The organism is Pedobacter sp., assembly GCF_031119335.1.
GTDB lineage: Bacteria > Bacteroidota > Bacteroidia > Sphingobacteriales > Sphingobacteriaceae > Pedobacter.
The window spans coordinates 1-47,567 of sequence record NZ_JAVHXT010000021.1; the positions used below are offsets into that span (position 1 = coordinate 1).

Sequence of the window (47,567 nt, forward strand, 5' to 3'; positions counted from 1 at the left end):
GGACCACTACATTAAAAGTGTAATGCTCTACCAGCTGAGCTACGGAATCTTCCTTCGTTCTAAGGAGGTGCAAATATAGAAATTTATATTATTCCATCAAACTATTTTTCACAAAATAACTTGATAAATATTTCAGGGTAAAAACTGAGCTACTATACAGTATAAATTGTATGATAAAAACAGCTAAAAACAACGTTTGAGGTATCAAAAATCATGTAAAATAAAAAAGGGCCAAGAACAAGTTCCTGACCCTACATCTACCTATGAAAAACATACCCCCGAAAGGGTAAGCCCAAATGTAAAAACATTTTTTTAATATTCCGAACTTTTATTAAAAAAAAATGAAAGAAAATTAAATTGACACAAGAATGTGACAAAAACAGCTCTATTTATGTCTACAGTCGTTAAAACAAGTACTTTGTGCTCAAAAAGTTCGAGCTATGTCCATCAATAATTTCGTTAAGCAAACGTTTGTTATTATCATTCAGTTTTGCTGCAACTAAGGATCTAATTGAAAAAGCTCTAAGAGCATCTACTACAGACAAAGTTCCTTCTGCACTATCTTTTCTTCCAGTAAAAGGAAAAACATCTGGTCCACGTTGGCATTGACAATTAATGTTTACACGACTAACCTGATTTACGATTGGGTCTATCAAAGCCGCTACTTCCTCGTCGTCATTACTAAAAATACTTACTTGCTGACCGTGTGTAGATTCGATTAAATAATTGATCGGTTCTTCGATATCATCAAAAGTAACCACTGGAATTACCGGACCAAACTGTTCTTCGGTATATAACTTCATTTCTTTGGTTACAGGAAAAACAACTGCCGGATAGACGAATGATTCCTTTGTTTGCCCGCCGTTTTTGTTGACTACCTGTGCTCCTTTTGTTATGGCATCATCAATCAGTTCTTTTAAATAAGCTGGCTTTTGCGGTTCTGGGAGTGGTGTTAATGAAACTCCCTCTTGCCAAGGCATTCCGAATTTTAGTTTTGAAATTTCTTCAGAAAGTTCTTTCACAAACTGATCCACATGCTTTTTATGTACAAAAATCACTTTTAGTGCCGTACAACGTTGCCCGTTGAAAGACAAAGAACCTAATACGGTTTCTTGAACTGCTAGTTTTAAATCGGCATTTGCAGTAATAATTGCCGCATTCTTTGCATCTAAACCTAAAATAGCACGTAAACGATTTACTTTAGGGTGCATTTTCTTCAATTGATCCGCAACTTTGCTTGATCCAATTAAAGTTAACACATTGATTTTACCCGATTCCATTAAACCAGGAATAATTTTATTGCCACGACCGTAAATGGTATTTACCACACCTTTAGGAAAATTATCTCTAAATGCTTGTAATAACGGATAAAACAATAAGGTACCATGTTTAGGTGGTTTAAATAAAATGGTATTTCCCATAATTAAAGCTGGGATTAAGGTAGTGAAGGTTTCATTTAATGGATAGTTAAACGGCCCCATACAAAGCACTACCCCCAAAGGCGAACGACGAATTTGTGCCACAATACCTTGTTCAATGGTAAAACCGGCAGATTTTCTGTCAATATCTTTCAAAGCATCTATCGTAGCATTAATATATTCGATGGTTCTGTCGAATTCTTTTACCGAATCGCCATAGGTTTTACCAATTTCCCACATGATCAGCTTTACTACTTCTTCCTTCTTCGCCATTATATCGCGAGTGAACTTCTCCACACATTCTATACGTTGTGCTACACTCATGGTTGGCCACTCTCCTCTTCCATTGTTATAAGCTGCCACAGCTGCATCTAAAGCTATTTGAGCTTCGTTTTCACCACAAAGTGGATAAGTGCCAATTAACTTTCGCTCCAAGCCCTTAGCAGTTTTAATACAAATTGGAGATAGTACGGTGTGTACATCGCCAGACCAGGTTAACATGTCGCCATTAGATAGATAACTACGTTGATCTAAAGGCCCATCCAGTGCATACGCTGCAGGGATGTCTGCTTCCGCTGGAAACAGATTTTCTAGGTTCAAAGACATTTTTGTTTGATTTATCACTTAGTTTATAGATTTACTAGATTTTATTGTTATTAATATATCCTCTCTGGTTTAATGAGAGGATATATTTGTTATTAAAGCTTAACGACTTTCATTTTTGGAACTAGGGATTTCATAATAGCCCAAGCCAAAAGATATGCCACTGCACAGAAACCGAACATAATGGTATAACCAGTAGTTAAGTTTGCTTGTACCAAAGGTTTTTGAATATCTAAAAGTTGTTGATATAGTACAGGATCGACATTTTGCAACTTTAAAGCTGCTTCGGCAGGAAGTTTGCTCAAAGCCATCACATTTAAATTAACCTTATCGCCATACTTACTGAAAAGTTCTAAAGCACTGATTTGGTTAATAAAATCGGTATTGCCTAATTCTTTAAATTTAGTGAAAGATTGTTCTATGCCTTTGTGGGTATAGCTGTCGAAAATCCAACCCCCAATCTTGGTGATTAACACACCACCAATACCACCAGCCATACCACCAATACCAACCACAGAACCTACCGCCTTTTTAGGAAACATATCTGATACTGTAGTGAAAATATTTGCAGACCAAGCTTGATGTGCCGAAGCACCAACACCAATTAAAACAACAGGTATCCAGAATGAATAATGTCCTAACGGTTGCGCTAATAACACAATTAAAGGAAATAGAGCAATGGCAAACATCGCCTTCATCCTTCCATCGTAAATAGCATAACCTTTATTGATGAAATATTTAGGGAACCAACCGCCACCAATACTGCCAATCATAGTCATGCTATAAAGTACAGCCAAAGGAAGCATAATTTGATCGCTGTTCATTCCGTATTGATCTTTTAAGTAACCTGGCAACCAAAATAAGAAGAACCACCATACACCATCTGTTAAAAATTTACCTACAGTAAATGACCAAGTCTGTTTAAAGCTTAGTAATTTAAACCAAGATACTTTTTCTGGTTTCTCCGTTGTTACCGCAACCTCTTCTTCATCGCTATTGATGTAATCTAATTCAGCTTGTTTAATTCTTTTCTGTTTCTCTGGAGTTTCATAGAAAATTAACCAGAAAATCAACCATAAAAATCCCGCGGCACCTACTAACTCAAATGCTTTTTCCCAACCCCAATGACTTGCAATCCAAGGCACTGTAATTGGTGCTAAAATAGCTCCTACGTTAGCTCCAGAATTGAAGATACCAGTAGCTAAAGATCTTTCTTTTTTAGGATGATATTCTGCCGTAGCTTTAATTGCCGCTGGAAAGTTACCCGATTCACCAATAGCCAATACAGCTCTAGAAAACATAAAACCTAAAATAGAAACAGGTAGCGCAGTTAAACCAAAAGTGGTTAAAATGGTTGCCATGCTTTCACCAATGGTGATGGCATAAGCATGAATAATTGCACCTATAGACCAAACAATAATCGCAATTGCATATCCCCACTTTGTACCTAATTTATCTACAAATCGCCCTGCAAATAGCATAGAAATAGCGTAGGTAAATTGAAATACTGCTGCAATATCAGCGTAATCGCTATTAGACCATCCGAAAAGTTCTTCTAAGGTTGGTTTTAATAAGCTTAACACCTGTCTATCTAAATAGTTAACAGTTGTTGCGAAAAATAGCAAGGCACAAATGGTCCATCTGTAGTTGCCAATTTTAGTTTGGTTCATATTTTTTGGTTTTTGGTTATTTGGTTTGTTAGTTTTTAAAAACTAGTTTCTTACTTTATTGATAATTTCAAAGGTTGTCTTCGTTAATGCTTCAATTTTATTGTAATCTTTTTGCTCGATGATTGGCTTACTTACCAACTTACTGCCCATACCTACGGCACAAACACCAGCTTTAAACCAGCTAGAAATGTTATTTTCTTCAATTTCTACACCACCAGTTGGTACAAATAATTGTCCTTGGAATAGCTCTCTAATTGATGACAGGAAATCTGGTCCCAAGATATTTGCTGGAAATAACTTAATGATACCTGCTTGGTTTTGTTGTGCCAAATCGATCTCAGTTGGTGTCATACACCCTGGTATCCAAAGTAAACCTGCTTCGTGAGTAATTTTAGCCACTTCTGCGTTTACAATTGGACAAACGATAAAATCAGCCCCTGCTGCGATAAAATCTTTAGCTTGTTCTGCAGTTTTGATTGTACCGATACCCAAAAACAAATCCTGCATTTCGGTTTTTAATGCTTCTTTAAAAATTTTGAAGTTCTCTAAAGCTGCTGCACCTCTATTGGTATATTCGAAAACGCGAACGCCACCTTTATACAGCGCTCTGATAATTTCTAAACTGATTTGGGCATCTTCATAATAAAATAGCGGCAATAATCCTTGTTTTTGTATCGCTTGTATAGCGGTATCTTTATTCTTAGTCATTTTGGGCAATAGTTAGGTGAATGTCTTGAACAGTTGCAGTGGTACAATCGCTTGGAATGTACAATTTGTTATAAGCAGCGCCAGTTGCAAACTCTAAAATTTGCTGAGGCTCATGCTGATTATAAAAGCCATAAATTAAGCCTCCCATGTAACAATCGCCACTTCCAACGCGATCTAAAATTTGCTCAGAAAGATATTCTTTAGATACAAATAGCTGGTTTTCGGTAAACAAAGTAGTGTAATATCTGATGCCCGCCTTATAATCGAACCTGAAAGTATTGGCTACATGCTTACATTTTGGAAACTTATCGATAATTTCTTTCGATGTAATTTCAGCATGCTTTAAGTAGTTTTCTTTCGTTCCCACCTCGTGGATATCTGTAGCTACCGGAATGCCCAACATCTGGTCTGCAGCCCAAACATTACCCATTACCAAATCTGCATATTTTACCAATGCTGGTACAATATCAATAGGTTGTTTGCCGTATTTCCAAAGTTTAGCTCTATAATTTAAATCGATGGAAATAGTAATTCCACGCTCACTAGCGGCCTTAACAGCTTCTAAACAAATGTCTGCAGCATCTTGGTTTAAAGCGGGACAAATGGTACTGAAATGAAACCAAGATACATCTTGAAAAATCTCGTCCCAGTTTAAAGTTCCAGGTTTAATACTAGCGAAAGATGAATTAGCTCTATCGTAAATTACGCCTGCATTTTTGAGGTCTTTACCTTTTGGCAGATAATACAAACCTAATCTATCGCCACTTAACTGCATTCTCGACGAGTCGATGTTGCATTTGTTAACGTAGTTAAGGATTTGCTCTGACATGAAATTATCAGGCAATGCCGAAAAATAGGCCGATGGGACTTCCCAAAGTGCCAATGCTGTAGCCACGTTCAATTCTGCGCCTCCAACATAAAAAGGTAGTTCATTATCTGCTAGCCACTGTCCATCAGTATCCGGACAAATGCGTAACAATAATTCCCCAAAACTTAAAACTTTCATTCGTTAATATTTGTATTTAAACAGTGATTAAAGGTGCTGTCAACAGAGAATTGACCGCGAATTCTTCATTTAAAAGCTAAAATAGGCTTTTGCATTGTTATAACAAATATTTTCAATTAATTGGCTAACCAATTTTATATCGTTCGGGATTTCTCCGTTTTCTATGTCAGTACCAAACAAATCACATAAAATTCTACGGAAGTACTCGTGACGAGGGAATGAAAGGAAGCTTCTAGAGTCAGTTAACATACCCACAAACTGGCTTAACAAACCTAAATTAGATAAAGCATTCAGCTGGTTAATCATGCCTTGCTTTTGGTCTAAAAACCACCAACCAGAACCCCACTGTACTTTTCCTGCTACCGTACCATCTTGATAATTACCAATCATGGTTGCCATTAGCTCGTTATCAGCCGGATTTAAATTATATAATATCGTCTTAGTAAGTTGATTACTAGCATCAAGTTTATTTAAAAATTTAGATAAAGCTCTGCTTTGTGAAAAATCTCCAATCGAATCGAAACCAGTATCTGGACCTAATGAAGTTAACAAACGGTCGTTGTTATTACGAATAGCTCCTAAGTGATATTGTTGCACCCATCCTCTTTCGTGGTCCCAAAGTGCAAATTGATAAAGCATAGCTGATTTGAATTTCAAGTTCTCCTCTTGCGTAATCGCCTCTCCTTTTCTAATTTTAAGGAAGATTTGAGCCACTTCTTCTTCGGTATAATCTTCAGCGTAAATTTGCTCTAAACCATGATCAGAAACTGAAGCACCGTTTTCTACGAAGAAATCGTGGCGGGATTTTAAAGCCGCTAAATATTCTTGGTAGTTAGTGATTGGCTTTTCAATGATGGCAGCCAATTTATCTACGTATTGATTTAAACCTGCAACATCATCAGCGTTCATCGCTTTGTCTGGCCTAAACGCAGGTAAAACCACTAAATCGATACCGCTAGCTTTAATTTTTTGGTGAAATTCCAAATTATCCAATGGATCATCGGTAGTGCACAAGGTTTTAACGTTCATCTTTTTCAATAAACCTAAAACACTGTATTCTTTAGTTTGAAGTTTGGCATTGCATTCGTCCCAAATTTTCTTTGCCGTTGCAGGAGAAAGCAAATCGTGAACATCAAAATAACGTTGTAGCTCCAAGTGTGTCCAATGGTACAATGGATTTCTTAAAGTATAAGGAACAGTTTCTGCCCATTTTTCGAATTTTTCCCAGTCTGAGGCACCACCGGTAATATAGTATTCATCTATACCGAAAGTACGCATGGCACGCCATTTATAGTGGTCGCCATATAACCAAACCTGAGTAATATTCTCGAACTGCTTGTCTTCTGCTATTTGCTCCGGAATTAAGTGATTGTGATAATCAATAATAGGCATGTGCTTTGCATAATCATGATACAAAGTACGTGCTGTTTCCGTTTGCAATAAAAAATTCTCGTCTAAAAACTTTTTCACTTATACTTGTTTTTATTTGTTTATTAGTTCATTGGTCATTTGTTCATTGGGCTTCGAGCCTATAACTCAAAATCCAAAACTCGTGACCTGTTTATACTCCCCCGAAAACAGAGAAGCCGCCGTCTACACAAATCATTGCTCCGGTTACAAATTGCGAAGCATCGCTTAATAACCAAACTAAAGCACCTTTTAATTCATCTGGGTTACCAAAACGTTTAAAAGGAGTTTGTTGAATTACTGCGCCACCTCTAGCGGTATAACCACCATCTGGTGTAGTTAATAAATTACGGTTTTGCTCTGTTAAGAAGAAACCTGGTGCTAGGGCGTTCATTCTAATTTTATCGCCATAACGGTTAGCTAATTCTACTGCGAACCATTGCGTATAGCAATCTACAGCAGCTTTACCCATGTTGTAACCTAACACTCTGGTAATCGCTCTTTTAGAGTTCATCGATGAAATGTTCACGATACTTCCTTTACCAGTTTCGGCAATTGCCTTACCAAAAACCTGCGTAGGAATTAAAGTTCCCCAAAGATTTAAGTCTAGTACGGTCTTCATTCCATCCATCTTCATATCAAAAATGTCCTGCTCTGGTAATAAAACTCCATCTGGCATGTTACCACCTGCTGCATTTACTAATCCGTCGATTTTTCCGTAAGCGGCTAATACTTTTTCACGAGCAGCAATTAATTGTTCTTCGTTCATCGCATCTGCTACTAAAGCAATAGCTTTACCACCGTTTTTGTTGATTTCATCGGCACGCTCGTTAGCAACTTTTTCGTTTCTACCTAAAATACCAACTGTACCACCAGCCTCTACAATCGCATTGATGAATGAAAGACCTAAAATTCCCGTACCGCCTGTTACAACGATAACTTTATCTTTTAATGAAAATGATTGTTCCATTTTATATGTTTTACCACAAAGACTAATTTCTTAGCATGTGTTTATTTATTTTTTACCACCAAGTCACGAAGCTCACGAAGATTGAGTTATAGTTTTAAACATTGTAGACTTACGAAGTTTCAGAAACTTCGTAAGTCTTTAAATTTCTTAGTGTTCTTTGTGTCTTTGTGGTTAATAATTACTTCTTATCTCAATTCAGCTACTGGAAAAGTATCCATATCTGCGTAATCTAAATTCTCGCCAGCCATACCCCAAATAAAACTGTAGTTTTTGGTACCAGCACCAGAGTGGATACTCCAAGTTGGCGATAAAACTGCTTCGTGGTTAGCCATTACAATGTGACGAGTTTGTTGAGGCTCGCCCATAAAATGGATTACCCTTTGGTCTGCCTCCACATCGAAATAGAAATAAACTTCCATTCTTCTGTCGTGTGTATGAGGAGGGATTGTGTTCCAAATAGAACCATTTGCTAGTGAAGTTAAACCCATTACCAACTGACAGCTTTGAATGCCATCTTTGTGAATGTAACGAGAAATAGTGCGTTGGTTTGCAGTTTCCACAGCTCCTAAATCTGCAGAGAAAACATCTTCATGGCTAGCAAACGCCGTTGGATGACTTGTATGTGCTGGTGCAGAAAGTACATAAAAAACAGCTGGATTGCTAGCATCTTTACTGCTAAATTTTACATCTTTTACGCCTTTACCCAAGTATAAGCAGTCTTTTTTGTTTAAATCGTAGCTGGTTCCATCGGCGACAATTGTACCTGCACCACCTACGTTAATTACGCCTAATTCTCTTCTTTCTAAGAAATAATCTGCACGTAAAATATCGTAATTACCTAAATCTACAACATCATTTACTGGTGTGATTAAACCAGTAACCATTCTGTCGTAGTGTGAGTAGACAAAATTTGCTTTGTCCGTCGCTTTCAAGTCGTCCAACAAAAATCTTTCTCTGATTTTTTCGGTGTCGTAACTCTTGAAATCTTCTGAGTGTACTGCTTGTATTTGTTTCATTTTCTATATTGTTTAGGCGAATAATCATTCGCCCTTTGGTTTTGGCTAAATATACCCTTAAACTTTATATAGGACAAATGATGATTTATCTATATATGATGAATTTTGCACTCAAATAAGGACAAATAATGACTTGTCCCTACAATGATACGCCACGTTTCCATGGGATAAAATCATCTTGGTTTAATAATACCGCTTTTGGAATTACCTCGCCGCTTGCTGCTTTAATACAATATTCCAAAATATCCTCGCCCATTTCTTCAATGGTCTTTTCTCCTTCAATTACCGGCCCTGTGTTGATGTCAATAATATCGCCCATACGTTTGGTTAAGGCATTATTGGTGGCCACTTTAATTACCGGACAAACTGGATTTCCTGTTGGTGTTCCCAATCCTGTGGTAAATAAAATTAAGGTAGCACCACTAGCAGCTTTACCTGTAGTTGCTTCTACATCGTTACCTGGCGTGCAAACTAGGTTTAAACCTGGTTTTACAGATGGTTCGGTATAATCTAAAACATCAACAATTGGCGAAGTACCACCTTTTTTGGCAGCACCGTTACTCTTTATCGCATCAGTAATTAAACCATCTTTAATATTTCCTGGAGATGGGTTCATGTGGAAACCAGAACCTGCATTTTCTGCAGCTTCACTGTAAGCTCCCATCAATTTCATGAATTTCTTGGCAGATTGTTCCTCAATCGTTCTGTCAATCATGTTTTGCTCGGCACCACACAACTCTGGGAATTCAGCTAGCAAAACCGTTCCGCCTAAAGCTACTAGCAAATCAGAACAATAACCTACCGCAGGATTTGCAGAAATACCGCTAAAACCGTCGCTACCACCACATTTCACCCCTAAGTTCATTTTACTTAAAGGTGCAGGTGCTCTTTCAATTTTATTGGCTTCTACTAAACCTTCAAAGGTTTTTTTAATGGCCAAAGCAATCATATTTTCTTCGCTTTGCGATTGCTGTTGCTCGAAAATATAGATTGGTTTATTGAAATTTGGATTACGTTCTTTCAAATCGGCCGTGAAATCTTGCACTTGTAAGTTCTGACATCCCAAGCTTAAAACAGTTACTCCAGCTACGTTTGGATGGTCGGCATAAGCTGCTAATAATTTACTCAAAACGGCAGCATCCTGTCTGATACCACCACATCCACCTTGATGGTTTAAAAATTTAATACCATCGATATTTTTGAAAACACGTTCGTTTCTTAAACCTTCAAATGCCATTGGTGCATCTAAAGACGAAATATCAGTTCCACTTTTAAAAGCTTCGATTAAGTGTTGCGTGTAGTTTTTGTACTTCGCAGTTACCGCATAACCTAATTCGTTATGTAACGCTTCGCGGATAACATCTAAGTTTCTATTTTCGCAGAAAACCGTTGGAATAAACAGCCAATAATTGGCTGTACCAACTTTACCATCTGCACGGTGGTAGCCGTTAAAAGTTCTTCCTTCAAACTTAGAAACATCTGGCGCTTGCCACTCGTAATGATATGGACGATACTCGTAAGGAGCCGCCGCATGTTTTAGGTTATCAGTAGTCATTCTAGTTCCCAATGTTACCGGAAACTGGATTTTACCCACCAAAGTACCATACATATAAACCTCGTCACCTGCCTGCATATCTTGCATATAGAATTTATGCTTGGCATCCACATCATCAACCAATAAATAATTTACGCCTTGATAACCTACTAATTGACCAGCTTTAAGGTCGGTTAAGGCTACCAAAACGTTATCTTTTGGGTGTACTTTTAAAACTTGTTGTTTCATTTAAATATTTTTGTTCATCGGTTATTTATAGCACGATAACCGATTTATATAGATTGCTTAAGCTTCTTTAAGCTGAGCAGACATAAATTTGGACAATGAAGTTTCAGCACCTTGGTTTATGATATCCAAATATAACGCCTTCACCTCTGGTATAAACCCTGTCAATTGAGTTAAATTTACCCCCCAAATGTTCTCATCGCCCAAAACTTCTTCCACAAAACTGTTTTGATGTTGGCTATACTTTTCAAATAAATAAGGTGCAGAGTCATCGTTTAACCGATAACTCGCACCATTATCCAAACCAAAATATAGACCATTCTCTTCTCTCTGAGCACGAGAGAAGGCCAAGTAAGCCGCAAAGCCAAAAGCAATATGCGCCGGCACTTGGTTAAATATTTTATAGTAATTCAATAACAATGGAAGTATTCTAATTTTCAACTTCATGGTATATTGAAATGCAATGCTTGTCCATAAATGTTCTATAGACGGGTTGGCAAAACGGTCTTTCACCGCATTTGCAAAAGCATCACTTTGTTTTTTATCTACTTCGTAAGGAATTGCCGGACCAATTTCCGTTGCCATTAAAGTTTCGATGTAATTACTAATTAAATCGTTTGTCATGGCATTTTTTACGGTATCAATACCTAAAAGGAAGGCAATACCCGAACTCAAAGTATGTGTTCCGTTCAATAGACGCACTTTAAGTTCTCTATAAATTTCGATGTCTTCAGCAATGATTACACCTTCATCTACCGTAGCAAAGGAAAGTACATCAGCTACATGCTTGCCACCCTCAATTGCCCACAAACGATAAGGTTCTGTCATCGATAACAAAGCATCTTCGTAACCCAGTTCTTCTTGCAAAGCTGCAAAGGCTTCAGCATCAGGTTTTCCTGGTACAATTCTATCTACCAACGAATTGCAGAACGTATTGGCGCTAGCCAACCATGCGATAAAGTTTGCTTCTAATTGATTATGATGAGCAAGTTTCAAAACAATTTCGCCCAACTTAGTTCCGTTATCAGGAATTAATTCGGTAGCTACAATCACTAAACCTTTGCTGTTATCGCCATTAAAAGCTTTGAAACGCTCATATAAAACTGCTAATAATTTTGCAGGAAAAGATGTTGGAGGATTACTTTCGATACGCTCTTCAACATACTGAATGCCAACTTCTGTGGTATTAGAAACCACTAACTGCAACTCCGCAGATTTAGCAATATCTAAAATTGCCTGCCAATCTTTTTCGGCTGCAATTACTCTGCTAATAGCTGATGAAATGATGTTTTCTGAAACTGGCTGTCCGTTTTCGATACCACGAACGCAAAGTGTGTAAAGTGCATCTTGTGTATCGAACTCTGATGTATTGCCACCTGTAGATTTCACTACGGCAACACGACCATTGAAAACGCCTTCACGATTTGCTTTATCTATGAAATAATCTGGCAATCCACGTAACAACACCCCTGTTCCGAACTGTAAAACTTTCTCTGGTAATTCGAAAATTTCTGCATTTGGCACAACCACATTTTCTGCGGCAATTAGTTTCAGATTATCTTTTGATAAAATCATTTCTTTTCTAGCTTTTCATTGTTTTTTAAGCTAGTAACGATATGTAAAGCACCTTTACTAGCATTTGGTCGAAACAATTCTACATAATTTATGCTAGTATAACTTTGATTTAAGCGCAAATATTTGCGCAATCGTTCCCGATAACGTAGGGCAATTTGAATATGTTCAAAATTGACATTTGATACTCGATAAGAAGAGCGTTATGCTATCTCATTTTATGAAAATTAACGTTGGTGTGTTTGGCGGAGTTCGGTCCCTCTTTCGCCCATAGTCCTCGTTCGTTCCTCACTGTGGGCTATTTGGCTACAATCGGGTTTAGGTACAACAACCTGTGCTCTGAACAAACTATCCACTGGCAATGTATTTGGTAAAATAGCCCCGACAAACACGAAAATACTTTTGGTGGCAATCACGATGCGAATAGTAGCAACGCTCACCAAAAGATTGTAGCGTTGGCGGGACTACGCTAACCGAAGAACCACAAGTTTTGCGCTTCAAATATCTAAACAATACGCCATTCGAGGCGCAGCCTGTCGCGACCGTACCTATCGTGCGAACACAAAATATTGAAAAATATTATTTTCCTCCCCCTGCCCCCTCGGAGAGGGGGATATGCAAAACGCTTAAGCATCGTGTGTCCCCCTTTTGGAGGGGGATTAAGGGGGAGGAATTAGATGTATCCATCTATAGGACCATCCAAGGAAGCAACTTTTCTTATCAAATCATCACATTAAAGATTGCCGCGTCGTTCCTCTTCGCAATGAGGACAAGATTAGTTTCTCTACTTAATCTCTACCTTTTTCATTCCTTCCCTGCCGTAAAAAACTGGAAAATACATCAACTCTGCTTTTGCGGGATTTAGCACATAACTACCAGTGTAACGCGGCATCAAATCTATCTCGAAGGTGTATTTACCTTGTTTCATCTTTGTGCAGAAAATAGATGTTTTGTTCTTAAAATACTCTCTGTGCGTCTCCACACCCCAAAAGTTCTGCATTTTATTTTCGTAGCTACAGCCTGCCGGAATTGGAATTTCAATCATCACGTAATCTGCATCTGCCTTTACCTCTACTTCCACTTTTAACTTGGTCAAAGTACCAGCTTTTAGTTTTGTTGTAGCGGTTCCGTTTTGTAACAAGGTCGAGTTTACTTTAAAATCTTTATCAACTTTATTAGGTTTAGCATTTTGAAACTGCTGATAAGCTGTAAAATAAACCGCTGTTCTACCTGTTTTCTGCACCTTCAAGTCTGTTGCGTTTTCTATCGTTTTATTGAATGGAAACTGAGTTACCACTTGGTCGTTCACTTTAATTGATGCAGGTTCTGCTTTGCCATTGGTAGTCATAAAAGCTGGTAAAATTGTTTCTAAAATCAACGACGCCTCATAAGTATTTCGCCACTGCCCATTTTTACGTTGCTCTAAAAAGTAAAGTGCTATTTTCTCCAGCTCATTTTCGTAACCGCCAGCATTTTTTAAAATTCGATAAGCTAACAAGGTATTTTGGATGCTGTTATCCCAAAAGCGGATGTTTTCTTCGCCCCAATAAATACTGCCAAACATAGTTTGTTTTTTGAGTTTTAGCAAGGAATTTAAATCGACTTTTAAGCCTGCCAGCTGTTTTAACTCCATCATTTCTAAAGTAGCATAAAGCGATGCTTTAGTTTCTCTTTGCTTTAATGCTAAAAGTTCGGCTGGTAAATTTGCATTGCGTAGTTTTTCTTTTTCCAACTCCCTTTCCTCGTAAGCTACAACCCAATCTTTAATGTAATTTTTGCCATCTAACAAGTGCAATAGTTTGATAATTTGGATATCGTTATAGCTTGCCATTTCGCTTAATTTGCTCACCAAATAACGCTGCAGCAAAGGTTTATTCAAATCTACTGTGTAACCATCTTTTTGTGCTTGTAATAGCGCTTCTACCACGTGCAAACTAATCCACATTTGTTCTTGCGTGTTTTGCCACCAGCCCCAAGTACCCTGTGGGTTTTTATTTTGTTGTAGCTTTTTAAGGATGAAAGCAATGTCTTTTTCGTGGGTAAATTTTTGTTCTAAGTATTTGCGAACACGTTTCTCTAACAATAAGCCTTTGAGTTTAGAAGCTAACTGCTCATTACATAGATATTCGTAATTGCGAAGTTTGGTCATTTCATCCAACAATGTTGGGAAAACAGAAGCTTCAGCTCTGAGTGTAATTTTACCTAAGTTTTTATCAAACGAATAATTTAAAGTGGTATCTCTAAGTAAAGCCGAAAAATAGCCTTTGGTTTCCTTAACGCCAGCTTCGAACACTGGAATTTTTCTACGCTCACCATCAAAGTAGCCGTTATCTTGCGCCAAGGTATATTCAAAGTTTAAGCTGTCTTTCGATTTTACTACGATACCCAAAGTATCAATCAACGAGTTTTTGAACTTAACTGTTGAGTTTCGCAATTCCTGTCCATTGTATGAAAACTTGCGAACACCTGTTTCTTCTAACGGCGTATAATTCATCAGCTTTCCAATCACGTTAATACTATCGCCGGTTACGGCAAAAAGTGGCGAAACAAAATTGGCACTCAACGATTTAAACGATTTGATACTGCCTTCGGTGTAACCCGTTTGCTTATTTCCATTCATCGCCATTACACGGGTGGTCCATTTGGTAATATCGTCGGGGAACTTCACGGTAAATTTAGCGATGCCATTTTCGTCGGTGATTAATTTTGGCTGCCAAAAGCCTTCGTCATTAAAATTAGTACGCAGGGTTTGCTGTTGCGCTACAAGCTCGCCAGTTGCGTTGCTCACCAAATTACCAGTTTTACTTTTGATGATAATTACTCCATTTGCTGCTCTAGCGCCATAAATTGCAGTAGCGCTAGCATCTTTTAGCACGGTAATGTCTTTCACCACATCTTTGTCTAAAGTGGTAATATCACCATCATAAGGTACGCCATCTAAGATGATTAACGGCTTTTGATTAGCATTGATACTGTTAGCTCCTCTAATCATTATCACCTCTTGCAATGACGCTCCCGGAGCACCACCCTGCAAAGAAAAAACTAGTTCGTTTGACGTTACAGTTGCAACACTACCAGTTAAGCTTTTTTTTGCTACTGAGCCATAACCTATCACCTCTATTCCTCTCAACACATTACCAATTGTATCAAGTATAATATCACCTAGCGCAGTATTGTTTAGGTCGATAACTTTACTATAATACCCGCTGGCAGTTATTTTCAAAGCACCTAGCTCTGGTATTTTTAATTCAAACCATCCTTGAGCATTGCTGATGGTCTCAACATCCAAATCCACTACTTTAACCGTAACACCTTTTACAGGTTTATTAGTCTCACTTGACAAAACTCTACCTTTTACAGTCTTTTTCAGTTCATTTTTATCGAACATGTAGCTATTAAAAAAAGTTCGATGCTGTTCTAAAATCATTTGCCTGCCAACACTTGGTGTAGCTTTAATCATACTGTCCAACTTTGTACTGAAAACATTGGCAGGTGTAATTTTAAAACTGCTCCAACTGTAGTAGTTTGCACCGTTAGCTTTTACGGTAATGCTATCCGTAACGAAATAGCTATTGTCTCTCAGTAAAAACAGCAATTTATATTTTCCGCTTTCTAAGTTATCTGTATTTGTTTCGCCTTTGTAAATCCTTAAAAACTGAGGCTGATTAGGTTTAAAAGCGATTACGTTTTTGATGTATGGAATATGATTGGTAAAGGCTGTATCGATATCAAACCGCAGTTTCCCGAAAGGCTTAGCGTTCTTGTAATCAACATCAAACAATTGCGTAGTACGACTGCGCAGATTTAAGAAGTCGAGCCAAATCTGGTCTATTTCCTTTTTCTTTAAAGCGTATTCGTAGGCAAAATTTGTATTTCTGTTGCTTGCACCGTAATCTAACTTCGTATTAAATGCATATTTGGTTTTGTTAGATTTCTGTTTGATTAACCCTGGTTCAAAAGTATAAGTATAGCCAGCTTCCTTTACAAAGTTTTGGTGCCACTTTTCGTTATCAAATATTAAATGATTTTCTCTTATCGGACCAACCAAAAGCTCCCTATCGTTACGATTATTTGGGTTGATGAGCAGACGAGTATCGGTTAGCTGTGCAGTAACCGTCGTTTTATTTAGATTGGCATTATTCGCAATCCTTATCATGTAATTATCCAGTTCTTGGCTTTCGTCTGCCGTGAGCGTTGTTGGTTTGTTTACGGCATAGAATTTATTTGTGGTATCGGCCAGTACACTAAAAATTGTCTTTTTACCAGCGGTGATGTGATAATTTTTAACCGTCACTAGTTTATCCGCTGTGCGTATTTTAAAATCATGAAAACCAGGTTTTACCAGAAATGAGTAACGTTGCAGCTGGTGCGACTGATTAAAAAACACGGGTACATTGTCGATATAAACGATGCTAGCTGGCAAAATCTGGCCATCTAACACTACAAATGGAGCTACTTGCGTGGTGGTATCGTTAGTAGCTTCAACTACAGTGTAAATTGGGTTTGGATGGGTAAATTTGAAATACTCAATACTGTCTAGTCCCAAACTTTTGCTCCACTTTGTCCAAGCGAGCTTATCCAGATTTTTGCTTACACTGCCGTAAGCTTCATCGGCTTCTACCTTAATTTTATTTTGCTTGCGGATAAGGTATTTCCTACCCAAATAAGGCAAACGAACACTTGGTACATCTTTAAATTTAGCGGTAAAAGCTTGCGCAGTTACATCAGTTTCTGCAACGGGTTTATGATTGATATCCGTTACCTGCACCAACATATTCACCTTTTGCCCAGGGTAAACCATGTCTGGCGCAATTAGCTTTAGGTTTAGCTGGTTAGGATTGTAAACAGCACTTACTTCACTGGTTACTTCATCTTCATCCCAAATGTAGTTAATGCGGATATGGCTTGCTTTTTTGCTGTCGTTTTTAATCAAGGTATCTAGCTGGTTGGTGTAGCCTCGTAAAAACACTTTGTCGCCTGCAAAAACAGTGTACCAAAAGGGAATTTTATGCTCGTTAATTACTACGACACGCAGGCTATCCTTATTCTGTACTGCATTAATCTGCAATTCGGGCTTTAAGCTTGTAACGAAAATTGTAGCCGTATCTTTTGATGTTTCTACTTCATAATATTCAGCACGGTAATCGGTTTTTAGTTTAAAAGGCAAGGTAATTTGTTGTGAATTGATGACCACATCATTTGCTGTGTAACTAACGAGTTTGGCAGCTTGGCTTGTACTTTTTCCATCTACTAAATAACAAATCGTTAAGCTATCCTTCTTAAAATCAGACTTAAGCTCAAAAGGCTTGGACGACTTTTTAGAAAGATTGGTGTAATTATAGCTTAGCGATTTTGAAGCAGTACGAACCTCATTATTGCTGTTTAAAAACTTAGCTTCTAAATAAAAACTAAAATTAGCTTTCGGGAAAATATCGGCAGGCAAAACCAATTTAGTTTCGCCAACGGGGTCTAGCGTGATGTTCTTTTGCCAAAGAGTATCTGGCACAAAAACCTTTCTATCTGCATAGTAATTTACGTGACCGGCGGTTAACGTTAATTCCACTCGCCCATCTGGTACTGCCAATTCATTTTCATCAGTAGCTTTAAAATAAACAGTAATTACGCTGTCTTTTGTTTGAATGTCCTTATCCGTTCGAAGTGAAAAATCAAGTGCTTTTAACTCATAATCTTCGTAACGGAAATTATTGGCAATGCGGAAAGCTTTTTTCTCGTTTTTTGCTTTCTCCGCCAATGTGATGCTGTAACTTCTATCGAGTTTTAGATTTAAACTATCCGCAAGTACAAAACTGTATTCGTAACCACCATTTTTGTAGGGGTTTATGGTAGCTAAAGTTTTATTGCCATTAGCTTGTAAAACAACATTTGCAGGTTTATTTTTAATCTCGCCACCTTTATAATTAATGAGGTAAGCCTTAAACTTAACGGTATCTAAGGGTTTGTAAATTGGCTTGCTGAAAACCATATAGCCAGCGTAAAGTGGTTTCTTAGTTCTTCTCTTTTTAAACGTGTTTTTAAATGGTTGCCAGAAATATTTCACAGGGAAAGCATACGCAACTTTCTTGAAAAATGGCCAATCTTCTCTATCATCATCGTTATACCTGTTATTATCATCTAACTCGTACTCAAAGAAATTACTCACGCCATCATGCGTTACTTTAATCAGTCCTTCTTCTTTTGGTTTTCCCTCTTCTTTGCTGTAAGTACTACGATACAATTTAGCTTTACTATCATATTGCGCTTTTCTTTTGCCATCAATCTCTACCACGGCATTTTCAACCAGGTTTCCTTTCACATCTGCAATGTAAAACTGAAAGTCCTTTTGGTTATTGATAAACTGTAGGGAGACATTATTCTGAGTTTTTAAGCTGGTATTTAAATAACCACCACTTGCACTTACCATGAGGTAGTTTCCAAAGGGTAAATCCTTTTTACGATATTCTTTATAGTAATCTGTACTGGTTAAGGTGTGAAAGAAGTCATCGTTTACCTTCTTGTCCTTCAAAATACTAACTACTTCTTTATCGTTGATTTTGTAAACAGCGGTAACTTCGCCCACTTGCTTGCTTTTAGAAAGTTTATTCTGGGCGATTGAGTTAAACGATAAAATGGAAATCACAAAAATGATGGGTAGCGCTAATTTCATAAGCTTAATTTTATTAATTGATGTTGCAGGAAGCATTTTTCCATAACATCTGCAGATAAATAAAGTTATTTTTTTCTACTTCTAGCTTAAACTAACACTTTTTGGAATTTGATTTCCTCAATCATTTGTTTTTAACATTCGATGATTTAAATTAGCCAAATGGAGAACGAAATAAAAATACCTGTACTTACTGCCGAGCAAATTAGAGTTTTAGGTTCCTTAATGGAAAAAGCGAAAACCACACCCGACTATTACCCTATGACGATGAACGGTTTGGTGGCTGCTTGTAACCAAAAAACATCCAGAAAGCCTGTAGTTAATTACGATGAAGAAACCATTGGTGCTGCGCTTAACTCCTTAAAAATAGGCGGACTGATTTCTACCGCTACTGGAGGTTCTAGCAGAGCAACCAAGTACAAGCATAATTTTGCTATTGTGTATCCTATTTTGCCTTCGGAAGTTGCGGTGATGTGCCTACTGTTTTTACGTGGCCCGCAAACTCCTGGAGAAATCAATACCAACTCTGGCAGATTGCATGAGTTTGAAACGCTAGAGGAAGTGAACCAAACTTTAGAAAAGTTAGCTGGCGAAGGTTATATTAAACAGTTACCAAAACGCCCCGGGCAAAAAGAACAACGTTATGCACACCTTTTTAGCGGCGATGTTGAATTTATTGAAGAAGATTATGCTAACGAAGAAACTTCTGCCAGGTCTAATTCTGCTTTGGAGGAAAGAGTGGCTAAGTTGGAACTTGAATTAGCGGAATTGAAAGAGAACTTTGATAAGTTGATGAAGGAACTTTATTAGTATTGATTTTTCCCTCGTCATTGCGAGGTACGAAGCAATCTTAAAGCGAATTTCATTCCTCTCACGTTGTAAGATTGCTTCGTCGTTCCTCCTCGCAATGACGACGTGTACTTTAACTCGTAAAAGTTTAATCTTAGGGGAGATTAAGAACAGATTTTCTTTATGATTTTTGGCGTTCTTGAGGGCTGCGCCGTTTTGAGGTTTTTTTTTTTTAAACAAACCTCTTTATCACCCTCAACTTGTGCGAATATCTATCCAATTCCATATTATAAATCCCTTGGTTATCTATTGGGTCTATTCTTACTTTACCTGCCGAGTGGATAATCTTATCGTTGCTTAACATCATGCCTACATGAATGATTTTTCCTTCTTCGTTATCGAAGAAAGCTAAATCGCCCAATTTCGCTGAAGCAAGAAAATCTACCAATTCGCCTTCCTCTACTTGCTGCGAAGCATCTCTGCGTAGTTGTTTGCCCAGCAATTTGTAAACGGTTTGCACAAAGCCAGAACAATCTATACCGAAAAACGTACGGCCGCCCCACAGGTATGGCGAGTTTAAAAAGAACTTTGCAGTTGCTTCTACCTTAGCAGTAAATTCTGCTGGATTAGGAACAAAAGGTTCGGTTTTCACTTCAAAACGGTTGTCGCCCAAATAACAGTAACCATCTTGGTAAAATGGCAGCGTACTTCCCGGACTTAAATAATAAACCTCACCACTATCGGTTACCAAACGGTTGTCGAAGTTTACAGCCGTAATATATTTATAGCTTTGCTCGTCGTTGTACTGCAAAGCGGTAATTTGCTGCAACTGTTTATGGTCCATCCAACCTTCGTAATTATCGTGGTTGGTTTTCACAAAGCACCATTTTTCGGTCTTTTCTAATACAACTACCCTATCGCCAAAAAGCAATTGAGAAACAATTTCGCTCCTATCAGATGGTTCGCTTCTTAACGGTGCTACGGCAATTCTACAAACGTGATACTTATCCATATATTAAATTGTGATGCGATAAAAATAACGAATTAAGTGATAAATATCAGTCTATTTTATGCCCAATTGTGGGAAACTTTATAAGCTACTTTTTGTTACTTAGTAGAAACAAAAGGATAACACCATGAATTATAAAAGAATTCTTATTGCTGTAGACAACAGTGTTTCTGCAGAAAAAGCAGCAAAAGTTGGATATGAAATGGCTTCGTTATATGGCGCTGAAGTAGCCTTATTGAATATTGTAGAACCCGCCCCACCCATAGCAAATCCAGATTTTGGCTTTACGCCAGCCATTGTAGATTTATACGACAACAGCGTAGAGAACAGCCACATCTTGTTAAAGGAGATTGAAAGTAAATTTGGTAACGATAGAAAAACCACCTACCTGTCCGTTTTAGACACGGCTACTAATGGCATCTTACAACAATCGGAGGAATGGCAAGCGGACTTAATTGTAATTGGAACGCATGGTAGAACGGGCATAAACCACTTTTTAATGGGTAGTGTTGCTGAACATGTAGCTAGGAAATCTGCCTGTCCAGTGTTAATTGTACCCAACAAGGCTGAGGTTTAGTCCGGTCGGTAGAAATATTTATTAGCCACAGATGCACAGATTTTAAATTATAATTATCTGTGTATCTGTGGCTAAATTTTTACGCTTCTTCATACCTTAAAACATAGTTTCTGTACAAGTTACTCAATGCAAAAGTTCTTTCTAAAATGATTAAGGCTATAGTTGGTAAGAATATCAATTCTACCCAATCTAGTTTGTAGAAGATAAACCCGAAAAGGAAGATGAGCCTTACACATTCGAGGTAATAAATCCATTTACGTTGTTCTAACAATGCACCACAATTAATGAGGGTGATGAGTACAAATAGCGCTATCAAAATACCGTCTGCCAAATCTAAATAAGACCAAAAAGCAGTCGCAAAAGTTAATATTAAAACGCTCAGCACGAGCTGAATATTAATATAACCCTTAAGCTTAAATTTAGCCGTAGGTTTTACTTTATGTTGCAAATATCTGCGTTCTAACACAGGTCTTATATCTTGGTCTAACAATGCCGGACTACCGAAAATCACTTTTAGTTTATTGGACAAACCAGTTGTTCTTTTGCAAGCCTCTATGATCTCTAAATAGTAATGAAAATGCTGCCACAAAAAACTATGACTTTTTATTGGATGCGTTAAACCGTAAGTTGGTGCCTCCTCTTCCTTTTGATAAGTGCCAAACATTTTGTCCCAAAATGTAAATACATCGCCATAATTCTTATCCAAATATTTGTCATCACTTGCGTGATGTATGCCGTGTAGAGATGGAGTAATGAGTATGTTTTCTAACCAACCCAGCTTTCCAATCATCTGCGTGTGCGTAAAAAATGAATAGGCTCCGTGTACGGTTAAAATTACCGCCACCATTAAGGGATGAAAACCTAAAAGCGGTAAAGCACACCAAAAAACACCCCTAATTAACGCCTGAAAAGTGGTGATACGTGCCGAAACCGTCAAATTAAATTCTTCACTTTGATGATGTACAATGTGTGCTGCCCAAAAGAAATTCACTTCGTGGCCCAATCGGTGATACCAATACCACACAAAGTCGGTAGCCAGAATTAACAAAACCCAAACCCACCAAGCATTGGGGATGTTGAATAAGGCATAATGCTGATACACGTAATTGAACAATTCATAAAAGCTCGCAGCAATGAAAAGGTTCAGTAATCGCTCTGCAATACCTATGCTGAGATTAGAAACAGAACTTTCGTATTTAAACAAATGTGTTTTCTTTTTACTCACGGCAAGCCTGTATTCTAAATAGACAAATAGAAAGAACGCAGGAATAGCAAATGCTAGGTAGTTTACATTTTCCATATTTAAAGTCTTTATACAAAGCGTTGATGTTTCAAAAATAGCAAAACAAAATAAAAACTACTATTTTAATAGACTATTTTTAAATTGATTGATTTTGCTGGGTAGTTGGTTTATTACTTAAATGATGAATTGCTTTATTATTTTGGTTTAATTGTTTAATCGGTTAACTGATTAATTGTTAGCTGGTCAATGCTTTACCAACACACGCTTCCCCATCTCGTCATCTCGACCTCAAGGAGAGATCTAACGCATCGCTATTTTTATGATTGTCAACTGCCAACCGATAAGTGCCTAATGTAGAAAAAATCAAAAATTATCCATTACTTTGAAATACTAACATATTATATCAAATGACACACTTAGAAAAGTTAGCTGCCATCCGCAATTTAATGAAAAACGATGGCGTTGATGCGTATATTATCCCATCTGCAGACCCGCATATTAGCGAATATTTACCAGATTTTTATAAAAGTATTCCTTTTGTAACCGGATTTACGGGCTCGGTAAGTACTGTAGTAATTACACAAGAATTTGCTGGTTTATGGGCAGATTCAAGATATTTTGTACAGGCCGAAGAGCAATTAAAAGGCAGTGGTTTTGAACTCGTAAAATTGCAAGCGCAAGGCATGGCCGAATATATTGATTGGTTAGGCGAAAAACTTCCTGCGGATGCTAAAATAGCTTTCGATGAAAAGACTGTTTCAGTTTTACTAGGTTTGCAATTAGAGAAGCAACTGGCATTTAAAAACATCAGCTTCGAAAACCAAGACTACGTTGGACAAATTTGGAATGACAGACCTGCGTTACCTTTTGCAGCTGCATTTTTATTGGCTGAGGATGTTGTTGGTCAGTCGGCACCTAGCAAATTGGCAGCCATTAGAGCATCCTTAAAAAAACAACGTGTAGCTTATCATTTGGTGTCTTCATTAGATGATATGGCTTGGATTTTCAACCTAAGAGGGCAAGATGTGGGTTACAATCCAGTAGTATTGAGTTTTGCCTTAATTACTGAAGACAAAGCAACCATTTATATTGATGCGACTAAACTATCTGCCGATGATTTAACTACTTTGGCTAATCAAGGTGTTACCATTGCCGCTTATGAGGCGTTAGCTGCCGATTTACAACAATTGCCTGCAAATAGCAATATCTTAATAGACCCGAAGCGTAACTGCTATTTTATGTACAAGCAGTTGGCTTCAACAGTGCAAAAGGTATTAGAAACCAATCCATCAACCAACTTAAAAGCTATTAAAAACGAAGTTGAGATTGCCAACACCCGCAAAACGATGATTAAAGACGGCGCCGCAATGACCAAGTTCTTTAAATGGGTGAAGGAAAATATTGGTAAAGTTGAAATTACAGAACTTTCATCGGCAGAAGTTTTGAAAAACTTTAGAGCTGAACAAGATGGTTTTGTGGGCGAAAGTTTCAACACCATAGCTGGTTACAAAGCACACGGTGCCTTACCGCACTACGCAGCTACCCCAGAAAGCGATGTAGCTATATCAGCTGATGGTTTGTTTTTGGTTGACTCTGGTGGTCAGTACCTTTATGGCACTACGGATATTACCCGTGTAATCCCAATGGGAAATAACACCGATGAAGAAAGTACAGATTACACTTTGGTGCTAAAAGCGATGATTGAAGGCTGTAAAACCCGTTTCCCTAAGGGAACATGCGGCTATCAAATTGATGCCATTACTCGCAGACCAATGTGGGATTATGCTTTAAACTACGGTCACGGCACTGGCCATGGTGTAGGTTATTATCTGAATGTACACGAAGGTCCGCATGTATTTAATGCTTCGGCTACCCCAATTGCAATAGAATTAGGAACTATCACTTCTATCGAACCTGGTATTTATCGTAACGGCAAACATGGTATCCGTATTGAAAATCTAGTGTTAACGATTAAAGATGAGCACAATGAATTTAACGAATTTTATGCTTTCGAAAGTTTAACCCTTGCTCCTATTGACACTACTTTGGTGAAGAAAGAGTTATTGGAAGTTTCTCATATCAATTGGTTAAATAACTACCACCAAGAGGTCTACGAAAAGGTAAGTCCATTGTTAAATGAGGATGAAAAATCGTTTTTAAAGGAAATGACGAAGGCGATTTAAGTTAAAACAAACCTCTCTGCCCTTAGCTATTCTCTCCCTACAAGGGAGAGAGAGAAGTAATATCGTCATTGCGAGGAACGAAGCAATCTTAAAGCTTTTTATAACCTATAGTTGAAAGATTGCTTCGTTCCTCGCAATGACGTGAGGGATAAATAAGAAAAAGCCGAGCAATTGCTCGGCTTTTTCTTATTTATCTCTAGGCAATTGCTCTGGCCTATGCATTTTATATTGTGTTGCTGTAATTGCATCTAGAAAAGCAACTACCGCTTGTATCTCATCTTTGGTTAGATTCAGTTTCTTCATTAATGGGTCGGTAACCGGATGCATTGGGTCAGCTGCTTTTTGCTCTGGCTTTGCCGTATTCATCTGCATACCGCTGTTATACAAATTCAGTAAACCTGTAATGTTATCAAACAAACCGTTGTGCATCCAAGGGTTAGTGTTCATCACATCCCTTAAAGATGGCGTACGGAACTTACCTACATCATTTGGGTCTTTAGTTACATTGTATCTGCCCAAATCTTCATACTTACGTTTGTAGTAAGTTAAACCGATGTTATGGAAACTCTCATCAGTAAAATACTGACCATTATGGCAATTGATACATCTGGCTTTTGTGCGAAACAAGTGTAATCCCTCTACTTCCTTATCGTTTAATTGTTTGTATTCGCCCTCTAAAAATCTATCAAACCTACTTCTTCTACTCGTTAATGTACGTTGAAAATTTGCCAAAGCTTTTGCTACATGATCAAAAGTAATTTTATCTGTACCATAAGCCTTCTTTACCAATTCTTTATAGGCTTTAATTTTATTCAGTTTTACAGGCAACTCTTTTAAATTCATTGCCATTTCATTGTGTGCCTCAATCGGGCTTTTCACTTGGTCTTCTAAAGTAGTAGCACGACCATCCCAAAAGAAAGTTTTACGCTCGGCTACGTTTAATAACGATGGTGTATTTCTGTTACCAGAAGCATGATCGTGACCAATAGAAACCGATAGCTTATCTGCCCACGAAGTTTGAGGATTATGGCAACTACTACAAGAAATTTGATTAGAACCCGAAAGAATTGGGTCGAAAAATAAGTTTTTGCCCAAAACAACCTGAGCGCTTTCCATGGTAGTGAAGTACTTTTTACTGTCGACCTCGGGCAACGCTTTAAACTCTTGCCATTTCACACCACTATCTACATTTGGCTTTGGCCATTGTGCAATTGGTCGTTCATATAAACTGCGCAAACTATCTATGGGAAAACCACCAGAGGTGTAAGCAATTTCTCTAAACGAAAAATGTAGCAAACTGAAGACGATTAATAATCCAGCCGCTACAAAAAACTTCATTTTTTTCATCCCCGCAAAAATAAGAATATGTTTTGTTTAAAATTTTGATTTTGAGCACTAAAAATTGCAGCCCACGCTTGCTCCTGCTATGCCGAAACTATTCCCTAAAAACTGAGTATCAAATGCCTTAGTATAATTGTAGTTTAACTTGGCATAAGGTGCAATGTTTTGCTTAAGCTTTTTAGTGTATTGCAAACTTAAATTGGCCATTACTCGTGGTTTAGTAAAGTACTCAAATTCTTGATAGAGGTATAAGTCCATGCTTGTAGGTGCCACCTGACTAGCCGATGGCGTAGCATACAAACCGTCATATTTAGCTATACCACTACCAGATCCATAGCCTAAACCTACAGCAAAACTATATATTCGATTAGCCTTAATGATGTTTCGTTTTAAGTTTGCATTTGCTTGGTAACTGTTAATGGTTTGGTCTCTGTAAAACGGATAAATTGTAGTTGTTTGCTGGCGACGAAAATAGCCTGTGGATAAATTAACTTCCCATCGAGGATTACGATTTTGAACATTTTTAAATAGCGTGTAATGCAAATGTGCTGACAATTGTTGCTTATCAAGCACTTCGCTTTGCCCATAATAAACTATTCTTGAAACGCCGCCAGTGGTAGTTTCCCGTCTGTAAACGTTTTCGTTATTCACCAAGGTTTGATGATTAGCACTTATCGAAATATACTGTTCTGTTTTAGTTCCTATAATAGAAAGGGTGCCATTGTAACTATAATTATTCCCTCCATGCTGCGTATACAGCACACTTGCCGTTCCATCTTGACCATAAAAACCTTTTAAAATGCTAAAGGTAAATTCATTAAGATAACGTATTTTTTTATCTAATTTAATATTTAACTGAAAAGCAGCTCCATGGTTAAAGTTTGTCATTGGCGTTGAGTTTTCACCAGAAGTATAGCCATATCTATCAAAAAGTTCTGACCGTCCGTAAAAAGAACCAAAACTAATAAGCGAAATGAACTGTCTATCAGTATTACCGTAACTTCTAAAAGCAATACTCTCTATCCTTCTATCATAATTATAATTCAAGCCAAATTCAACTTTATCATTAATTTCATAAAGCCCACCAATTGACAAACCTAAGTTTAACAACTTATTAATGTGACGTAAATCTTTCATTTTGGCAAAATTTGATGCCTGATAATCTATGCTTCCACCTATGGTAAATTTTGATGTTAGCTGTGTACTCACGGCTCCTGTTAAACCATAAGTCTCTAGCTGTTTTATGCCTTTGTTAGCATCATCTAGTTCAACAATATCAAAAGAGTTTAAGTAAGGGTCCATGAAACTAGAGCCACCCATATTGTTACCTGTAAAAGTGCTATAGGTTACATTTCCTAAAAAAACAACTTTTGGGTTCAAACGATAAATGGACTCGGCACTTAGCCCGTAAGTGTAACTGTTATCAGTTTGATGAAAATTTTTAAACTCGCCGTTATCTTTATTAAGAAATATTTTAGCAGTTGAGATTTTTGGAAGGGAAAAAAATCTTAACCCTGATGCATTGCTTGAAGAAAGCCAAGTATTACTTTTGCGAATGTAATCAATATCAGTAAAAACAGTATCTATTTGTTGCTGCGCAATAAGATTGGCGGAGCAACAAACTCCGCCAAAAAATACGATAAGCCTACATATTAACAACTTAAACCTCATCAACTGATAATTAGTTAGTTCTTAACGACGCTCTACTACGTAAGTGAAAATCATTGGTTGAATTATTGGTATCCTTATAAATAATACGGGCACCATTCCTAATAGAAGCTTCTGCATCAATTCCACTTGGATCGGTTGTTCCACCAACTGCGGTTGTACCAAATTGATAATTATGAACCAATTTTTGCTCATTACCTGCTATGGCTTTAGTAGCCTGCTCATCAACATTACGGTATAGAGAATATCCATTTCCATTTACATGATATACATAACCGGCATCAACAGAAGGCAAGAAACGTTTTTTGTTGTTAGAATTATTTAACAAATAAGACTCTACCCCGTCAACAATCCAACTTGTTGGAACCTTTCTACTCACGTATCCAGTTATGGTACTAGTTTGAGAAACATCATTTCCAAAAGCAACCGGAGTAGTGTTTTGAGGATTAAATATAAAAAAGCCGGGACTGGTATTGCTCAATGCCCAAGCAGCGCCTGTTCCATATTTCACTGTTTTTAAATAATGATCTGTAGGAATATTTTCTCCTGCTACTCTATATGTGGCAGCATGATCAAAACTTGCTAAATCATAAGTAGCATAGTATGCGGCATTATTTAAGTTAACTGATTTACTGTAAGTAATTGTGTTATTAAGAGAGTTAGCCAACGCTATCACAATTTGCTTTCCGGGCTCTACTACAACATTTTTTTGAAAATACCATATGGCTTGTCCGGCAGGCATCCAATTTTCATTTTCATAGGTCAATTTACCATCAGCACCATAGTAGGCATTATTTGTTAACTGTGCATTATAGGGAGCAACTGTTGCCAAACATAAATTATCAAGGTTTGCCGCAGTATTTGAGTTGTTGTATAAAACAACGTATCTGTCATAATTAAAAACACCTGTATCATCGGCAGGTGTTCCGCCCATAAAAAGTTCCTTAATTACAATTTGTGACGTTTTTGATTCTATAAGATCCAATTTGATAACATTATCAGCGCTCCACCCGTCAACAATGGCAACATTACTTTTTACGCCGTTATAGATAAATGCACTCCCAGAGTTTGATCTTGAATCTGTTGCAGATACTTCATAAATATCTGTTGGCACATTAAAAATGGCCTTACCTTCAACATTCGTTTTAGCTTCGAAACTTGTACCCTTACCTGTTAACTTTACCACAACATCAGCTGTTACAGTTAAAGAGCTAGTAGCAGGATAAGCTAGTTGAACAGTAACAGAATGTACCTTAACTGTTTTATCTTTTTTACAAGATAAAAACACTAGCATTGTGAAAAGCATTAAGTATGCTATTTTTTTCATAATAATTGATTTTTATATATTTGAATTAAATGGATTTTAAATTTTTAACCTTAATGATGCGCCGTAATTAAACACTGGTATCAACGAACTATTAAATAAAGAGGCTTGTGTTCCGGAGCCCCTGTAATACACTTTCCCCAGATTGTTTAAAAAATTGTTAGCAAAAAACGAAAGTGAGGCAAAGCGCCCTATCTCTTTGGTAACAGCTAGGTTGGCAGAGTAATAATTAGAAACGCGACTGCTGTTAAAGTAATAATTAGTGTTGCTTTTTTGAACCAGTTTTGCTAATTCATTATACAAAGCAACATCGTTGTCTTTTGCCCACAAAAATTTTTCAGCAAAAGGAATTTTGACATTCAAATCATCAAGGCTTACGTAATAATCTGGATAAAGACCTACAAATCTGTCGCCTCCATAAATATCTGTTTGTTGAGTAGAAGGTGTGTAAGCATCTCGATTATCCAAAACAATTCCTCTCTGCTTACCATTGATCTCGCTTAAGTTTCTAGATAATTTATAAAAAGAAGCTTCCAACCTTGCAGATAGAATGAGGCGTAATTTAGGGATGTGAGTTATAGCAGTAAAATTCATATCTACCGATCTAGACATTTCCCCATTTGCTGAATTTGCTCCGCCGCCAAAAAAGCCAATATACTTATAAGGTTTCCCATTAGCCATCATTTGCGTACTATTAGGCATATATGCAGATAATGTTTCCTCTATTCCCTTATAGGTGTAATAATTTCCATCAACCCTTATGGTAGTTTTTAAGGCTTCTATTTTTTTAAAATCAACCGTCCAGGTAATACGGTTGCGTGTTACAGCAGAACCATTAATATATTTTGTGTTGGACAAAAAAGTGTACATATCTGCATAAGACAATGTTTCGGTAGGAAAAGCTCCAGTTTTATCGGTTACCGTAACTATTCCTGTATATTTATTTATGGTATATATACGATTTACACTTGGTATAGCAGATTGCTCTAAGTTTACTTGACTAGTTAACTTGTAAAAGAAAGGGGTATAATCTGTTTGATAGGTGTAAGGATTAGAAGTTTTATCTTGAGACGCTGTAATAAAAAGTTTGTTTCCAGCAATATTCATATTAATGGCAATTTCCTTTTGCACATTACTTTGCCACTTCAAGTCAGGATTAAATATTCTTGTTCGGGGCATGGTATAGTAGGCATAAAATGTTTCACCACTAGCTGTGGTACCAGGCGCAAAGGTTAAAATATCTCTAAACGTAGGAGTTGCAAAAAGCACATCAAAACCTGGCAACTTAACTGTTTTGCCCCATCCTAATTTCACATTAAAATCGCTTACCACCTTGTTGGCTTTTTCCCATAAGATGTATTTGGCATTTAGCCTAGGCGACCAACTGCTAACCAAACCGTATTCAGAACCATTAATGTCTGTAATATCGCTTCTAATACCCGCAACTAATTGTAAAATAGTATGGTTTATGGGAATACTTAATAAATCTTCTGCGTAAAACGCATAATTTTTTACGAAAGATTCTTGGTCATATCTATATTCTCTCCAAGTTGGTGCATATCTAATATCATCATAATAAACCCCTTTACCATTATTTCCACTCACACTAAACTCGCTTCCAAGCATCAAATTATTGCTTAAATTACTGTATTGTTTAAACCAGTTAGCTTTGAGTTTACCATTGTAATTGATGAGCTTATTATCTACATAATTTATTTCATACCAATAACCTGGGGGAATTAGAATAATAGGCGCATTTGCGTTGTTCTCATAGATTTCGCCTACATGATAGCCGTTTGTACTGGTGCGGATAGATGGAGTTGAAGCCGGTGCAGACTTATTATTACTGGTTTCACTAAGCTTATCATTATAATTTAATGTGCCAGATGCTTCCAAATTTGTAATCCAAGATTTATTAAGTAGCCATTTAGTGGAAAAATTAGCCCTAAGCACATTGTCATTTAACTTGGTATAAGTGTTTACAAACAAATCAGGATCAGCTTCAGAATTATATCCGCCTATGTTACCCGTTATACCAAAATTAAAAGTAATTGGGCTACCATTTTTTTTATTAAAAGTATTATTGTAATTAGCTGATAGGCTATTTCTTTTATAATCTGTAAAAGGGGAAGCTAAATTGGAGATAGATCTTGTGTAATCTAAATTCAAATTGAGCACACCATTATTCCCACCTAAGTTTAGCCCCTTGCTTAAGGCAACCTGCTTAGTATTTGGCCGTGTGGAAAGCTCAAGTATATATGGAGAAATACCTTTTCGAGTATTTATTTTTACCATACCATTGGTAACATCTCCAAACTCTACTGATGGTAGTCCAGTCACTATTTCAACTGATTCTATATTACTCGTTGAGATGTTCTTTGTATCTACTCCATGAACCCTAGTTGTTGAAGCCGATTGATCTCTTAACCCGTTGTTTGATAATCGAACGCCATCTATTTCTACGCCAACTCCGAAAGTAGGGTTTCCACGTTCGCCATTTGCTCCATTAATTTCAAAGCGTTGTTCAGCCGTTGTTGCCAAATGAATGCTTCTATTTGTTTTACCACCAGGAAGCAAAGCAGAAACATCAGTTACATTTAACATCTGCAAATGATCCAAGGCAGTCCTGTCCATCAAGAACGAAGTCGCTAAATCAGTTCCTTTTTTTGCGGTAATTTCAACTTGCGACAAAGTCAGGTTGTCTTCATCCATTAATAAAATTAAGCCGGTTAAATTTTTATCGAGCGTGTATTCGTACTCACGTTTTACGAAACCTAGGTATTGTACACTCAATTTTACTTTACCAGCAGGGATATTTTTAATGATGAATTCGCCTTTAGCATTTGCATTTGCCCATAAGCCATTATTGGGAACAGCTACAATAGCAAACTCAACGGGTTCTTGATTACGTCTGTTAAGTACCTTTCCAGAAATAGAAAATTGAGCAGAAGCAATATTTACAAACCCAATTAAAACCGCAAAAACAAGCAAAAGCCTTTTTTTTTCAGTTCTTTTAGTTTCATCAAAAAAGTTTATAAATACACTCATTTATCTGGCAATCATTTTGCCTAGTAGACTAGAGAGCGCATAGCTACGTAGCAAATTGCCGCAAATATAATGTTATTTAGACTAAGTCAAAATAAAAATCCACTAATTTGATGTAGATTATTTAGATATCATCTTTTTAGAAATGTAGTCAGATTAGACGTTTGTAGGAAAACGATTTCAAAATTGAATTTGCTAACTAGCTAAAGGGCATTGCATCGAAATAGCAAAACCTTGTCCTACGGCAGTTTCTATTTGAAAGTTAGCATTAATCATTTGCAAGCGACTTTGGATATTCTGCATTCCCATCCCATTTCGTTGTTCCAAAATCTGCATTTCAAATCCCCTACCGTTATCTTTATAGTAAATAGAAAGCTCTTTATCCGAAACTGCAAATTTAATCACAATCTCAGTGGCTTGCGCATGTTTTAAGGTATTGTTTACCAATTGAGTAAGTACTCTAAATAATGCTAACGAAGATTTCTCTTGCAGCTGCACATCCTCTATTTGGGCATCACTTTCCAATAAAATTGATATCTCACCTGTATTGTTAATCAATGCTACAAAAGCCTCTATAGATGCAAAAACTCCAAACACAGCTAATCCTGGAGGCGATAAATCATGCGAAATATGTCTCACATCAACAATCATTTTATCTATCAACTCTTTGGCATCTGTCAACACCTCCTCTTGGGGTTCTGTTACTTTATTTTTTAAGGAATTGAGCATTAATTTGATGGCAGAAAGTGTTCCACCAATTTCGTCGTGTAAATCTTGGCCTATTCTTTTACGTTCAATCTCCTGCGAATCGATAACCGCACTCAGTAATTCCTTTTGTTGCGTTAGCTGAGCCTCTTGCATCTCTTTCTTTTGTTTCCAAACTACACCCTGGTTTCTAATATAGAACAATAAAAAAGATGCTATCAAGATAAGTAGCAACACCACCCCATAGAATATCAACAAATAAACATTATCAACCATTTGTGTTTTTCTTTATTAAACTAAAAGCCTTGGCAAATGCTAAGTACATTGCTAAAACTAAGATAGAGTGTATATCCCAAATTACTCTATTCAACTGCCTATTAGATGTTACAAACACAAAATAATTAGAAAGTATAAATATGAGCGTTGCCGCTGGAAAATAAACCAAAATACCAATGTTAATCCAACTAGATGATTGCTTTAACCAATCTTCTACAAAACCGCTTCTATATAAAAACAATAGACTAACGGCCGTTATCATAATAGCTTCTAATGGCCGGGTATAGGTATTAAACTCATTTATACTTTGTAAGAAGAGAAAGTTGGTGATAAACAATAAAGGCAATACGAAAATAGCGACAAGCAGAAACCTTTTTATAATACTATTATGAAATGCAAAGAAAAAATACAACAAGAAAAAAATAGTTTCTATTATAGTATAAATGTGCAATAAGAAAAGATTTTTAATACCATAATTACTTAAACATATTGCCACAGCATTGATGATCCCAGCTGTAATTAAATAAAAGAATAATGTCTTTTCGGCCTTATTTGCAAACTTATATTTACGTAAGAAAACTCCTATAGGAATAAGAATGCTCAATGGTACCAAAAAGGCAGTTAATAGGTTTCTAAACATTAATGCCTGAAGTAGTTTTTTTGATCAGACTAAATGCCTTTGTAAATACAAGATACATTCCCAGAACCAAAAAAGCGTGTATATTCCAAATAGCTCCAACCAAAAACTTATTTAGGTCAACAAAGGTGAAATAATTAGAGAGTATAAAGATGATGCTTGCTGTTGGAAAATATAACAGTATTCCCATATTAACCCAGTTGATTGGAGAACCTAACCAGTTATCACTAAATCCACTTTTATAAAAATACGCTAAACATAGCGTAGTAATAATAAGTGCTTCGAGAGGTCTGGTGTAAGTATTAAATGTAAAAATGCTTTGAACAAAAGTGAAATTAATAATACATAGTAATGGGAAAACTACCATTAAGACCTTAATCAACTTTTTAATCATCTTATCCTTAAAAATAGAACTAAAATAGGTTAAGAAAAAAAGAGCTTCAACTAAAGTATATATATGTAGCACCGGTAAGTTCTGAATACCAAATTTTGCTAAACCGACAGCAAATGCATTAATGAAGCCCGCCACAATCAGATAATAAAATATAACCTTAATAGATTTATCGGCATGTCTATTTTTATATATAAACATGCCAATTGGTATTAAGATACTAAAGGGAACCACAATTCCCATAAAAAAACTACTCATTTCTTCTTATTCAATATACAAAGGACTAGTATTGTCGCACTGCACTGGACACGGCTGCGTAAAATCATAAATATCACTATCATCTTCCTCATCACTTCCTACACCATCTGTATGAGCCACAATATCAGCGCCAGCTAAATCTACAGGCACAATAAGTGCAGTAACATCATCTGGCAAATCTTCGTCCCCTTCTTTAACAGCAAAATATGCCCTGACTCCAGTTAGCGAATTTCTGATGTTACCATGGTCATCTAGGCTTTGAAATTTCTCGATAATAGCCATCAAATCCGCTATCGGAATAAATACAGCTCTTGGAATGTTGGCTTCGGGCACTTTGTTAATTAATTGATTGCGAAAGCGTGTAACTCGATCAACAGCCTCTTGAAGAGGTACCGTTGGTACGTTAATTTTAGACTTCATCATTTGTTTATTTGAGGGTAATTTAAAAATCAAACCCAATCTCATGGGTTTTAAGTTTAGTTTATTTTTGTCGAATCTAATAAAAAAATGATATTTGCACTTGAAATAAAATACCTGTTTTTTATTCACAGCTGCATATCAAGTACATTAATTCAATTAATGAATTATTTTTAAGCTTGTTGTGCAAATTCATATTAATAGTAAGTTTTTAGCCGTATTTTTAAATGACAATTAACATAGCAATAGCAGATGACCAAAAATTATTCAGAAAGGGAATGATTGCATTAGTTAATTCCTTCGAAAGTATGTCTATCGTATTTGAAGCCGAGAACGGAAAACAGTTATTAACACTTTTAGAACAGGAGAAAGTAATACCAAACATCATCTTATTAGATCTTTCTATGCCTGAGATGAATGGATTGGAAGCTCTAAAAGTTATCAAAGAAACCCACCCTTCTATTGGCGTTATCATTCTAACTATTCACGAAGCTGAGCACCATATTTTAGCAACCATACAAGCAGGTGCAAATGCCTATTTGGCCAAAAATGCCGAACCAGAAGAAGTAGAAAAAGCGATTAGGGAAGTACACAAAAACGATTTCTATTTTACCATGCCCATGTTAGAGATCATGAGGAAAGGATTAATTAAAAAACCTCAACCCTTAAATCTAGATCAAAACGAAAACCCACTTTCGCCACGAGAAATCGAAGTGCTACAACTTATTTGCAAGCAGTTTAGTAGTGTAGAAATTGCAGAAAAACTCTTTCTAAGTAACAGAACGGTAGAGGGGCATAGAAACAATCTTTTAACGAAAACTGGCAGCAGAAATACTGCTGGCCTAGTTTTATATGCCTTGAAACATAAATTGGTAGAGATAGACGAGCTGTCTAACTAAAGCGGCGATAAAAACTTGTTCCTAACTCAATTTTTAACCTCGCGGTCTACCTTACTTAACCAACCAATCTGAGTTCTATTATTAATGTGCTTTATATTTAAAACATAGGTTATTAATCGAACTTGAGTGACCCAGGTAAATTTACCTAGTAAGCAAGCAAACTTACCTATTTAGCATTATACGCAAAACCGCTCTATTTTACTCATTTTATTATTTGTCACTTAGTAGTGTCAAAACAAGGCTCTCATCTAAACAAATAAGGAATAAAATGAAGCATTACTTTTCTTACCCAATGAGTAACCATGTTGCCGATGATATGGTATCTGTAGGCAGTTTTACAGCTGAAGAAAATCAATTTAGAAATATTTCTAATGAAATTCTTCCAATTGTTAAAGAACTGATTAGTCACTGTGCGTCACATGGGCTATTTATCAAGATACTAAGTAGGAATACCGTTATACGCAGATGTTTAATTAATGATTTGAATTTTGATATTACGGCAGCTTTAGAAGCTACAGAAAACCAAATTGACTTAGCTTACCATAATTTCGGTCTTGCTTTCGGGATTGGAATATATGAAAGTTCTGCTTGCGGCCAACTTAAATACCTAGATCATCAGGTGTTTTATGACAAAGTTGGAAGAATAGGAGAATCTATGGGTTTAACCTGGGCAGGCAACCACCCTTTCTTATCCAACTTACGCTACTTCGAAATTAGACCAACTTGGGCTAAAAGCATGAGCGAAAAGGAAATGATAAACGAGTTATATCGCAGAAAAGATGCCCAAATAAGCCTTATCGCTTCATAAAGCTATACACAAAATTTAGCTCTCAACCGGTTCTTTTGCGAACCAAATCCAAAGCTCTGACCCGTCAGAGCTTTAAACGTTTTCATTCAATTTACTTTAGCTATTCACAAATCGAAAGCATCTGTACTAAACTTATTAACCTGGTAAAGTTTATCGTAATGACGCTTTTGCAAAAACTTGATATCTTTTGATCTAATTGTTCTCTCGGGGTACTCTTTTACCAGCACATTTATCATTGCCGAAGCAATCTGTTTCATGGTAACTACTTTGTTTGGCATGAATATTTCGGCAAACGGATGCAGAAACTTCTTAAACTTACGGCGAAAACCAAAAACCTTTTGCGAATGGAGTGGTAGTATCCATCCCGGCCTGAAATGATGCAGCCTTTTAAATGAGAGCTTATTTAGTGCATCTTCTGTCCTACCTATCATCCTTGCCGAAGCCAATTTACTGGTTTCTGTTCTATCCGCTTTGCTATGTGAAAGATAGTTGAACTTAATATCTGGATTGAGCATTAATAATTTCACCGCAAAGTTCAGTGTAATATCAAATATAATTTGTTTATAAATATGCTCGCTCAGATACATCGAATCTATGGAAGCACAATAGAAACAAGCGTCAAAACCGGTCAACATCTCATCAAATCCATCCAGATCTAAGAAATCAGGAATAATCAACTGTCTTACCTTCGGGTGCTTAATAGGGTTTTCCCATCTGCTCACCAACAAAATCTCCGAGATATATGCATCTTCTAGACATTCTAGCAATATGCCCTCGCCAACAAAATTATTGGCACCAGTAATAATTACTTTGTAAGTCATTTGGAGATGATTTTAATCGTTTATGCTTTACTCACCCTATCTTTTTATTGTTTAACAATAGTAAACTCAGTACGTCTATTTAATTGGTGCTGCGCTTCAGTGCATTTTACGCCATTAGCGCATTTGTTCTTCAATCTGCTTTCACCATAGCCTTTAGCAGTAATTCTGTTTTTAGAAATACCTCTATCTATAATATACTGTACTGCAGAGTTTGCCCTACTTTGTGATAACCACTGATTGTATTGATCGTTACCGCGACTATCGGTATGAGAGCCTAATTCAATCCAAATGTTCGGATTGTCTTTCATGATCTTTACCAACTTGTCTAACTCTACAGCAGCATCCTTTCTTATGTTAGATTTATCGAAATCATAATAGATATTTTCAATTCTGATAGGAACATCAAGCTCAACAGGTAATAAGTATAAATCTTTTTTTATTACCGTATTAACGGTTAGATTTTTTGTAGATAAACTATCTAAATGAGATCTAAAACCAGTTTTCAATCCCTTTAAATCATAGTCGCTATCTTTTTCGAGATTGAAATTAAACTCGCCGTTCTCGTCGGTTTGCACCTGCAACGATTGTCCGTCTGGTTTTTTAATGGTTACCAAAGCATCTGCCAATGGTTCTTTAGTTTTTTCATTAAACACCTTACCAGCTAAGGTGAAAATTAGCTGCTGTACTTTATGTTCTGCAAAAGAATAGATATCATCTTCACCTTTTCCATCTACTCTATTAGAAGAAAGGAAACCTGATGTTTTTGAGTTCTTTAAGAATGCGAAATCATCTTGTGGCGAATTGTAGGGGTAGCCCATATTATTTGCTGTAGCTAAACGACCACCTTCATTTTTTGCGTAGAAAACATCTAAACCACCAATGCCTACCCTGCCATCAGTACTGAAATAGAAATCTCCCTGTTCGTCCACAAAAGGCGTGCGTTCGTTACCTTCAGAATTTAGTTCTTTAACATTTACTGCATCGCTCCAACCATTGGCTGTACGCTCGCATTTGTAAATATCTGTACCGCCTAATCCGCCAGGCATATCCGAAACAAAATATAAGGTTTTACCATCGGCGCTAACAAATGGATCACCCACAGAATAGTCGTTTACACTGTTATACCTAAAAGGTACCGGATCAGACCAGTTACCGTCATCTTGCAACGTGCTGCTATAGATTTCGATATTGATGGTAGCCAGCTTGCCTTTGTTATAAACTGGTTTTTTGGGGATACGTGTAATAGCGAAGAAAACTTCTTTTCCGTCTGCAGAAAAACTTGCTGGACCAATATGGTAAGAAGTACCTGCCCTTAGCGGGAACTGATCTACAGAAGAGCTAGCAATATATAAACGCAAATACGATCTACCCGTCCAACCACTTGTGTTCGCATCTGGTTTTACAGAACCATCAAACCTTAAAAATGGGCGATTAATATCTTCTTTTTTACTCGGCTCGCGATCTGACGCAAAAACCAGTTCATTTTTATATAAACCTGCCCCCCATTCGCTAGCAGCAGTATTTATTCTTTGTTCATTAATGATATTTACCCTCTTTGGTGATTTCATCCAAACCATTGCCGAATCGCAGCTATTCAACCACAAACCTAGCTGTTTACTAGGCACATCCTTTTGCGCATCGGCATAAGCTTTGTAATACGTTTTTGCTTCATTAAACTTTGCATTTTTTTGTAAAGCCTTTGCATAATTCAGCAAATGCACTGGCTTGTTATTCGATAATTTTACCGCAATTCCGTACCAACTTTCTGCTTCTATATAATTATTCACCAAAGCATAGCATTCTCCCAATCGTTCTGCGGCATACAAGGTTTGCTTTTTTTGGTAACCCTGTTCATAAAGATCAATGGCCTTTGCATAATTATATAACTCATAATGCTTATCAGCCTCGTTTAACACGTATTGTGCATAAGAAGAAATACTGCTTGCAATTAAGAATAAAGTTAAAATGAACCTTTGTATATTTTTTGAGACCTGCATTTTTAAATGGAATTAGAAGAAACGCGGACTAGCCATACGTAACTTTTTATTATTGAAGAAGTAACCGATAGATATTTCGTGAGTACCGCCCAAATGTGCGCCCATGCTGCCTATTGCGTAATCATATGCGTAGCCAATGCGCAAAGTTTCTGATGGAAAAATCTGCATAGCTGCAACAGCCGAGTTTAGTGTCGATAAGTTTCTTTGTAAGTGATCTTTGTTGTAAAGTTTAACGGCCGTACGATACGAGCCTCCTATCCAAAACTTCTCTGCCAAGATCAAAAAGGCTGTGGCATCTAAACTGGTAGGGCCGCCTCTATCATCTTTTAGCAAAAAAGAAGGTTTAAGTAATATTTCTCTAGATAGCGGTACTAAAACGCCAGCTGTTAGATAATAATGTGGTTTTGGCTGCGGGATGTAGGCATATCTATCGACGTTGATGTACTGTGACACTAGGTTATCCATGCTGAAACCTGCGTAAACACGGTCATTAGAAAAATAAACTCCAGCCCTTGCATCTGGTAAAATAGCATTTTGCATACCTACAGGCTGAAATTGCTCGAAATCGTTGGGGTTTAGCATAGCGCCATTAATACCCAATTGTACTACACCAGCGCCCAAACCAAAAGCTAAACGAGAACTGCCATCTTCATTTAGTGGCAAGCGATAGGCATAATTAGCATAAGCCGTTAGGTTTTGCTGTGCCCCCAACTTATCACTGCTAATTTGCAGCGCTAAACCAACATTACCGTCGTTAGCAATGGCATCTACTGCTAAACTTGCTGTTTTTGGGGAACCATCAATTCCAGTCCATTGGTTTCTGTAAAAAGCGTGAACATTTAACTGCTCACGATAACCAGCATAGGCCGGATTGATATAAATCCCGTTAAACATATATTGGCTAAACTGAGCGTCTTGCTGGGCAAACACTACAGTTGTAGCAAATAGTAAAACGAGATTAGATAATATCTTTTTCATTGTTTTTAGACCTCTACACTTTAAAAACTATTTTTTGAACGCACGAATAAGCGTTACCCAACCTTTAAATACCTGCCAATCTGATGTGCCCGCCTCTTTCACACGTAGCACATAATAATAGGTACCTTCGTTTAAGCCTTCGCCATTCCAATTGTTTTTATAGTTAGTTTGCTTGAAAACCTCATTACCCCACCTATTGATGATAGTTAAATCGTTCTCGGCAAATAAACCAAGACCACGTATTTCGAACGTATCGTTAGCGCCATCGCCATTAGGTGTAAATAGATTTGGAATATTTAGTGAAGTACCTGAAACAGCGTATTTGGTAAACCATGTAGTGTTTGCTGTTGCATCATTAGAAAATATCACACCATAACGTGTGTGTAAGCTAGGTAATGTGTTACTTCCCCTAACAATATCCCATTTCGTACCCGAAACATATTGTGCTATACCTGCGTTAGCATCTTTAAACAAATTACCGTTGGTATAGCTATTGTGCTGTAAGCTCAAATCGGCTTTTAGCAATCTATCTGCGTAGATATGCCAATTTCTATCCATTCCCAATTCTGGCTTAATACCCGATAAGTTGGTAGCTGCATGATTTTGTACGCTGGCATAAATTCTACCGGCTTCTTTCATATCTACCGTTGCAGGTGTATAATCATCTACATCTATACCTATCGGAAATTCAAATTTGCCCGCCGCTGCGTAGTCTTTGATTACATGGCCGCTAATACTGTTATCTGTTACAAACATTCTTCTGGCACTGTAGTTAGTTGGCAAGCCCACTGCATCGAACCCTAAATTGTTACCATTTAAGATAATATTTGCGCCATTAACAGCTAAATTCAGTTCGGCTCCTATATTTAATTGTGCGCCCAATGCCCCTACCGGATTAGTAGTACCATAACCCGGATCGGTAAGATTAGAAAGTACAATGTTGTTATCGTTCCTATGTTCAATTAAAAGTTTAATAAATGCACTGTTGTTACCATCAATATGAGTAGAACCTGCAGGCATATCTACATAATATGGGTTATCTCCAGGATTGTAGATTACAATTTTGCCAGTGCCACTAAATTTTGCTCCTTGGGCAATCCAAACATTTTTACTGTAAATCTCAAGTACTCCGTCTATCACCCAAACTGCATCTGGACCAAAAAAACTACCCTCGGTAAAGCGTTGTTCTATAGTGCCGCTAGCGATAGTAACAGTAGAATTATCTACCGTAGAACTACCTGCACCATTTTGGGCAAGCAATTGAAAATTAGAACCGCAAAAAACGATTGCTAAAAGAGCAATTTTATATATAAAAACTTTCATTCTAATAACTAATCTATTTTAGTTTTCGGCTATGATTTAACTGTAACTACTCTGTTTTAATAATGGTGCAAAGAAAAATATTAATTTAGGGCTGGGCAAAAAATTAAACACTCACATCTACTCAGACTAAACGAACATCTTAAAAAGCTTACCAGCTCTATTCAAATAAATAATTCCGTTGTATATTTTGTAGCTTTTTCATAAACATTGATATGTTTATTTCCAATAGCTCCAAACTGTACCATTAAATACCGCTAACGATTTGGTTACTGTGTCGTAACACATCATACCTGCTACAGGGCCCTTAACCGTTAAATGAGGATTAGCAACGTGAGGTAAAACCATTGCTTTGTTCGTCGACTCTAAAACTAGTACACCATCTGCAGCACTGCTACGGCTCCCTATTACAGTCTTTTTTGCATTATCTACAGTTCCGCTATAAGGCACAGAATTATTAGTTCCAGCTCCCGACAATTCGACCCAGGTACCATTTTGGTACATCTTTATTTTCAGTTCTGTTGGTCTTGCATCAAACAGAAAAGTTCCGTTAGCTGGCGAAGCTGGTAATGCCTCTACCGCTGGCAAAATAATCCCTTTGGTAGTACCTCTGGCAAAATCTAATACTGCAGACGCACTACTTGTTGTCTTAGTTTCAATTAAAGTTTGCGCTTTGGCTATAATGCCGATTAGAAGTATTACTGATGTAACTAAAATCTTTTTCATTATTTTTAATTTATATCACAATTTTTCTCAATACATTTCCACATTGTACCGTTGTACAGTTTTATACAAGCCGCATCAATATCATAAACCAGCATGCCCTCAACCCTTTGAGCTACCGGAATTAAATTAACATTTTGTATTCTCGTAATCACAAAGCCCTTATTTTTAGATTCAATAGCTATAAAGCCATTAGGTACATTTTTTGGCCATCTGTTAGCAAAACCTAATAAATTTGAAATACCAGTTTGGGTGTAGCCATCTGGGGTACCAGTTGCTGGGGGATTTGTACAAGACACCACCCTAAAGGTTACTGAAGCGAAACTTACGTTACTACCAGAAACAGCATCAGGATCGGTATCTCTTATCTCATAAGTATAAGTATAAGTGCCTGGCGGTGTTGTAGCAAGTACGGTAACTACACCTGTAGCTGGGTCAACTTCTGCTATGGAAGTCGTCCAAACAGAATAATTAAAACTTATATTTCCGCTTGTGGCAGTCGTGATTGTAGCACCATTATAAGTATCATTACTAAAAATTGAGGGCAATGTTCCTCCTACTCCAGCGATAATTGGAGTTGTACTGTAGTTATCATCTGCAGCACAAATTGCTGCATAAACGGTCACTTCTTTTGTTGGTGAATAACAACCGTTAACCGAATCGTAGAAAGCAGCATAATATTTTGTAGTACCCGTTAATGCTGTAACGTTGGTAATTTTATTGGTGTTGGTTGCTGGTGTTGCAGTATGCCATGTTAAAGTTGTAAGTGTTGGCTTATTCGATGCTGTCAATCCAGTTAAGTTTGCTGTTGTAACGCCGCATGGAATATTATAAGAAGAATTGATATTCGAATAATTAGTAGCAGGATTCATTGTTGGTGCTGCTGTTCCCGCTTCACAACAGTTGTAAGTCAAAGTAATAGTATTGGTACTTTTAAAAACAACCCCCCTATGATTTTCAGTAATCCCGCGACCAGATGCACGATAAGCAAGATACTTCCAAACATAGCTTTGTCCTAATTCAAATTCACTATCTAAAGTAAAAGAAGTTGCGGCTGGTGTAGCAAACGCTGGTGTATGTTGAATCAGAGGTTTAACACCATATCCACTGTAGAGTTCATTTCCAGAAAGGTTAGCAGCCATCTTACCTTGAACTTCAAACACTTCTGCAAGTATTTTAACACCAGTTGGAAGCACAGATGGCAAACCTATACCCAGGGTAAATGTTCCCAGTTGCTCTAATTCGCCATTTCTCAGAAATTCTGTATAAGCCCTATCCAATGCTACATTGCCAGAAAATGGATAGGAGTAATAAGTAGTAGATGGCGAAGCTCTTCTATTTAGTAAAGGTAAAGAATTATAAACGCTGCCCGTACCTCCATCAGTTGTGTTAACACCTAACATCAGATTTCCGTCTTCAATTCTTATTTCTCTCCACTGGTTATCTATGCCATTTCTATTATTCAAATCACTATAAGTTACAGGAATAATCAATGGTTCAGCTACGCCAGGAACTGCTGTCCCACTAGTTCTTGTATAATAAAGATTTAGTGTACCTCCATTAACTGCAACTGTATTATTAGCAACTGTTTGGGCAAGGTTTAATGTATATGTACTTTGTAAACAAGATACATTATTTTCAATTCTTGTGATTACGGTTGATGAGTTATTGGAAGGATTGGTGTCAAGTGCAGCAGTTGCCGATGCTGTATTTGTAATTGTTCCCGACGCTGAAGCATTTCCCGTTATAGTGAAAACTACTGCACTACCATCTGGAAGAGATGGAATGATTAAACCTGTACCCTGTATGCCCGCTACCGTAACCGAAGCTGGGCAACTTGCAGATCCTCCACTACCAGTGCCAGCTTCACAAGTGATGCCCGTTGCCGTAAAGTTACTTACTGCGGGATCGGTAACTACCACATTGGTAGCTAGACCCGGTCCATTGTTGGTTACATAAATTTTATAAGTTATCGAACCATTAGATGCTACACTTAGTGGTCCGGATTTATTTACCTGAATATCTGTGCTAGAAGTAACTCCAAAACGATTTGTTGTATTGTTAGCACTAGTGCTTGTTCCAATTGTTAACGTAAACTCTCCATTAGGCGAGCCATCACTTGCACCAGAAGTAGAACTTTCGCCAACTGTTGCCCATCCGCTTGGTAATTCTTTAATCGGGGCAGGTTGCCCTACTGTTCCTTGATTTCTACTTAACTGAAATCGTATCAAATCACCTTCAATTAAATTTCCACCCTGCGGAAATTGGAAAACACCAGAAGTGTTTACTGTAGCGGTTGCTACCACATTTCCATCTACTCCAACAGCATTTACATAAAGTGTATTGGCAGTAGTCCATACTCCACCTCCTGTACCGCCACCATCAATGGTAGTTGAGCCATTATTATCACGATAAACCGTCCCATAAACACCAGGCTTTACCAAGGGTAGTATTCCATAAAGAAAAGCTGCAGCTCTATCTATTCGTACAGTACCAGTTCTGGTAACTGTAAATGACGGGTTTGATACCCCTGATCTATATGCCGACAGAAAACGAACACCATCTTGCTCATTATCAGCAGATACAGTTGATATTGCCGTACCCAAGTTATTATTAACATTAACACTTTGTACTGATGTCCATCCAGAAGGCGTAGCCAATACCGTGCCTTGCTGTGAGAGCATTGCGTTAGATAAATACACGATATCGGTTGCGGCATTACCTAATGGAGCTGTGGGTATTCCTGTTTGTGGTGCATCTGGCGTTGGCGAAGTACCAGTTACAGTTAAATTAGATGATGTGTATGCCCTTTCCCTATTACTATTTACAGCAGTTGGAGTTTGTTTGGCATTTGCAAAAATGGCAATAACAACAACCATTTCATCGCCAGCATTTTCAGGAAGATTAAGATTCGGAAAACTAACTGTTGCTGGTCCGGTGGGTAAGCCGTCTACATCATTTAAATACCTAACTAAATAATGATGGCTAAATCTTGTACTGCCAGATGGAGATGCATGATTGTTGGATCTCCCATCTAAGTAAGCACAAGCTATTCCATTTACATTTATAGCAGAAAAACTTGATGTGTTTTCCATCGGTGTATTGTCGGGGTCGAAAGGCCAATTACTATTTGGTGTACCGCCGTGGTTACGTTCCATAAAAACACTAACCAACATCAATCTATTTTTTCCTGCTGGGATATTTACGCTAACAGTTGGTACACCACCTACGCCAGACGCAGAATACGCCTGCGAATGTAATAGCGTAGGTGTCTGAGCATTGGTTATGCTTAGTCCAAAGACTAAAAATAGTATAGTATATAAATAATACTTCATATTGATTTACGATTTAAGAGCGTTTAAATAAACTGTACACGTGTGTCATTAATAAATAATGTTGCACACGTTTACAGTTTATTTATCCTTTCCCAACAACAACTTCTCTAATCTTTCCAAACGTTTTTTAGTCTCTTCAGACTCTTTTTTCAATTTGTCAATTTCGGCTTGTTGTGTATCTATTTTATCTTTTTGCTCAATTGTATGTAAGTACAGTTCTTCTATTTTCTCCAAGCTTTGGATGGTTAATTTTGTCATATCAAAAGTATAACCATTGTTCGCTTTTCTTAAATCAGATATAGAAGTAACTCCTGGTAAGTGATTGTTTGCTTTGATGAAATCTCTCACATAATTCAACGATTTAAACTCGTAGTTAGGGTTAATCGCAGATTTACCATTGAAATATTTCTCAAACACATAATCGGCATATACACTATTTGTGGTATATATTTTACCTGAGGTAGAAATATCGCCCTGCACATGCAGTTTTGGGTTAATGGTTACCCCATCTACCACAAACGATGCAGCTGTTGCGCCACCAATAGCCACAGCACCCATTTGATAGATGTTTTGCGTATTTGCTGTAGCCGAAGTACCTGTTGCCATATTGAACCATGGTTCTATTGCCACATTGGATGCTGGAACAGTCCTTAAAACACCATTAGCATCTGCCACTACAACCTTATCTGTAGCCACTTGTGTGTATGCAGCTGTAATATCTCTTACCCTAACATTTCCTGTAACTACATCTAAACGGTTTGTTGAGGTGATTGTAGGCAATGCTGACCCAGTAAAATTACCTAATGCTATGTTTCCGCTTTCTCCATAAATCCAGTTACCAATATTTAGCTGGTTACTTACGTTATGTTTAGCCTTGGTTTGTGAACCTAAGAATAAACTAAAGTTACCGCCTGTATATCTAATGTTAGGTGTTAAATCATTTATTCTGTTACCTGCTTCAGTACCAAAGAAAGTATTATAATTACCTGTAGTTAAAGCACCTCCAGAGTTTACACCTAGCGCAACGTTGTCCTCACCTGTACCAAGTGAAGTTAAAGCTGTACTACCTACTCCAATATTCTTAAACCCTACCGCTGTTGGTAATACTGAAGAACCTATAGCGATATTTTGTGACTGGGTTGTAATTGCTTGTAAGGAATTGTGACCGAAGACGTGGTTACTACTTCCCGTAGTTAATGCAGTTAAGTTATTTACCCCCATAGCCGCATTAGATCCTCCTTCAGTTAGGCTACCCAAGTTTTGAGAACCTAATACATAATTTGCCGTTCCTGTAGTAGCGCTTGTTAAATTCAATCCACCTACGGCAACATTGTTTCCAGTTGTTGCCAATGGTAAATTTCCATATCCTACTGCTACACTTCCATCACCATTAACTCTTGCCAATTGACTTCCGCCGCCTATTGCAACGTTACCTAATAGCCCATAAGGGGCACCAGCTGCCACAGCTGCATTCATGGCCCCTGCGCCAATTGCAATATTATCGCTTCCTGGCATCGTTGAACCATTACCACCCACACCCGCATCTTGTGAAATATGATTTCTAGTTCCCACTACTCGAACATCAGCTATTGTTGGTGCTACTTTTCTAACTAAACCTGTTCCGCTAACAACCAATATTTCATCAGAAGCTGCTACTCCAGGTTGTAAGCCAGCAAGAGTTAACGTGTTTGCAGCACTTGTAGTTATGGTAGTTGGTGTTACTAAAGCTCCACCTAATTGTATGTTTGTTGGTGTTGAGAAATTCAAACCGTTGTTAACTGTTGCCGTAAATGTTCCAGTTGCTCCTGTAGCACCTGTCGCCCCCTGAATACCTTGAGTTCCCGTTGCTCCTTGTGGACCAGTAGCGCCAGTTGCACCCTGAATACCCTGAATACCTTGCGCTCCCGTTGCACCAACCGCTCCGTCAGCACCTGTAGCGCCCTGCGGACCTGTTGCTCCGGTCGCTCCCTGGATACCTTGGATACCCTGTGCACCGGTTTCTCCTGTTGCTC

General features: G+C 37.4%; 31 protein-coding genes and 1 pseudogene. 5 read left to right on the forward strand and 27 right to left on the reverse strand.

Annotated features, from left to right (window positions below; genetic code table 11):
* Positions 1–404 precede the first annotated feature (404 nt).
* The 10 genes from REI64_RS17315 to REI64_RS17360 form a co-directional block, all read right to left on the reverse strand.
* Complete coding sequence (locus tag REI64_RS17315; protein WP_308851408.1) at positions 405–2,024, reverse strand: NADP-dependent glyceraldehyde-3-phosphate dehydrogenase; 1,620 nt, start codon at positions 2,022–2,024, stop codon at positions 405–407.
* A gap of 92 nt (positions 2,025–2,116) precedes the next feature.
* Positions 2,117–3,691 carry an MFS transporter gene (locus REI64_RS17320; RefSeq protein WP_308851409.1) on the reverse strand — a complete coding sequence of 525 codons (1,575 nt, stop codon included), beginning with the start codon at positions 3,689–3,691 and terminating at the stop codon, positions 2,117–2,119.
* A 42-nt stretch (positions 3,692–3,733) separates the two neighbouring features.
* Positions 3,734–4,399, reverse strand: coding sequence for a bifunctional 4-hydroxy-2-oxoglutarate aldolase/2-dehydro-3-deoxy-phosphogluconate aldolase (locus tag REI64_RS17325; protein ID WP_308851411.1), 666 nt, complete (start codon positions 4,397–4,399; stop codon positions 3,734–3,736).
* A complete protein-coding gene (locus tag REI64_RS17330; RefSeq protein ID WP_308851412.1) occupies positions 4,392–5,405 on the reverse strand; it encodes a sugar kinase in 1,014 nt (337 codons plus the stop codon). Before REI64_RS17330 ends, REI64_RS17325 begins: the two co-directional genes overlap by 8 nt.
* A 69-nt stretch (positions 5,406–5,474) precedes the next feature.
* Positions 5,475–6,875: a glucuronate isomerase gene (gene uxaC / locus REI64_RS17335; protein ID WP_308851413.1), complete on the reverse strand. Its 1,401-nt coding sequence runs from the start codon at positions 6,873–6,875 to the stop codon at positions 5,475–5,477.
* Positions 6,876–6,966: 91 nt separating this feature from the next.
* On the reverse strand, positions 6,967–7,782 hold the full coding sequence (locus REI64_RS17340) for an SDR family oxidoreductase (RefSeq protein ID WP_308851414.1): 816 nt from the start codon (positions 7,780–7,782) through the stop codon (positions 6,967–6,969).
* A gap of 185 nt (positions 7,783–7,967) precedes the next feature.
* Positions 7,968–8,798 carry a 5-dehydro-4-deoxy-D-glucuronate isomerase gene (kduI, locus tag REI64_RS17345; protein WP_308851415.1) on the reverse strand — a complete coding sequence of 277 codons (831 nt, stop codon included), beginning with the start codon at positions 8,796–8,798 and terminating at the stop codon, positions 7,968–7,970.
* 139 nt (positions 8,799–8,937) lie between these two features.
* Complete coding sequence (locus REI64_RS17350; protein WP_308851416.1) at positions 8,938–10,581, reverse strand: altronate dehydratase family protein; 1,644 nt, start codon at positions 10,579–10,581, stop codon at positions 8,938–8,940.
* A 57-nt stretch (positions 10,582–10,638) separates the two neighbouring features.
* Positions 10,639–12,153, reverse strand: a complete 1,515-nt coding sequence (locus REI64_RS17355) for a tagaturonate reductase (protein ID WP_308851417.1) — start codon at positions 12,151–12,153, stop codon at positions 10,639–10,641.
* A gap of 781 nt (positions 12,154–12,934) precedes the next feature.
* Positions 12,935–18,814: an alpha-2-macroglobulin family protein gene (locus REI64_RS17360; RefSeq protein ID WP_308851419.1), complete on the reverse strand. Its 5,880-nt coding sequence runs from the start codon at positions 18,812–18,814 to the stop codon at positions 12,935–12,937.
* Positions 18,815–18,973: 159 nt separating this feature from the next.
* Between REI64_RS17360 and REI64_RS17365 the strand changes: the two genes are divergently transcribed.
* Positions 18,974–19,621, forward strand: coding sequence for a YceH family protein (locus REI64_RS17365; protein ID WP_308851420.1), 648 nt, complete (start codon positions 18,974–18,976; stop codon positions 19,619–19,621).
* A gap of 211 nt (positions 19,622–19,832) precedes the next feature.
* On the opposite strand, the gene REI64_RS17370 is transcribed toward REI64_RS17365, so the two are convergent.
* Positions 19,833–20,612, reverse strand: a complete 780-nt coding sequence (locus REI64_RS17370) for a C40 family peptidase (protein WP_308851421.1) — start codon at positions 20,610–20,612, stop codon at positions 19,833–19,835.
* 124 nt (positions 20,613–20,736) lie between these two features.
* Between REI64_RS17370 and REI64_RS17375 the strand changes: the two genes are divergently transcribed.
* A complete protein-coding gene (locus tag REI64_RS17375) occupies positions 20,737–21,186 on the forward strand; it encodes a universal stress protein (RefSeq protein WP_308851422.1) in 450 nt (149 codons plus the stop codon).
* A gap of 79 nt (positions 21,187–21,265) precedes the next feature.
* Here REI64_RS17375 and REI64_RS17380 read toward each other — a convergent pair whose 3' ends face one another.
* Entirely contained in the window at positions 21,266–22,486 is a 1,221-nt protein-coding gene (locus REI64_RS17380; protein WP_308851423.1) for a sterol desaturase family protein, read from the reverse strand.
* Positions 22,487–22,836: 350 nt separating this feature from the next.
* On the opposite strand from REI64_RS17380, the gene REI64_RS17385 reads away from it, so the two are divergent.
* Complete coding sequence (locus REI64_RS17385) at positions 22,837–24,612, forward strand: aminopeptidase P family protein (protein ID WP_308851424.1); 1,776 nt, start codon at positions 22,837–22,839, stop codon at positions 24,610–24,612.
* A gap of 186 nt (positions 24,613–24,798) precedes the next feature.
* On the opposite strand, the gene REI64_RS17390 is transcribed toward REI64_RS17385, so the two are convergent.
* The 8 genes from REI64_RS17390 to REI64_RS17425 all read right to left on the reverse strand — a co-directional run bounded on the left by REI64_RS17390 (position 24,799) and on the right by REI64_RS17425 (position 34,680).
* A complete protein-coding gene (locus REI64_RS17390; RefSeq protein WP_308851425.1) occupies positions 24,799–25,959 on the reverse strand; it encodes a cytochrome-c peroxidase in 1,161 nt (386 codons plus the stop codon).
* A 48-nt stretch (positions 25,960–26,007) separates the two neighbouring features.
* Positions 26,008–27,624 (reverse strand): DUF6850 family outer membrane beta-barrel protein, encoded by a 1,617-nt coding sequence (locus REI64_RS17395; RefSeq protein WP_308851426.1) that lies wholly within the window; start codon positions 27,622–27,624, stop codon positions 26,008–26,010.
* Between the two features lie 10 nt (positions 27,625–27,634).
* Positions 27,635–28,948 (reverse strand): DUF4876 domain-containing protein, encoded by a 1,314-nt coding sequence (locus REI64_RS17400; protein WP_308851427.1) that lies wholly within the window; start codon positions 28,946–28,948, stop codon positions 27,635–27,637.
* Positions 28,949–28,984: 36 nt separating this feature from the next.
* Complete coding sequence (locus tag REI64_RS17405) at positions 28,985–31,993, reverse strand: TonB-dependent receptor (RefSeq protein WP_308851428.1); 3,009 nt, start codon at positions 31,991–31,993, stop codon at positions 28,985–28,987.
* A 192-nt stretch (positions 31,994–32,185) separates the two neighbouring features.
* Positions 32,186–32,971 (reverse strand): histidine kinase, encoded by a 786-nt coding sequence (locus REI64_RS17410; protein ID WP_308851429.1) that lies wholly within the window; start codon positions 32,969–32,971, stop codon positions 32,186–32,188.
* Positions 32,964–33,611, reverse strand: a complete 648-nt coding sequence (locus REI64_RS17415) for a hypothetical protein (RefSeq protein ID WP_308851430.1) — start codon at positions 33,609–33,611, stop codon at positions 32,964–32,966. The genes REI64_RS17410 and REI64_RS17415 overlap by 8 nt, the downstream gene beginning before the upstream one ends.
* Positions 33,604–34,257 carry a hypothetical protein gene (locus tag REI64_RS17420; protein ID WP_308851431.1) on the reverse strand — a complete coding sequence of 218 codons (654 nt, stop codon included), beginning with the start codon at positions 34,255–34,257 and terminating at the stop codon, positions 33,604–33,606. Before REI64_RS17420 ends, REI64_RS17415 begins: the two co-directional genes overlap by 8 nt.
* Positions 34,258–34,263: 6 nt before the next feature.
* A complete protein-coding gene (locus REI64_RS17425) occupies positions 34,264–34,680 on the reverse strand; it encodes a hypothetical protein (protein WP_308851432.1) in 417 nt (138 codons plus the stop codon).
* 221 nt (positions 34,681–34,901) lie between these two features.
* Between REI64_RS17425 and REI64_RS17430 the strand changes: the two genes are divergently transcribed.
* Both REI64_RS17430 and REI64_RS17435 read left to right on the forward strand, forming a co-directional pair.
* Complete coding sequence (locus tag REI64_RS17430) at positions 34,902–35,573, forward strand: response regulator transcription factor (protein WP_308851433.1); 672 nt, start codon at positions 34,902–34,904, stop codon at positions 35,571–35,573.
* 268 nt (positions 35,574–35,841) lie between these two features.
* Positions 35,842–36,381, forward strand: a complete 540-nt coding sequence (locus REI64_RS17435) for a hypothetical protein (RefSeq protein WP_308851434.1) — start codon at positions 35,842–35,844, stop codon at positions 36,379–36,381.
* 104 nt (positions 36,382–36,485) lie between these two features.
* Here REI64_RS17435 and REI64_RS17440 read toward each other — a convergent pair whose 3' ends face one another.
* From REI64_RS17440 to REI64_RS17470, 7 genes and pseudogenes are all read right to left on the reverse strand, one after another.
* Positions 36,486–37,202: a hypothetical protein gene (locus REI64_RS17440; protein ID WP_308851435.1), complete on the reverse strand. Its 717-nt coding sequence runs from the start codon at positions 37,200–37,202 to the stop codon at positions 36,486–36,488.
* Between the two features lie 44 nt (positions 37,203–37,246).
* Positions 37,247–39,199: an OmpA family protein gene (locus REI64_RS17445; protein WP_308851436.1), complete on the reverse strand. Its 1,953-nt coding sequence runs from the start codon at positions 39,197–39,199 to the stop codon at positions 37,247–37,249.
* Positions 39,200–39,211: 12 nt separating this feature from the next.
* Positions 39,212–40,177, reverse strand: coding sequence for a type IX secretion system membrane protein PorP/SprF (locus REI64_RS17450; RefSeq protein WP_308851437.1), 966 nt, complete (start codon positions 40,175–40,177; stop codon positions 39,212–39,214).
* 27 nt (positions 40,178–40,204) lie between these two features.
* Entirely contained in the window at positions 40,205–41,500 is a 1,296-nt protein-coding gene (locus REI64_RS17455) for a gliding motility-associated C-terminal domain-containing protein (protein ID WP_308851438.1), read from the reverse strand.
* Between the two features lie 216 nt (positions 41,501–41,716).
* Positions 41,717–42,223, reverse strand: a complete 507-nt coding sequence (locus REI64_RS17460) for a hypothetical protein (protein ID WP_308851439.1) — start codon at positions 42,221–42,223, stop codon at positions 41,717–41,719.
* A gap of 5 nt (positions 42,224–42,228) precedes the next feature.
* Positions 42,229–45,555, reverse strand: a complete 3,327-nt coding sequence (locus tag REI64_RS17465; protein WP_308851440.1) for a DUF11 domain-containing protein — start codon at positions 45,553–45,555, stop codon at positions 42,229–42,231.
* A 78-nt stretch (positions 45,556–45,633) separates the two neighbouring features.
* A pseudogene (locus REI64_RS17470) lies at positions 45,634–47,567 on the reverse strand (collagen-like protein); the annotation flags it as partial.

Coding starts and splice junctions, on each gene's coding strand:
- REI64_RS17330 (WP_308851412.1), bottom strand. CDS start 5,405: ATGAAAGTTTTAAGTTTTGGGGAATTATTGTTACGCATTTGTCCGGAT.
- REI64_RS17460 (WP_308851439.1), bottom strand. CDS start 42,223: ATGAAAAAGATTTTAGTTACATCAGTAATACTTCTAATCGGCATTATA.
- REI64_RS17365 (WP_308851420.1), top strand. CDS start 18,974: ATGGAGAACGAAATAAAAATACCTGTACTTACTGCCGAGCAAATTAGA.
- REI64_RS17405 (WP_308851428.1), bottom strand. CDS start 31,993: ATGAGTGTATTTATAAACTTTTTTGATGAAACTAAAAGAACTGAAAAA.
- REI64_RS17410 (WP_308851429.1), bottom strand. CDS start 32,971: ATGGTTGATAATGTTTATTTGTTGATATTCTATGGGGTGGTGTTGCTA.
- REI64_RS17430 (WP_308851433.1), top strand. CDS start 34,902: ATGACAATTAACATAGCAATAGCAGATGACCAAAAATTATTCAGAAAG.
- REI64_RS17465 (WP_308851440.1), bottom strand. CDS start 45,555: ATGAAGTATTATTTATATACTATACTATTTTTAGTCTTTGGACTAAGC.
- REI64_RS17360 (WP_308851419.1), bottom strand. CDS start 18,814: ATGAAATTAGCGCTACCCATCATTTTTGTGATTTCCATTTTATCGTTT.
- REI64_RS17455 (WP_308851438.1), bottom strand. CDS start 41,500: ATGAAAGTTTTTATATATAAAATTGCTCTTTTAGCAATCGTTTTTTGC.
- REI64_RS17340 (WP_308851414.1), bottom strand. CDS start 7,782: ATGGAACAATCATTTTCATTAAAAGATAAAGTTATCGTTGTAACAGGC.
- REI64_RS17450 (WP_308851437.1), bottom strand. CDS start 40,177: ATGAAAAAGATATTATCTAATCTCGTTTTACTATTTGCTACAACTGTA.
- REI64_RS17385 (WP_308851424.1), top strand. CDS start 22,837: ATGACACACTTAGAAAAGTTAGCTGCCATCCGCAATTTAATGAAAAAC.
- REI64_RS17415 (WP_308851430.1), bottom strand. CDS start 33,611: ATGTTTAGAAACCTATTAACTGCCTTTTTGGTACCATTGAGCATTCTT.
- kduI (WP_308851415.1), bottom strand. CDS start 8,798: ATGAAACAAATACAAGCAGTACACTCAGAAGATTTCAAGAGTTACGAC.
- REI64_RS17435 (WP_308851434.1), top strand. CDS start 35,842: ATGAAGCATTACTTTTCTTACCCAATGAGTAACCATGTTGCCGATGAT.
- REI64_RS17425 (WP_308851432.1), bottom strand. CDS start 34,680: ATGATGAAGTCTAAAATTAACGTACCAACGGTACCTCTTCAAGAGGCT.
- REI64_RS17320 (WP_308851409.1), bottom strand. CDS start 3,691: ATGAACCAAACTAAAATTGGCAACTACAGATGGACCATTTGTGCCTTG.
- REI64_RS17380 (WP_308851423.1), bottom strand. CDS start 22,486: ATGGAAAATGTAAACTACCTAGCATTTGCTATTCCTGCGTTCTTTCTA.
- REI64_RS17400 (WP_308851427.1), bottom strand. CDS start 28,948: ATGAAAAAAATAGCATACTTAATGCTTTTCACAATGCTAGTGTTTTTA.
- REI64_RS17325 (WP_308851411.1), bottom strand. CDS start 4,399: ATGACTAAGAATAAAGATACCGCTATACAAGCGATACAAAAACAAGGA.
- REI64_RS17350 (WP_308851416.1), bottom strand. CDS start 10,581: ATGAAACAACAAGTTTTAAAAGTACACCCAAAAGATAACGTTTTGGTA.
- REI64_RS17445 (WP_308851436.1), bottom strand. CDS start 39,199: ATGCAGGTCTCAAAAAATATACAAAGGTTCATTTTAACTTTATTCTTA.
- REI64_RS17370 (WP_308851421.1), bottom strand. CDS start 20,612: ATGGATAAGTATCACGTTTGTAGAATTGCCGTAGCACCGTTAAGAAGC.
- REI64_RS17390 (WP_308851425.1), bottom strand. CDS start 25,959: ATGAAAAAAATGAAGTTTTTTGTAGCGGCTGGATTATTAATCGTCTTC.
- REI64_RS17440 (WP_308851435.1), bottom strand. CDS start 37,202: ATGACTTACAAAGTAATTATTACTGGTGCCAATAATTTTGTTGGCGAG.
- REI64_RS17355 (WP_308851417.1), bottom strand. CDS start 12,153: ATGATTTTATCAAAAGATAATCTGAAACTAATTGCCGCAGAAAATGTG.
- REI64_RS17375 (WP_308851422.1), top strand. CDS start 20,737: ATGAATTATAAAAGAATTCTTATTGCTGTAGACAACAGTGTTTCTGCA.
- REI64_RS17315 (WP_308851408.1), bottom strand. CDS start 2,024: ATGTCTTTGAACCTAGAAAATCTGTTTCCAGCGGAAGCAGACATCCCT.
- REI64_RS17420 (WP_308851431.1), bottom strand. CDS start 34,257: ATGAGTAGTTTTTTTATGGGAATTGTGGTTCCCTTTAGTATCTTAATA.
- REI64_RS17395 (WP_308851426.1), bottom strand. CDS start 27,624: ATGAGGTTTAAGTTGTTAATATGTAGGCTTATCGTATTTTTTGGCGGA.